Source organism: uncultured Aquimarina sp., assembly GCF_947492965.1.
Taxonomy (GTDB): domain Bacteria; phylum Bacteroidota; class Bacteroidia; order Flavobacteriales; family Flavobacteriaceae; genus Aquimarina.
Window position 1 is genome coordinate 1 of sequence record NZ_CANLOZ010000002.1, and the last position, 57,671, is coordinate 57,671.

Consider the following 57,671-nt stretch of genomic DNA (forward strand, 5'->3'; position numbering starts at 1 on the left):
CAAAAAACCCCTTGAAGCTAGCTTCAAGGGATTAAATAAAATCTTGTAAAATTGTCAACCTATTTTAGGACGACTCATAATTAAACCTTATACTATTTCATAGCACCTACCATATCTTCAGGTTTTACCCATTCATCAAATTCAGTTTCGGTAACATATCCTAAGGCAATAGCTTCTTGCTTTAGTGTAGTTCCGTTTTTATGAGCTGTATTGGCAATTTCTGCAGCTTTATAATATCCAATCTTGGTATTTAATGCTGTTACTAACATCAATGAATTATTTAATAACTCAGTAATTCTAGCCTGATTAGGTTCAATGCCTTTTGCGCAATGTTCTTCAAAAGAAACGCAAGCATCTCCTATTAATTGAGCACTTTGTAACAAATTGGCAGCCATTACGGGTTTAAACACATTAAGTTCAAAATGACCTTGCATTCCTCCAACATTAATAGCAACATCGTTACCCATTACTTGTGCACATACCATTGTTAATGCTTCACATTGTGTAGGGTTTACTTTTCCTGGCATAATAGAACTTCCTGGTTCATTAGCAGGAATAATTAGTTCTCCGATTCCACTTCTTGGTCCAGAAGCTAACATACGTATATCATTACCTATTTTATTAAGTGATACTGCAATTTGTTTTAGTGCACCATGAGTTTCTACAAAAGCGTCGTGAGCTGCAAGTGCTTCAAATTTATTTTCTGCAGTTACAAAAGGAAGACCAGTAAACTGAGCGATAAATTCAGATACTCTTTTTGCATATCCTTTAGGTGTATTTAAACCAGTACCAACAGCAGTTCCTCCTAAAGCAATTTCGGCCAAATGAGGTAACGTATTTTCTAAAGCCTTAAGCCCGTGATCTAATTGAGAAACATATCCAGATAGTTCCTGACCAATAGTAAGAGGAGTAGCATCCATAAAATGTGTTCTACCGATTTTTACTACATTTTTAAAAGCTTCTGATTTCTTTTTTAAAGTATCTCTAAGTTGGGTAATTCCAGGAATAGTAACTTCTAATATCTTTTTGTAAGCAGCAATATGCATTCCAGTAGGGAAGGTGTCATTAGATGATTGTGACTTGTTTACATCATCATTTGGTTGAATAGTTTTTTCTCCTTCTCCAATGGTTTTTCCAGCTATTTGATGCGCACGGTTAGCAATAACTTCATTTACATTCATGTTACTTTGTGTACCCGAACCAGTTTGCCAAATTACTAATGGAAACTGATCATCATGCTTTCCTTCTAAAATTTCATCACATACCTGCGCAATAAGATCTCTTTTTTCTATAGGTAATACTCCTAATTCACAGTTTGTAAATGCAGCCGCCTTTTTTAAATAGGCAAACCCATATACAATTTCTAATGGCATTGAACCTGGTGCTCCTATTCTAAAATTATTTCTGGAACGTTCTGTTTGTGCTCCCCATAGTTTATCAGCAGGCACCTTTACTTCGCCCATCGTATCTTTCTCTATTCTATATTCCATAGCTATGATGATTTGTTTTTCGAACGGCAAATTTAAGAATTTGAATAGCTTTTTGGGAATAAAGATTGCCGAAATTGATCTAAAATTTTGATTTAAAAATAAATCATATTTATGTTATGAGATAAATATAAGAGTTAGTATCTTTGGCAAAAATTGAAATTACATTACTATTATGTTCGAATTTGATCAGTACCTTGGTTTTTTAGCATTCCTAACAATCCTAACCATCGGATTTTGGTTAATGATATTTTTATTAACATTTGTAGTTCCTTATTGGATTTTTGGAGCTACTATTGAAAACTTCAAATTAAAGCAGGAAGCAAAACGCAAGGTTAGAGGAGAAGCATAGGTATAAGAAAGTATTAGTTATATATAGTAAAAAAGGAAGATCAATCGATCTTCCTTTTTTATTTAGTGTCCATATCTAGTTGTTAAATAGGATGTTATTTTTAACCTTCGAATTCTTCATCACCACCACCAAAATTATTTCTTGAACGTTGTCTTTTCTTTTTCTGATTAAACCTGTAGGTGAATGATAACGTAAAGCTACGTTCTCTCCATTGAAATTCACTATCCGTAACAAAGGTTTCTGTTGTTGAAACACTTCTTCGTTTTCTACTATTAAAAAGATCACTTACATTAAAGGTTAATGAAGCTTTTTCTTTAAACAAATCTTTACTAAAAGCTAAGTTTACACTTAATAAACCTTCACTTTTTGTTTGTGCATTTTCATTAGGACCTGCATAGAAAGCTGTAGTTTGCCAATCTATTTTGGCAGGTAACGTAATTTTATTGTTTAATCTTGCGAACCAACTAAAGTTATCTGCATCAAAATTTTGACCATCAAAATCTCCTCTTATACTGTTTTGAAACGCATTGAAATTACCGTTGATTCTCCATTTTCTATTTGGGCTATAGGTCAACGTAAATTCAAAACCATAACGATCAGAGCTCGATAAATTAATGGGTCTTCGTCTAATCACTGATACTTCGGTACCATCTCCTATAATTGCTGTATCTCCAGTATCTTCTGCAATAAATGTAAATATTTGGGTAGATCGATTATAATATATAGAAGAATTTAAAGTAAGTTTTCCAAGTCTATTGAGATATCCGAGATCAAAAACATTAGAGTAACTTGGGTTTAAATCTGAATTTCCTTGAAATATGTTTGTGGCGCTAGATCTAGATGGAAAAGGATTGATAAATCTAGAACGAGGTCTTCTTATCCTTCTATTATAGCCAAGTGTTAAACTTTGCTTATCCGTTAATTTATATCCTAGATTGATCGTAGGGAAAATATCTGTATATATCTTTTTATTGAGATCATTACTCGTTTTTTGATCTATCGTTATTCTAGTGCTTTCAACCCTTAATCCTAGAAGGTAAGATAATTTTCCTGTCTTACTTCCTAACTGAGTATAGGCTGCATTTACTTGTTCTTTAAATAAAAGATTGTTTGATAAATCGGTGTCTGTACTAATGTTTCCGTTGTCATCAAATTCTACTAAGAAATCGGTATCTAATTCATTAAAGTTTCCTCTATAACCGAGTTCAAATTGTGTTTTTTCTCCAATAGGAAGTACATAATCAGATTGTATCAAAATACGATCTTGCTTCTCTAAAGTATTTACAAGTTCGACAGTAGAAATATTTTCTTGAGTAATTCTTGAATCTTCTATTTCTTCGCTATTCTCTATCTGAAAATCGAAAGTAAGCTTATGACCACTATCATTAAAATCTTTATTGTAGTTAATGGAGTACTGTTTTGTTTCGTCATCTTCAACTTCCGGGTCAAAACGAAGATTACTACTTAAAATGTTACCATTTTCGTCTGGTTCTGTTATTAAATTGGTAGTATTACTTTCATTATCACTTGATCGGTAAAGAAAAGAGGTTGTAAGAGAAGATGAATCATTAATATACCATTCTACTCCTACATTTGTATTTATTCCTTTTCTAATTCTGTCAAAATCTCTTTCTTCATTAAGAAAAGTATCGGGTTCATCTATGTTCATGTCTCGATCAATATTGAAAAACCGTGTCTCCGATAGAGAATTACCAGGAACTTCACGATAATTATATCCTGAAGTAGTGAAAAAGTTTAGGTCTCCTGTACGATAATTGATATTTCCAGATACTCCAGCTTGTAATGGAAATCCAGTATTAACCGTAATAGCTCCGTTTAATCCTTGTAATTTACTTCTTCTTAAAATGATATTTAATATTCCGGCAGTTCCTTCGGCATCATATCGGGCGGATGGAGAGGTGATTACTTCAACTCTTTCAATCGATTCAGCTGGTAACTGACGTAATGCATCCGTACTATTAAGTCCAACTAATCCAGAAGGTTTTCCATTTATTAATATTCTTACATTGTCATTTCCACGTAGTGCAACATTTCCTTCAACATCAACAGAAACAGAAGGGACATTATCCAAAACATCACTTACGGTTCCACCACTAACAGTAAGATCTTTTCCTACGTTATAGATTTTTTTGTCAAGTTTTATTTCTACGGTTGTTTTCTCTGCAATAACAACAACGTCATCTAAAGATTCTGTATCCAATCCTAGGGATATAGTACCTAAGTTAGTATTTGTAAAAAGTTTTCGTTTTGTTAGTGTTACGGTTTTGAATGATATATATTCAATAGAAATATTATATATCGATGCGGGAACTTCGATATTAAAGTTTCCATTGGTTTCGGTAATTCCACCAGTAACGATTTTATTTTCTTTAGGATTTATAAAAGAAATAGTTGCATACTCTAAAGGATCATTTGTCTCTTTGTCAATTACTCTTCCTGTAACCTTTATTGTTTTTTGTTGTCCAAAAGATGCTAGTGTAATAAAAACTAGTACTAGCGAAATAATTTGTTTCATATTTTTATGTTGGGTGACCAAAAATATACTTAGAGTAGTAGGATATCGGTTAAAGCACTGTTAAATAATATAAGGTATTTAAAACCAATAGTTTAATTATTGCTAACTGTTAAATAGAATTAACAAAAATGTAATAATTGTAAATTTTATTAGGATTTGAAAGAATTTAGTTACAATAATAATAGTGTAAAATCCGTTAGCGTTTTTTAGTTTTGCACATAATTTTGCGGAAAAAAGCTTAAAAAAATCTCACAAATAGATAAAATAGGGTTTATGAAAAAACTTCTTACGAATAAGTCACTTCTCATATTAGTATTGATTATTAGCTCTTCAATTTCCATGTATGGGCAGAGTCATAAAACAGCACTATCAATAACCGGAGGTTATGTAGATGGTGGTTTTGGTGGTTTAGCAACCTTAGATTATAAAGTAAATGAATTCGATTATTTGCAGTTTGGTCTTCAAGGGAATTTTACAAAATTAGAGGTCAATGATATAAAAGTACCTGTAAATCTTTATTCTTTTAATGCAGGTTTCTTTTTTGATGTTCTGCGAAATAACAAAAGAACATTTGCACTTTCCTTAGGAGCTGGTGGTACAGTAGGGAGCGAGGTTATCAATAGCGGAGATGAAACGCTTGAAAATGGTCAAACATTAAATATTGAACCAAGTCAAATTGTTTTTGGAGCTTATGCAGGTTTAGATGCAGATATCTTTTTAATACCTACAATAGCCATTAATATAAAAGCACAAGAAATATATCATTTCAATAGTGAAATTGGAGAATTGACTCCTTATTTTGGTATTGGAGTAAAACTGATATTAAAATAACCCCTTTTATATTTTGATATCGAAATCTTAAAAACTTAAAAGAAATCAATGAAAAAAACTTTTCAATACACAATAACTACATTAGTATTTATTTTTGTGCTTTTTGCTTGTAACAAGGAGATTACAGAAGATTTACTAGTTTTTTTTAAAGTAGAGTTCAACGAAACAACTTTTGACGCTTTTGTTAATACGGAAGAAGAAACAACATTTACTATTGTTGGTATCGATAATATAGCGGCAGGAGATTATCAGATAAAGTACGACGTAACAGAAGGTTCAGGTTCTTATTTCTTAAATGATACTGAAATTTCTGAAAATGAATTTGTTGATTTACCTGCTGGACCTGAATTTACCATAGAATATGTCGGAACCTTAGTTGGTGTAAATAAAGTTACAGTAACATTAAGAGATGCACAGGAAAGAGAAGAAGAGTTTGTGTTGACTTATAATGTAAATGATACGGATTTTACGTTTGATGTAGCACCAAGTTCCGAAACAACTTATGTGAGTGGTGAAATTGATTTAGATTTATCCATAGCAGAAATTAGTAGTGCTACTTATGAAATTGCATATACTTTTATTTCACCTAGTGATATAACTACAGAGGGTGCAGGTACTATTAGTGTAGATGATACTGATCTAGAGCCTGACACATCAAGAGCGATTTCAGTTGGAGATTCTAGATGGCAATTTACAGGAGTAGCTTTAGGAACAGTGGATGTTGAATTTACGGTTACTAGTAGTTTAGGAGTTTCTAAATCTCAATTGTTGAATATCGTGGTTGGTGAAACTCCGGATTTTACGTTTACAGCAACTTTAGTAGATAGTACGAATCCTATCTTTACAACCAATTCCGGTGCAGCAATTAATTTTAATATTACAGAAACCGCAGGAACATCAAGCTATGTTATGAACTATAGTTCTTCTAATACTGGGAATCTGGTTTATAATGGAGAAACGTTCGAACCTGGTGATAATATTTCGATTCAGGTTGGAGAAAGTATAGGTACTTATGTAGGTACTTTAGAAGGGGAGCACATTTTGGATTTTCAGGTAGATAATTCAAATACCGTTACCGTATCAAGAGAAGCTTCTTTAACGTTAACCTATAGAGATCCTGATGGTACACCTCCTACAATAGAATTAGTTGGAGCTGCTGAAATTACTATTAATATCGGAGAAGCATTTGTAGATCCTGGTGCAACAGCATCTGATGATATTGATGGTGATCTTACAGCTAATATTACAGTTGCAGGTTCAGTGGATGTAAATGTTCCAGGAACATATACTTTAGTGTATAGTGTTCAAGATTCTTCTGGGAATACCTCTACTGTTGATCGTATTGTAAATGTTATAGATAATATCGATCCTGTTATTACACTATTAGGAGATAATCCGTTGACTGCTTTACAAGGAGAAACGTTTAATGATCCTGGGGCAACTGCTACGGATAATGTAGATGGTGATATTTCTTCACAAATTCAGGTAACAGGAATGGTTAATACGAACGTAACTGGAGCATATGAACTAACTTATACTGTTAGCGATACTGCAGGTAATCAAGTATCAGCAACTAGAACAGTAAATGTAATTAGTGATAATCCACCAGTGATTACTCTAGTAGGAAGTAATCCTTTAGAGGTTAGTTTTGGTGCTACTTTTCTCGATCCTGGAGCTACAGCTACAGATGATTTAGATGGAGATTTAACTGATCAGATACAAGTAAGTGGAGCAGTAGATGTAACTATACTTGGTTCTTATACACTTGTGTATAGCGTTACCGACTCGTCTGGAAATAATGTAGAAGTGACAAGAACAGTAAACGTTATTGATAATACAAGTCCTGTTATTACTTTAGAAGGAGCTAATCCTTTTATTGTGAATGTAGGGAATACTTTTACCGATCCTGGTGCTAATGCTAACGATAATGTTGATGGTAATATAACAGCGAACATAACGGTATCAGGAAGTGTAGATGTGAATACACCAGGAGATTATGTATTAACGTACAGCGTCACAGATTCATCGAATAATACAGCAACAATTACTAGAACAGTAAGAGTTATAGATAATGTAGCTCCAGTAATTACCCTAGTTGGAGCTTCAACGATAACTGTACAACAAGGAGGAAGTTTTACAGATCCTGGAGCAACTGCATCGGATAATGTAGATGGTAATATTACAGCATCTATTCAGACAACTGGTAATGTAAATGTTAATTTACCTGGATCATATACCATACGATATAACGTCCAAGATGCTGCGGGTAATAGTGCTACAGAAGTTACACGTACTGTAATTGTAGAATCTAATATCAATTTTAATATATCTACCGGAGTTCTTACGGCACCTTCTGGAGCTGCAGTAGAATTGACAATGGTATCCGGTGGTGATAGCAGTGGTACAGCAAATATTAGAGCTACTAGTTCTGGTGGTGCAAACCTTGGAATAGCAATTACTTGTTGGGGCTTAGGTCCTGGAGAACAATGTTTGGATGCAGATGGTGACGGTGAAGATGATACGAGTAATTTTACTTTTACAATGCCATCTGATGGAATAGCTAATTTTACGGGATCTCATGATCCAGATATAAGTTCTTCTGGTAGTGGTACTAGTTTTACAATAAGGGTGAATGGTAATTCGATATTTAGTGGTAATATGAGTTCCGGAAATGGTATTCCTCAATAAAGTAGAATTGAAAAGAGATAAAAAAAACCTCGGAATTTAGTTTCGAGGTTTTTTTTATTATAGAATATCTAATACTTTTTCAGGTGGTCTTCCAATAATCGCCTTATTGTTTTTAATGACAATAGGTCTTTCAATTAATTTAGGATGACTTACCATAATTCGTATTAGTTCGTCATCTTTGATCTCTTTTCCCTTAAATTCTTGCTTCCATATAGCTTCATTAGTTCTTACTAGTTCTATTGGTTTTATATCTAATAAGTTAATGATATCCTTAAGCTTATTTTCAGTTAGAGGAGTATCCAGGTATTTTATAATTTCTAAATCCTCTTTTTTATCTTCAAGAATTGCTATGCACTGTCTTGATTTACTGCATCTTGGATTGTGATATATTGTTGTCATAATTATTGTTTAGTCTTCATTTTTTTGTCCCATCATCATAAGGTATGCTTTCAGAAAAGCGTCAATATTTCCATCCATGACTGCATCTACATTACCAGTTTCTTCAGCTGTTCTTACGTCTTTTACTAATTTGTAAGGATGCATTACATAATTACGTATTTGGGATCCCCATTCAATTTTCATCTTAGAAGCTTCAATCTCGTCTCGTTGAGCTTGTCTTTTCTTAAGTTCCAGTTCAAAAAGTTGAGATTTTAGCATTTGTAATGCTTTTTCTCTATTATCATGTTGGGATCTGGAATCGGAACAAGATATTTGAATTCCCGTAGGGAAATGCGTAAGCTGAACTTTAGTTTCTACTTTATTTACATTTTGTCCACCAGCTCCACTGGACCTAGATGTAATGATTTCATAGTCTGAAGAATTAATATCTATTTCAATACTGTCGTCCGCCAAAGGGTAAACATATATTGAAGCAAATGAAGTATGTCTTTTTGCATTGCTGTCAAATGGAGAAATACGCACTAAACGATGAACACCATTTTCTCCTTTTAACCAACCAAAAGCATATTCCCCTTCGATTTCTAAAGTCACTGTTTTAATACCTGCAACATCACCTTCCTGGTAGTTCAGCTCTTTTACCTTAAAGCCTTGTTTCTCTGCCCACATTAGGTACATACGCATTAGCATACTTGCCCAGTCACAACTTTCGGTTCCACCAGCACCTGCTGTAATCTGAAGAACAGCGCTCATACTATCACCTTCATCACTAAGCATATTCTTAAATTCAAGATTTTCGATTAAATCAAGTGCTTTTTGATGATTTGTATTTACTTCTTCTTCAGTGGCATCTCCTTCTTTATAAAACTCAAATAGGATTTCGAGATCATCAATAAGGCTTACACCTTTTTCATACTCAGAAACCCATTTTTTTTCAGAGTTTAAAGCCCTCATTATTTTTTCCGCTTCTTGGGCATCGTCCCAAAAATCTGGAGCATACGTTTTTTCTTCTTCGTTAGCGATTTGGATTAGTTTGGCATCAATGTCAAAGATACCTCCTTAACGCAACCAGGCGCTCTCTAAGATCTTGTAAAGTCTCAGTATTGATCATATTTTGATTATTTTTTGACAAAAATAGGATTTAACAATTCAGTAGGAAATAATTTTGCTATTATTTTATAGTTTTAATTCTTTTGTAATTCACATTAATCATTTTTAAATGAGACTATATTTTTCTTGCTTCTTTTTAATAGTTGCTCAATCACTTTCAGCTCAATTTTTAGATTCACATAAAGAATTAAAATCATATACAGGTTTCTTCGATTTTCACTATAGTGAAGATAAAGATGCCATTTATTTAGAAGTAGATAAATTGGATGAAGAGTTTTTATATGTTCACTCGTTAGCTTCGGGTCTTGGTTCTAATGATATTGGATTGGATAGAGGGCAAATAGGTAATGGTGTTATTGTAAAATTTGTTAAAGCTGGAAATAAACTACTCTTGGTTCAACCGAATCAAAGATATAGAGCAATAACAAATAATAAATTAGAAAAGAAAAGTGTTGAACAGGCCTTTGCGAAATCAGTCTTGTTTGGTTTTAAAATAGAGGAAAATAAAAATGGTTCTTATGTAATTAATTTTACTCCTTTTTTGATGCAAGACACACATGGAGTTATTGATAGACTAAAAAATCAAAATGAAGGTAATTATAGTATAGACAAGACTAAAAGTGCATTAAGTTTAGAAAGAACTAAGGCATTTCCAAAAAATGTAGAATTTGAAGCACTTTTGACCTATAAAGGAACTCCCAAAAGAGGTAATATTTGGTCAGTTGCTCCCGATGCTAAATTTCTTACAGTTACTCAACACCACTCTTTTGTGCAGTTACCAGATGATAATTATAGAAAACGTGAATTTGATCCTAGAAGTGGAGCACTTTCTATATCCTATTTGGATTATGCCACTCCGATACAAGAACCTATCGTTAAGAGATATATTAAAAGACATCGATTAGAAAAGAAAAACCCAGAACTAAAGATGAGTGAAGCTAAAGAGCCTATTGTTTATTACTTGGATCCAGGAACTCCAGAACCTGTAAGGTCTGCATTACTAGATGGTGCAAGATGGTGGAATCAAGCGTATGAAGCGATTGGGTTTAAGAATGCTTTTCAGGTAAAAATGCTTCCCCCAGATGCTGATCCCATGGATTTGCGATATAATGTAATTCAATGGGTACATCGTTCTACACGTGGTTGGAGTTATGGAGCTAGTGTGGTAGACCCAAGAACAGGAGAAATTTTAAAAGGGCATGTAAGCTTGGGAAGTTTAAGAATTCGTCAGGATTTCTTAATAGCGCAAGCATTATCTAATAAGCCTTTTGCTAATAATGATGATAATTACAAACCTATGTTAGAAATGGCTTTAGCAAGAATAAGACAGCTATCTGCCCACGAAGTGGGTCATACCATAGGTTTTGCTCATAATTTTGCTGCAAGTACTAGTGATAGGGCATCGGTAATGGATTATCCGCATCCTACCATTAGATTAAAAGATAATCAAATTGATTTTTCTGACGCTTACGATACTAAGATAGGGGTTTGGGATAAAGTAACTGTAGCTTATAGCTATGCTGAGTTTAATAATAAAGCTGACGAAAAAAAGGAATTAAATAAGATTTTAGATGAAGCATATGCTTCGGGTTTACGTTTTATATCTGATAGTGATGCAAGACCGCAAGGAGGAGCTCATGGCTTGGCTCATTTATGGGATAATGGCAGCAATGCTTCTGAAGAATTAAAGAGTGTTTTAGAAGTAAGAAATCATGCGATTAATAACTTTTCTGTTGATAACATTAGAACAGGGGAGCCATATTCTGTTTTAGAAGATGTGTTTGTTCCATTATATTTTTTTCATAGATATCAGACGGAGGCTGCTGTAAAATTAATAGGAGGTCTTAACTATAATTATGCTACTAAGGGTGATATGCAAACGATTGTAGAAGTAATTCCTGCAAAAGAACAAAAGAAAGCACTAGATCAGATTTTGCGTACTATATCTCCTGAAGTTTTAGCAATTCCAGAAAGTAAACTAGGGTTATTTCCACCTCGGGCTTTTGGTTATAATCGTACTAGAGAGTCTTTTAAAAGTAAAACAGGAGTAGGGTTTGATGCTTTAAGTGCTGCATCTACTGCTAGTGATATGAGCTTATCTTTGTTGTTAAATAGTGAAAGGGTGTCTAGATTGGTACAGCAGAGAAGTTTAAATAAAAATGCGTTAGGGGCATCTGAGGTGATCGATAGATTGATACAACAAGTGTTTAATTCGGAATCAAAAAGTGATTATTATAATGAAATACAAAACGTTGTAAAAAATAATACGTTAAAGCATTTAATGAAGTTAAATAATGATAAAAACGCATATCCCCAAGTACAGGCTATCGCTTATAATTCGTTGCAAAAAATAAGTTCTCTCTTAAAATCTCAAAATACTAACGTATTAAATAAAGTTTATAATGCCTACTTTGTGAAACAGATAGAGAATTTTATAGCTAATCCTAAAGATTTTAAACCAATGTCATCACCTAAGATTCCTGATGGTTCTCCTATAGGAAGCTTTCAATGTAATTTTTAATTTCATTCGCATATTCTCTAAAAATACTAAGAACTAATTACTTATTCTAAAATATGATTATTGATCTAAGAAGTGATACTGTCACTAAACCAACTTCTCAAATGCTTGAAGCGATAATGAATGCAAAAGTAGGAGATGATGTATATAAAGAGGACCCAACAGTAAATGCACTAGAAGAAAAAATAGCAACCATGTTCGGTATGGATATGGCTTTGTTCTTTCCTTCTGGTAGTATGGCTAATCAAGCGGCAATTAAATTACATACACAATCTGGTGAACAACTTATTGCAGATAAGTATGCTCATGTATATAATTATGAGGGTGGAGGTGTTTCGTTTAATAGTGGAGTATCTTGTAAGTTGATTGATGGGCATAGAGGAATGATTACTGCAGATCAAGTAGAATCATCTATCAACCCACCAGATTTTTATCATAGTCCATTAACGAGTTTGGTGTGTATCGAAAATACTACTAATAAAGGAGGAGGAGCGTGTTACGATTTTGATGAAATTTTAAGGATAAAAAGTGTTTGTAAAGAACATAACTTGGGATATCATTTGGATGGAGCAAGATTATGGAATGCGATTATTGCTAAAAACCAGCGTTTTCAACAGTATGGAGAAGTGTTTGATACGATATCTGTATGTTTAAGCAAAGGTTTAGGAGCTCCTATGGGTTCTGTACTAGTGGGGAAAAAAGAATATATGCAAAACGCTATAAGAGTTAGAAAGGTATTAGGTGGAGGAATGAGGCAAGTAGGATACATGGCTGCAGCTGGGATTTATGCCTTAGATAATCATATGGATCGTTTAATAGAGGATCATAAAAAAGCTACAGAAATAGGTAAGGTGTTGCAAACATTATCCTTTGTAAAAAGCGTGGAACCTATAGATACCAATATTATTATATTCACTATAGATAGAAATGAAGAAGAGTTTATAGCACAGATGGCAGAAAAAAACATTCATTTTTATGGAATGGGACAAGGAAAGCTTAGGTTCGTTACTCATTTAGATTACACTCACCAAATGCATGAATATTTTATAAACGACGTGTTGACGAAAGTTTAAAATAAAAAAAGCTGTTTGATTACCTCAAACAGCCTTTTAATTCTAATTAAGAATTTTATATCTCTTTTGTGTCCGCTCCAGGAGCATTTTCTTTTACAGAATTTATTCCGTTTTCCATTCCTGATTCAGAAGTATACATTTGACTACTTCCAATTATTTGACCATTTCCTGCTTTTAGATTAAAATAAAACTTACCGTCTTTTGAAGTTTTTCTTTCATATCTGCCATCTTCAGATGAGTTTTTCTGTACAGAAGCAATCCCATTAACAGCAGCGGCTTTACTATTATACACTTCGCTACTCAGAATTACCTGTCCGTTTTTGGCTTTAAGCGTAAAATGAAAATTAGATCCCTCTTTATTTTTGAGTTCAAACATATTATAGTTGTTTTTTAAAATGTTAACTGATTTCTATAAAAGTATGTAAATAAAAGGAAAAACAAAAATGATTAAAACTTCAAAAAGTACCTTTTTGAGTATTTTATCGAGTAAAAAAACAATACGTCGAAAATGCCTTCTTTTTTTGGAATCTTAATTTTAACATTTCTTTTTGATGTGGATAAATTTGTACCTTTAAGTGTAACATAATAATAACCACAAAAATCATCAAACATGAAAAATCGTATTTTACTTATTTTCCTTGCATTCGTAGGTGTAGCTGCTCAGGCTCAAGACCTTCCTGCAAATCCAGAACCTGGAAAATGTTATGTACGTTGTACCACTCCTGATATTTACGAAAATCAAACAGTACAAGTGCAACTAACACCGGAGTACAGAAAATTAAAAACATTTCCTGCTACTTTCGAAACAGTAACTGAGAGAGTTTTGGTAAAAGAGGAAACTAAGAAGTTTACTTATGTACCAGCAAAGTATAAGAATGAAACGGTAACTTTTATTAAGAAGCAAAAAGCATCCAAGTTATCTGTAATTCCTGCAAAATTTGGAAAAGGTTCGGAAACTTTAGAAATTAAGCCAGCATATGCTCAATGGGAGCTTGGTTCTCCTGCTCCAGATTGTGCATCTAGTAACCCAGATGATTGTCGTTACTGGTGTTATAAAGGGTATCCAGCTGAATTTACTACGGTAGCTGTACAAACGTTAAGTTCAGATGCAACTACTACAAGTACTCCAATTGATGAATTAACAAGTACTTATACTAAAAGAGTAATTGCTGAGCCTGCAAAAGTAATCGAAGAAGTGATTCCTGCAGAGTATGCAACGATTACTAAAACAGTAATGGTAAAAGACGCATATAGTGAGGAAGTAGTAGTTCCAGCTACATTTAAATCAGTAAGCAAAGAAGTGCTTACTCAAAAAGGAGGTTTAACTACTTGGAAAGAAGTTGAGTGTTCATTAGTAGAATATTCTGCGTTACCAATCAACTGGAATTTAGGTAGTGCTACCCTTACTTCTCAGGCAAAAAGTATAATCGATACTAGATTAATGCCAGTATTAGCAAACAATCCAGGAGCTAAAATGGAGATTGCATCGCATACGGATGCCAGAGGATCAAAGTCTAGTAACAAAAGTCTTTCTGAAAGAAGAGCACAGGCAGTTGTAACTTATTTATTGTCTAAAGGTATAAACGGAAGTAGATTAGTAGCTAACGGATATGGAGAAACAAGACTAAAGAACAGATGTTCTGATGGTGTTTCTTGTACTGAGCGTCAGCATGCTTCTAACCGTAGAACTGAATTTAGATTGATTAACAACTAATTTACAGTTAGAGAATATAAAAAAAGGAAGCAATTTGCTTCCTTTTTTTATATGTATAGATTCATTTATTTAAAAAGATCTAACCCTGGTATATTAGGCATTCCTTCTTTAGCAACAGCGGCTAATTCTGCCTCGTTAACAGACGTAGCTTTGGCTATAGCCTTATTCATTGTTAGAATTAGATAATCCTCTAGTTGTTCTTTGTCATTTAACAGCTCATCTGCAATAGAAATGCTTTTAACTTCTCTATTAGCTGTAATGGTAACTTTTAGAAGATTATCAGAACTAGATTCATCCACCATAACAGTGTCTAATCTTTTTTTAGTTTCCTCAACTTTTTTCTGGGTTTCTTTTAGCTTACCCATCATTCCCATCATATCTCCAAACATCGATTTTGTTTTTTTAGAATTTATTAAGAACAAAATTAGTATTTTACCTGTTAATAAACTAAGAGATTTATGCTAAAAGTCTAAGGGCTATATAAATGGTAACCCTTACTTTTGCATCTTCGTATAGTTCAAATAAATACCAAGAAATTGCAGATAAAAATTAAGAATCCCGTTGCAGAAAAGAAAGCTACTCATTTAGAAAAACATGGTGATATTCGTATCGATAATTATTTTTGGCTAAATGATAAGGAAAATCCTGAAGTAATTAAGTATCTAGAGCAAGAGAATGAGTATAACGAAAAGATGATGGGGCATACTACTGACTTTCAAAACAATCTTTTCGAAGAAATGAAAAGTCGTATCAAAGAAGATGATTCCTCGGTGCCATACAAACTAAATGGATATTGGTATATAACCCGCTATGAAACTGGAAAAGATTATCCTATTTATACGAGAAAAAAGGGAAGTCTTGACGCAAAAGAAGAAATTTTATTTGATTGTAACGAAGAGGCTCAAGGACATTCCTATTTTAAAATGGTAGGTCTAAATGTAAGTCCAGATAATACTTTAATCGCATTTGGGGTAGATACTTTAAGTAGAAGGAAATATACCATTAGAATAAAAAATCTATTAACAGGAGAAATATATCCTGAAATAATTGAGACTACTACAGGTGGAAGTACTTGGGCTGCAGATAGCAAAACCTTATTCTATACAAAGAAAGACGAGGAGACCTTAAGATCACATAAAATATATAGACATATTCTTAATACAGATTCATCTAAGGATGTAGAAGTATATCATGAATCTGACGACACCTTTAATACTTTTGTTTATAAAACCAAATCTAAACAATATTTGGTAATTGGTTCCAGTAGCACTTTAACATCAGAATATCATATTCTCAAGGCAGATGACCCTACAGGTGATTTTAAGGTGTTTCAGGAGCGTATTAGAGGTTTAGAATATGGAATAGCACATTATGATGGTAACTTTTATGTGCTTACTAATGCAGATGAAGCTAAGAATTTTAAATTGATGCAAGTTTCCGAAGAAAATACTTCAAAAAAGTATTGGAAGGATCTTATTCCTCATCGCAATGATGTATTACTAGAGGATGTGGATATTTTCAAGGATTATTTGGTGATCAGTGAGCGACATAATGGTTTAAATAAGATAAATATTAAACGATGGGATGGTAAAGAAGATTATTATCTTCCTTTTGATAATGAAACCTACACCGCTTATGTTAGCACAAATGTTGATTTTGACACTAAAATCCTAAGATATGCTTACAATTCTTTGACTACGCCTAATTCAGTAATTGATTTTGATATGGAATCAAAGGAAAAACATGTCAAAAAAGAACAAGAAGTTTTAGGTGGGAAATTTGATAAAGCGAATTATGTTTCCGAACGTGTTTGGGCAAATGCAAAAGATGGAACTCAGGTTCCGATTTCATTAGTATATAAAAAAGGAATTAAAAAAGATGGAAGTAATCCTTTGTTACAATATGCTTATGGATCTTATGGCTCTACTATAGATCCATATTTTTCTACAGTGAGATTAAGTTTATTAGATAGAGGATTTATCTATGCAATCGCTCATATTAGAGGAGGAGAGTACCTTGGTCGTTCTTGGTATGAAGATGGTAAACTATTTAAAAAGAAGAATACATTCACTGATTTTATAGATTGTTCTAGGTTTTTAATAGATGAAGGGTATACTTCTACAAAACATCTCTATGCTATGGGAGGTTCTGCAGGAGGGCTGTTAATGGGAGCGATCGTGAATATGGCTCCTGAGTTATATAATGGAGTTGTGGCAGCAGTACCTTTTGTTGATGTAGTTACTACCATGCTAGATGATACAATTCCGTTGACCACTGGTGAGTATGATGAGTGGGGAAACCCTAACGAAAAGGAGTATTATGAATATATGAAATCGTATTCTCCATATGACAATGTTGTAGCTCAAAGTTATCCTAATATGTTGGTAACAACAGGTCTACACGATTCTCAAGTTCAGTATTGGGAACCTGCAAAATGGGTTGCTAAACTGCGTGAATTGAAAACAGATGAAAATTTATTATTATTACATACTAATATGGAAGCTGGTCATGGCGGAGCCTCAGGAAGATTTGAAGCTTTAAAGGAGGTAGCCGAGGAATATGCTTTTTTATTAGATTTAGAAGGTATAAATCATTAATTAAAAAAATTAACGTAACTTCGTAATGTTTTTCTAACAGTTTATAGACTCCCCTCACTAAGTTCTATAAACTTGTTAAAACACAACCCTTATGAAAGAAAATATACAAGCTTATAATAATGTTTTAGAGCTTATAGGTGACACACCACTTGTAAAATTAAACAGAGTTATGAAAGGCTATCCTGGGAATTTCTATGCGAAAATAGAATCATTTAATCCCGGACATTCTACTAAAGACAGGATAGCATTATACATTATAGAACAGGCAGAAAGAAAAGGTATACTTAAACCAGGTGACACCATTATAGAAACTACTAGTGGTAATACTGGTTTTAGTCTGGCAATGGTTAGCGTAATTAAAGGATATGATTGTATTCTTGCAGTTAGTTCCAAATCTTCAAAAGATAAAATCGCGATGCTTAAAAACATGGGAGCAAAGGTGTATGTTTGCCCTGCACATGTTAGCGCAGATGATCCTCGATCGTATTACCAAGTTGCCAAAAGACTGCATGAAGAAATAAAAGGTTCGGTTTATATCAATCAGTATTTTAATGAGCTAAATATTGATGCTCATTATAATTCAACCGGTCCTGAAGTATGGAAGCAAACTGGAGGAAATATAACTCATTTTGTAGCTTGCTGTGGAACAGGAGGTACCATTTCTGGAACCGCAAGATATTTAAAAGAACAGAACAGCGATATCAGAGTCTTGGGTATTGATGCCTATGGATCAGTATTAAAAAAATACCACGAAACTAAAGAGTTTGATGAGGAGGAGATTTATCCTTATCGGATAGAAGGTTTAGGTAAAAACTTAATACCCACGGCTACAGATTTTGATATTATTGATAAATTCGAAAAGGTAAGTGATGAAGATAGCGCACATTCTGCTAGAGAATTAGTAAGAAAAGAAGGTATGTTTTTGGGATATACTAGTGGTGCTGCAATTCAAGGTATAAAGCAATTAGCTAAACAAGGTGAGTTTGACGAAACTAGTAACGTTGTTGTCATATTGCCTGATCATGGATCTCGTTATATGAGTAAAGTATTTAGCGATGATTGGATGATGGAACAAGGATTTTTTGATAGTGTACATGAAGAAGATGCTACCAAAGTTCAGTTTGTGAAATAAAATTTAATGAAAAATAAACTAGAGCATCTGATAGTTTACAGATGCTTTTTTTGTGAAAAATAGATATTGTAGTGAATTGGTATATTATTATGGTATCACGTCAATTTTCTGTATTTTCGCACACTTAAAGAAATCAAATTTACGGTAGATGAGAGATTTATTTGATAAAATATACAAAGACAAAGGGCCTCTAGGGAAATGGGCGGATCAAGCAGAGGGATATTTTGTATTTCCTAAATTAGAAGGTCCAATATCAAATAGAATGAAGTTTCAGGGTAGAGAAGTGGTTACCTGGAGTATCAATGACTATTTAGGACTGGCAAATATGGAGGAAGTCCGTAAAGTTGATGCTGAGGCAGCAGCGGCTTATGGATCAGCATATCCGATGGGTGCAAGGATGATGAGTGGTCATACAGATCTCCATGAACAATTACAGAATGAACTTGCAGAATTTGTGCACAAAGAGGCTGCTTATTTGTTGAATTTTGGATATCAGGGAATGGTGTCTACCATAGATGCATTGGTTAGTAAAGACGATATTATTGTATATGATGTAGACGCTCACGCTTGTATTATTGATGGTGTTAGATTGCATCAAGGACAACGATATACGTACAGACATAACGATATAGAAAGTATCGAAAAGAACCTTATGAGAGCTACTAGAATGGCTCAGAAAACAGGAGGTGGAATATTATTAATCTCGGAAGGTGTTTTTGGAATGCGTGGAGAGCAAGGACGATTAAAAGAAATTGTTGCTCTAAAAGAGAAATATAACTTTAGATTATTCGTAGATGATGCTCATGGTTTTGGAACTTTAGGTGCTACAGGAGCAGGAACTGGTGAAGAACAAGGAGTGCAAGACGATATCGATGTGTATTTTGCAACTTTTGCGAAATCTATGGCTAGTACAGGAGCATTCATCGCTGCAGATCAGGAAATTATTGATTATTTAAAGTACAATCTACGATCTCAGATGTTCGCAAAATCATTACAGATGCAATTAGTTGTTGGTGCACTTAAGCGTTTAGATATGCTTAGAACAATGCCAGAACTAAAAGCGAAGTTATGGAGAAATGTAAATGCTTTACAAAATGGATTGCGAGACAGAGGTTTTGATTTAGGAACTACACAAAGTTGCGTAACACCAGTATATTTGAAAGGTAGTATACCTGAGGCAATGGCATTAGTTAAAGATCTAAGAGAGAACCATGGAATCTTTTGCTCTATAGTGGTATATCCAGTGATCCCTAAAGGTATGATTTTATTGAGATTGATACCTACTGCTTCGCATACCTTGGAGGATGTAGAAGATACATTGAATGCTTTTTCAGCTATTCGAGAATCTTTAGAAAATGGAACTTATAAAAAGATGTCTGCTGCTCTTGCAGAAGCAATGGGAGAGTAGATTATATAACCGATTATATAATAAAAAGCGCTATTTTATTAAATAGCGCTTTTTGTTTTATTATGGACAGCTTAAAATCGCATACGCAGGATCAATACAATCTCCTCCGCAACAAATGTGCGTTCTTGGACATAATATACCGTTACAGATGACTTCTCCATCTCCACCTTTAATTTTTTGTAATTCTTGTTTTTTAAGTTCTCTTACATTGTCGATTTTTAAAATGTTTTTGATCATGATTTATAGGTTTTAAAATAAGTAATATTGTTTTTTAATAATGATTAATGAGAAGGACAAGCCTATAAAAATTGTGTTTTTTGATAGCTATGTGAATTACCTTAACAGTTTGGTAATTCAAATGCGATCAAGGGATTAAAACAAACTCCAGTACAACAAATATGATTTGTAATACAATCAGAGTCATTATAACATAAAGAACGCCCAGTGTTTAGATGATCACCTCCTTTAATATTTTCTTGTACCGTTCTATTTAATTTTTGTACACCTTGAATTTTTAGAATGTTGAGTAACATAATTGAGAATTTTAAGTTTAAAAAATGATTTGTAATGAAATAATAGTGATCTACCTATTATTTATTAGTAATTAGAAGACTTGTATTCTTATCGGCAGTGATATTCTGGACCTTGTACACATCTTCCATTAATACAAGTACAACGACCATCTGTATTAATAGAACAGTCTAAGGTTAAAGGTCCGAAATCACAATATGGACTGCTTCCACCGTTAATAGATAATTGTTGTTGTTTTTGGAGTTCTTTAACTCCGTTTAAGTTTAAAATGTTTTTGATCATAACTATTTGGTTTAAAGAGATAATATTTCTTTCCAAAATAGCCTATAAATGGGGAAATTTTAAATTTTTTGTATTAAAAATCTATTAAAATAACTGAAGATTTGTTAAGAAAAATATTTTCTGTAAGTTCTTCTCATTTTATGCTGCTCATGTTCGTAGTCATTCCAAAGAGCCTGAATAGCCTTGTTTTCTTCTAATTCAGGATTGGTTTCTACCATTTCAATTCCGTTGCGAATAAAGGTTTCGTTCATTTCTTTAAATATCAAAGCGGTAACACCTTTGTTTTGATATTCTGGATCAACCCCTATTAAATAAAATGCTGCAGTATCGTTTCTGCGTTGTGCTTTAAGAATATGTAAAAACTTTAAGGGATAAATTTTACCATTCATTTTCTTTAAAGCTTTGGAAAAAGAAGGCATTACAATAGAGAAAGCGATGAGTTTTCCAGTGTTATCCGCGATACAGGTAATATATTCTGGATTTAAGTAGGGTAGATACTTTTTCTTGTACATTTCTACCTGATACTGTTGTATAGGTACAAAGGTCTGCAGACTGCTATATGTTTTGTTAAGTAAATCGAACATATCATCTGCATATTTCAATAGCTCTTTACTCTTCCTGAACTTTAGTAGTTGAAGTTGATAACGCTCCTTAATTATTTTCGCAAACTTAATAACCTTTTCTTTAGTCTCTTTCGGAACTTTAATTTTATATTCAACCCAAGTTGCAGCATCTTCAAAACCAAGTTGTTCCATGTGTTCTTTATAATATGGATAATTATACCAAGTGATCATGGTATTAAGCTCTTCGTACCCCTTAATAAGGATACCTGCTTTATCCATATTAGAAAAACCTACTGGGCCTTCCATATATTCTAAAGAATGTTGTTTTCCAAATTCAGTAACTTTTTCTAAAAGCGCTTTTGTAACTTCGATATCGTCAATTACATCAAACCAACCAAAACGTACTTTTGCCTTTTTTTGTTCCTTTACCTCAATCCAATTGATAATAGCTGCTATTCTACCTACAATTTTATTGTCGCGATATGCTAAAAAGTATTTTGCTATTGCATTTTTAAAAACAGGATTCTTTTTTGGGTTCATTACATCCAATTCTTCCTTAATAATCGAAGGAACGTAATAAGGAGAGTCTTTATATAATTCAAAGGGAAACTTAACAAATGTGGTCAAATCTGCTTTGGAGGTAATTTCTTTTATGGTAATCATACAACTTCGCTAGTTCATAGCAAATATATAACGCTTTTGTCAAACATCTTAACGTATTTGTATCATTTTAATAAATTACAGAATAAGTTTATTGTATTTAGAAACTTAGATGTTTTCAAAAAAAACTCCATTAATCAAATTAATGATTAATGGAGTATAGGATACTGAACAAACAATAATTTCACCTATTGTTTTTTAACACACACAACTTTAGTATCCAGGATTTTGAGTAATGATACCATTACTAGCAAGTATTTCGGAATCGGGAATTGGGAACACATAATAGTTAGGATTAACAGTTTCTCCCATTTCCACATCCACGGTACCTGTTCTAACAAGATCAAACCATCGTTGTCCTTCAAAGGCTAATTCTAATCTTCTTTCATCTGCGATAGCTTGTCTAACTTCTATTTGTGTATTTGCGGTACCGCTTAAACTGGCTAAACCAGCTCTAGTTCTAATATCATCTAGTAGACTTAAAATAGTTGCTGATTGAGATCCATCTCCATTATTATTTTCATTAAGTGCTTCTGCATACAATAAAATAACATCTGCTAATCTCAATTCGATCCAATCTTGATCTGGATTTTCGGATAAATACTTTATTCCTCTAACGGCATCTTCATCCACCGTGAGAGCTTTTCTATTAACATCTCCTGCCGCATCAAATGCAGCGACTAAATCTAAGTCCAATGGTTCAAAAGATTTTGAATCATTACCAATATACCAACCTGTAAACTCTGTAAAACCATATTCATCTGGAATTGAGCTTGATACTTGAGTAGCAAAAAGAATCTCAGAGTTTAAATCATTGGCATCCCCAAAAATATCAGCAAAGTTAGCCTGTAAACTTACGCCTGCATCTGCTGCACCATTTACCACAGCTGCGAGATGTGATTCTGCACTAGTAAAGTCGCCTATTTGCATGTAAACTTTACCTAATAAACCTTGAGCAGCTATTTGTGTAGCTCTACCGTTTGATAAGCCAGAATTATTTAGAACTGATATGGCATCTTGTAAGTCTGGGATAATAATATTATTGTAAATGTCCGCAGCTGGTTGTCTTGTTAAATCTAAGCTAAGATCTCCAGAACTTAGATTTACAGTAACATCTCCAAAAACACGCACTAGCTTAAAATATGATAAAGCTCTTAAAAACTTTGCTTCACCAACATCTGTCGTATTTGCTGAATTTTCAATAACATTGTTTGCACTTAAAATGGATCTATATAAAGCAATATAAAATGGTTCAAAGAACTGGTCTTCCATAACTATGAGATCACTATTGAATCTATCAAAAGACGGGTAAGGCTCTTCTATCATTAATGCATTATCAGCTCTAAAATCTCCCATTACTGCCATAGGAGTTACCGAACCTAATTGATAGAAGTATGCTGCATTAAGAACACCTTCAAAATCAGTTAATGAATCTGAATTTGCGATATTTGATGGCACCTGGTCTAAATCTTCACAGGCAGCGATGAATAACGCCATTGCCAATAATAAAATGATTTTTTTCATTTTTTCTTTTTTAAAAATTAACATTTAAACCAAACGTAAAACTTCGTACTATAGGGCTTGCACCAACTTGAACACCATATGTCGTCGGACCTGCGTAACCGCTATTTCCGGTTTCAATACCTTCTGGATTATATGAAGTGTAATCATCTCCCCAGATGTATAATAGGTTAGTAGAGGCTGCATAAATTCTAAGAGAATTCAAACCTATTTTGTTTATTAATTCTCTATTTAAAGTATAGCCTATAGTTAAATTTCTTAATGCTATATACGAAGCATCCTGAATACCGTGATCGGTTTGTCTTCTGTTACCTATATAGTGTTCTCCATTATGATCTGCAATACCATCGTCATTTGCATCAAAAGTATCTACCAATCGACCAGACCATTGTGATTCATAGTAAAGAGGATCAATATTATATACTTCTGCTCCGTGGGATCCTTGCCATTGCATGGAGAAATCAAAAGCCTTGTAGCTCATAGAGGAATTTAATCCCCAATAAAAATCGGGTGTGGCTTGACCTATTTTTACATAATCATCGCTATCGATAACACCATCTCCATTTTGATCAACTACATAGGATTCTCCCGAAGTATTATTAGGATGTCTTGTAGGATCTTCTAAAAACCTCATTTCTACTTCACCAATAGTTTCTAAGCCCCACATTTCACCAATTTCTCCACCTACATAATTTCTAAATATAGGACCTCTACCACTTTGACCATATTGAATTTGAGGAAGTTCATCTACATTGTCTAGATCAGTAATTTCTGTATTCACTGTAGCTAGGTTTGCATTAATATCCCATGTAAAATTTTCATTTTGAATAAGACTAGCGGAAAGTTCAAACTCAAGTCCAGAACTCGTCATATCACCATTGTTTACTATTATAGAAGGTTGACCAACAGTAGTATAGGATACGGTGCTTCCTATTAACATATCTTCGATGTCAGAATTATAATAGTCTACGCTTAGTCTAAAACGATTATTAACAAACCCTAAATCAATACCGTAATTTGTTTCTGTATTCGTTTGCCAGGTTAAATCAGGGTTATTTACATTACCAGAAATTCCAAATCCAGTACCGAAAACTGTAGGAATAGGATTTAAAAGGCTTTGTGCATCAAAATCATTTAAGAACGAACTGGTTCCTAAAGAACCTGTACTAAATCTTAGTTTTAGAAGACTTAAAGCATTTGATTTCCAAAAGTTCTCGTTATGAACATTCCAACCTAAGGACATAGCAGGGAAAACTCCATACTGTTTGTTCGCTCCAAAACGAGAATCTCCATCTCTTCTAAGTGAAGCTGATACTAAATAACGATTATCATATGCATATTGTATTCTACCAAAAACACTTTTTCTTGCTCTCGTGATTTCAGTTTCCGTTGTAGTAATATCTTCTGGATTTAAAAGATTGTAGTTAATAATATCACTATTAGGAACATTAGTACCTACAAGAGAAGTACCGTTAATGTAGTTATTTAAAAATTCATAACCGATCACTGCATCAATATCATGTTTGCCTATAAGTTTATTATAGTTTAATGTGGTGGTGCTTAAAATAGATGAAGCGTTTCTAGTACTCTCGTCTAAATCCGTTTGATCGGTACGAGCTCTTGAATCTGCTCCTAAACCTTGATAATAGTAGTTTTGAGTATTATTAAAGTCTCCACCTAAGGCGGTCTTTAAAAATAAACCATCCATGATTTCATACTGTATATAGGATGAAAGATTTGCGAAATAAACTTTTTGCCAAGCATCAGCATTATCTAATTTTTGAGCAGGCCCAGCATCTCCTGAACCTCCAATTCCGTTATTATCTCTACCGTAATGCCAATCATCAACTCTATCTCCTGGTTGTAATTCATAGATACTTGTTGGGCCAATACCACCTCTATAACCATTATCAAAAGGTGATAACCCTAACCCTTGTGCCTCTGCGTCTAATGCTTGCACGAATGCAATAGATTCTGCTGTATGATAAACAGGGTGAACACCATAAGCTCTCAATAGATCTCTCATATCGTGTGCTAAAATGTCTCTTCTAGACGCAAAACCGTTAAAGCTTAATCCAGCCTTAAATTTATCACCAGATTGAGTGTCAATATTTAATCGTGCATTAAATCTTTCAAACCCTTGTGTTATTGCTACCCCTTCTGCATTTTGGTATCCTACAGATCCGAAAAACTTCGAGTTTTCAGAACCACCTGACATACTAAAATCATGATTTGTGGTAACACCAGTTCTAAATAACCAGTCTTCTGGACTAATGGCACCAGGAGAATTTTCATATGCTCTTAATCGGTATTCTACAAAAGCTGGATCCACTTGTGATAAATCCCAATTACCAGCAGCAATTTCCTGTCTTGAAAATGCAGCCCATTCAGGTCCCGATTTTAAGATGTTTTTTCGGTATTTGTTGGAAATACTAATGAATGAATTATAACTAAATTGTGGTCTTCCTGATTTACCCTTTTTTGTTGTTACCAAAATCACTCCGTTCGCACCATTTGCTCCATATATAGCTGCTGAAGCCGCATCTTTTAATACTTCTAAGCTTTCTATGTCGCTAGGATTTACAGTAGCTAAATTTCCAGAAATTTGATAACCATCTACAATGATTAATGGTCCAGAATCACCAGAGAGAGAAGAAGCCGCACGTACCTGAATTTTTGGATTGGCACCTGGCTCAGGATTTTGATTTTGTATAAGTACACCGGATAATTTACCTGCTAAGGCTTCATCCACACGAGTTGCCTGTATTGCTGCAACATCGCTCCCTTTAACTTGAGCAATAGCACCTGTATTGTGTGATTTCTTTCTAGTTCCATATCCTACAACAACTATTTCTTCTAATGCTTCAGAATCTTCTTCCATTTTCACATTTAAAGTAGTTTGGTTAGATATTGTAATCGTTTGGGTGGTAAGTCCTATGTAGGTAAACTGAAGTACGTCTCCTGAGGACACCTGTATTGCATATTTTCCATCAAAATCTGTAACTGTACCGTTAGAGGTTCCTTTAACTAGAACACTGACGCCCGGTATAGGCGTGTTTGTTTCTACGGATGTTACGATACCAGTTAACTCATAACCCTGTTGAGCATAGGAGTTAAAATGATACAATAACAATAGCGTAAACATTAAAAAGCTTTTAAATTTTACAAGTAATCGTTTCATTGTTTAGTTTATTTTAGAAATAAGCACATAGCCATTACTGGCTATTTTTAATTTGTGTGTATTGCTATTACTTAACTAAACATTAACAAGAGTAAAGGTTTAACTCTATATTATTTGTTACCTTTGTCAATGCGTATTTGTTTAAGTAATAAAGCGTATTATTCATTTTAACAGACTTCTCTCTCGAAACTTGAAGTGATAAATAGAATAATTTAAGAGGATAGGTTTCACCTGTCCTTTTTTCATTTAATGTTTTAATTTACATAGGCAAGGAGTATTAGGTTCTACAGTATTGGTATAAATCATTAAAATGTATTTTCAAGCTTTCTGTAGCTTGATCTGGATCATTATTTTTTATTGCATTTACGATATCCTGGTGTTCTTTAATTAGGGTAGAAAAGTTGGTTTTATCGCAAATTTTATTTGTTACGAAATTTGTTATTATTTCAGGAGTTATAACGAGCATTAATGAATTAATAACACTATTACAACTAGCTTCTGCTAATTTTAGATGAAATAGTAGATCTTCATCGATAGCATTCTCTCCATTAATAGATTTATTTATGTAAGCTTCATGAGCAACCTCTATTTGATAAAGTTGTTGCTCTGTTCTGCGAACAGCGGCTAGTTTAACAGCCTTTGTTTCTAAGATCAATCTGGTTTCTACTAATGATTTAAAATCCGGTGTTTGTAAGTGTAGAATATTGGCCATCATAGAATTCAATGCACCTACACCTATTTTGGAAACAAAAGTTCCACTCTTAGGATATTTTTTTACAAGTCCGTAAAACTCTAATTTTTGAATTGCTAGTCTTAATTGACTTCTACTCACTCCAAATTTCTCCGATAAGGTTCTTTCGGAAGGTAATTTGTCTCCTGGTTCGAGTTGACGGTTTATAATTAATTCTCTTATTTTAGAAATAACCGTTTCAATTTCATCTCTAGGAGATAATGATTCTGGTTTCAAGTTAGTTTTCATAGTTTATAATTGGTCAACCAAATTGGTTAACCAAATATAAGGTAATTATTTTAACCTGCGTATTTTTTATGTTAAAAAATGATGGAAATACTAATTTAGCGCATCGTTTTATTAGGAATTATCATTTTATTGCGTTAATGTTTTTATCGTTACTTACGGAAATTATGGAACTAAAAAAGGCTGAGTACAATAGCACTCAGCCTTTTTCATATGGTATACAAACTCGGATGTTATTTCCGGAATGTATTAATGATTAATTATCATTATTATCATTTTCCTCTTTTTCTTTTTCTTCTTTTTTTCTCTTCTTTTCTTCCGCTTTTTTACGCTTTTCTTCTTCCTTTTTTCTTTTCTTTTCTTCTTTCTTTCTTCTTTTTTCTTCAGCTTTTTTACGCTTTTCTTCTTCCTTTTTAGCTTTTTCCTGCTCTTTCTGTAACTTCTCGTAAGCAGCATCTATATCTTCTTCGTCCTCTGCGTCTTTTTTGTCATCAGTTTTATCTTCTTTGGCATCAGGTTTCGTGTCAGAACCGAGCTCTTTTTCCATCTCTTCCAACTTCTTGAGTTCTTCATCTATCTGTTTCAGTTCATCATCCACACCTTCGTCTTGCTCCATTTTATCCAATTCAGCATCGATGTCTTCGATCATTTTTTGCTTTTCTTTTTCTGCCTTTAATTTTGCTTTTTCAGCTTGTTTTGCAGCTTTAGCTTCACGTTTTAGACGTCTTCTTTCTTCTTTCTTAAATTTCTTTTCGTCTTTTTTATCCTGTTTCTCTTTTTCAATTCGTTCGCGTTCTAGACGTTGTGCCGTTCTTCTTTCGTCAAGATCTTTCTCCATTGCATCTCGATGACTACCATCTTCAAAATCATTAATGAATGGAGTTTGCTCTTGTTTTAAACTATCGTTTTCAATTTCTTCGATTTCTTCATCTAACTCCAGGCCATCTTTATCTTTTTCTTTATCCTTTTCTTCTTCCTCGTTTTCATCCTTTTTGATCCCGCTTTCGAACCCTGGCTTTTCAATAATCTCATCTTTACGATGCCAATCAAACCTATAGGAAGCACCAAGACTTACTCTAAATATAGATGGAGTATCTTTAAAATTGGTGGCGATGTTGGCATCTATTTGCAGATCCTGATTCCATAAATAGGCTCCACCAAGTCTTATAATATTATCACTATAGAAATCACTCTTTTGTCCTTGGTATTCACCAAATATTGCCCATTTGTCATTTAGAGTATGAGTACTTGTGATAATCCAACCATAAGCGGGATTATCCGTAGTGATTTTATCTACAATAAGATTTGTAACTAATACCCAACTACCAGCATTGCTCGTCCACCAGTTGTTTTGAGTCATTATAACAATTTTTGGACTTATGGTGGCATCCGTTGGAAAAGTAAAAGCGTTATCTGTATTTACATAATTCATACCTACGTATGCAGAAACCGCTGGGATTAAACTTTTCCACTTAAATCGATAACGTTCTTTCCAACTTTTTAACTCATCATAATTGATAGAGTCATTTTCTTTAGGTTTTTTATAAGGATCATAAATAAGGTATTTAACTCCTATAGTATTGGATTCAAAGTCAGTTTTTCTGATTTTTTGTTCGTTGGCACCAATAGTTTGCCTGATCCCGTCACTTCTAAAACTACCATCTAAGCTAATTTCTAATTGCTCGATAAGTAACCCGTATCTTATGTTATAATCAAAGTTGAATGTACTTGATTTTGTATCAAATATTTTATGTCTTTCTCTTCCGAAACCTAATCCACCTTCGAGTTGTAATACATTATTACCAACAGAAAAGGCACCTTGAGAAACTCCAGGTCTGTTTGTATTAATCTTTTCAGTGTATTGAGCAGTTGAAGTTAGACCAAGTAGCAATAGGCTAACTACCAGCAGCATCGATTTAGGGCTCATATTCCATAGATTTGGTTCAAATATAGCAGATTTTATCATTTTTTTAGGATTGACTGCCTGTAATTGTATAGAGAGTTCCCTATTTTTGAAAAAAAATAATATGCAAGAGGCTTCTTTCTTAGGGGTATTAAAGGTAATTCTCATTCTGTTATTGATATATTACGGATTAAAGATACTAACGCGATTATTTGGTCCTCTATTGCTTAGATATGTAACAAAGAAAGCTGGAGAAAGATTTCAACAACAGTTTCAGCAATATAATCAGTCTCAATCTTCTGGAGATAATGATGTAACCATTGATAAAAAGCCAAAACAAAAATCTACTAATAAAGATGTGGGAGAGTACATCGATTTTGAGGAAATTGATTAATTTGGCGGCTCATACATAAATTGTCATTCGCATGATGCCTTATCTAAAAAGAATTTTACCTCATATCTTCGTGATTTTAGGTTTTATTATCGTTTCATTAGTTTTTTTCAATCCTGTTCTTAGCGGAAAAATGATATATCAAAATGATATAAAATTATATGAAGGTACGGCTAGGCAACAAAATGAATTTCGCAAAAATACTGGAGAGGAAACTTTTTGGAATAATGCAGCCTTTGGAGGGATGCCCACATATGCTTTAGGAGCGAAGTTTCCTCATGATTATATGGATAAGTTGGATCGATTGATTCGGTTTTTACCAAGACCTGCAGATTATCTCTTTCTGTATTTAGCCTGTTTCTATGTTTTGTTACTGGTGATGCGAATTCCCTGGAAAATGGCAATTGTTGGAGCTTTGGCCTTTGGGCTATCCTCATATTTGATTATTATAATAGGAGTGGGGCATAATGCAAAAGCACATGCTATAGCTTATTTTCCATTAGTTATTGCTGGTATACTTTTAGTATTTCAAAAACGGTATGTCTGGGGATTTCTGCTTACCGCAGTGGCGATGGGATTGGAGATACAGGCTAATCACTATCAAATGACTTATTATTTAGGTTTATTAGTAGTTGTCTTGGGAATAAGTTATTTAATAGATGCTTTCAAAAAGAAAGAATTACCACATTTCTTTAAGTCTTCAGCAATATTGATCGTTGCTGCTTTTTTAGGTTTGGCGACTAACGCTACTACGTTATTATCTACAGCGGAATACGCAAAAACAAGTATACGAGGTAAAAATTTGTTAGCTGATGCCACAACGAAGAGTTCTGAAAAGAATGGACTGGATTACGAATACATAACGGCGTATAGTTATGGAAAGTTAGAGTCTTTAAACCTTTTCGTTCCTAAATTAATGGGACTAGGTAGAGCTTCTGATTTGGGGAAAGAATCAGCTTTCTATCAAAAGCTATTGCAGTTAGGCGAGTCTCCTGAAACCGCAGATTATTATGCTAATATTACTGGCTTATATTGGGGAGCTCAACCTTTTGTAGAAGCACCTCCTTATCTTGGGATTACAGTTGTTTTTCTTGCATTATTGGGATTACTTTTAGTAAAAGGTAGATTGCGCTGGTGGTTACTTGGAGGAATGATTGTGTCATTAACTTTAAGTTGGGGTAAGAATCTAGATTTTCTTACACGCTTTTTTGTTGATTATGTTCCCTTATATAATAAATTTAGAGCAGTTTCCAGTATTCAGGTACTACTAGAATTTGTAGTGCCGATAGCAGCAGTATTTGGACTCTACCAGCTTTTTAATGAAAAAACAGAGTTTAAAGAAAGACAAAAGAAATTTTTAATTTCTTTAGGAGTGTTTGGAGGATTATGTTTGATATTCTGGTTGTTTGGTGGAAGCTTATTCAGTTTTAAATCTCCAAATGATGTACAGGTGGCTATAGAACAACCTGCTATATTCGATGCCATCAAAGAAGATCGTATTACGATTATGAAAAGTGATAGTCTTCGATCTTTATTATTTATTCTTCTTATAGCTGGATTACTTTGGTTTACCTTAAAGAAAAAGATTTCTGAAAATCTAATGCTGGTTGGAGTTGGTATTTTAGTGATTCTGGATTTAGGAGGTGTAGATCGACGCAGTGTAGATAGTGATTCCTTTATTTCTAAAAGAGAATATAAACAATATTTTCAGCCAACAGCTACTGATAAACAGATTCTTAAAGACAACTCTTATTATCGTGTATTAGATCAGGCAAGAGGATTTAGAAATTCTCATACCAATAACTTCTTCAATTCTATAAATGGATATTCTGCAGTAAGACCTAGGAAGATTGATGATATTTATAATCAACACATTTTACAAGGAAATCTAGAGGTTGTGAATATGTTGAATGTTAAGTATGTAATACAGCAAAATGAAGATAGAAAATTAACCGTACAAGAAAACCCATCCATAAATGGACCTGCATGGTTTGTTTCTGAATTAAAATTTGTAGATGGTTATAAGTCTGAATTTGATGCTTTAAACGATATAGATACCAAAAACACGGCTGTTATTAGAAATGAGTTTAAAGATGAGTTAGAAAGTTACAAACCAGTAAAAGATAGCGTTTCTACTATATCAATTTCGAAAACAGATCCAAATCATTTAGCGTATAATATGTATACGAATAAACCTGGATTTGTTGTTTTTTCGGAAACCTATTATAAAGACGGATGGAATGCTTATATCGATGGAGCTCCTGAGACTGTTTATCCTGTAAATTATATGCTTAGGGGTATAAAAGTTCCTGCAGGTAAGCATACTATTGAGTTTAAATTTGAACCACAAGTAGTAAAAACAGGAAGTTCTATTACTTTGGCAAGTTCTATTATCTTTGGGTTATTGTTTTTAGGAGCTTTGTTTTTTGAGTATAAAAAGAGGAAAACAGATGTTTCTGAATAGCACTCTTACAAGGTTTTGAAAGTATTATTAATAACATATTACTGGCCTCCTGCGGGAGGTCCTGGAGTACAAAGGTGGCTCAAGTTTGTTAAATACTTCAAGGAATTCGGAATTGAGCCAACTGTATATATTCCCGAAAATCCTACGTATCCTTTAATAGATGAATCCTTGATTTCAGAAATTCCTGCGGATGTTACTATTATTAAACAACCAATTTTTGAACCGTATCGTTTTGCAGAAATTTTTTCTAAAAAAGATTCTAAAACCATCAGTAAAGGAATCATTGCCGGAAAAGATAAACAATCTTTCATGCAGAAACTTATGTTGTTCATTAGAGGTAATTTTTTTATACCAGATGCGCGCAAATATTGGGTAAAACCTTCTGTAAAATTTTTATATGATCTTATTTCTAAAGAGAATATAGATATTGTAGTTACTACTGGACCACCGCATAGTATTCATCTGATAGGGCAGGAGCTTAAGAAAAAACTGGATATTAAATGGGTAGCTGATTTTAGAGATCCTTGGACAACTATTGGTTATCATAAAAAACTGAAGCTTATAAGAAGTGCAAGAAATAAGCATATACAACTAGAGAAAGAGGTGTTGTCATCTGCAGATCACATAACTGTTACCAGTTATACAACTAAAGAAGAGTTTTCTAATATTACTAAACGACCTATCTCGGTAATTACGAATGGATATGATACTGAAGAGGTTGCTGATATTCGATTAGATACTACTTTTACAATTTCACATATTGGATCTTTGTTATCAGGACGAAATCCAAAGAGATTGTGGCAAGCAATATATGACACTGCACAAGAGAATGAAAGTTTTGCAAAACAATTAAAACTACAATTAGTAGGTGCAGTGAGCGAAGATGTTTTATTCTCTATTAAGGAAGCAGGTTTATCAGATTTTCTGGAAATTAAAGGATATGTATCTCATAAAGAAGCTATAGAGATTCAGCGTAGTTCTCAGGTATTATTAGTAATAGAGATTGACTCAGAAGAAACAAAATGTATTATACCTGGGAAACTATTTGAATATATGATCTCGGAAAGACCTATTATCGCTGTTGGCCCCAGAGATGCAGATATTTCTAAATTAATAGAAGAAACAGATTCCGGGAAATATTTTGATTACGATGCTTATGATGAAATGAAACGTTTACTTCTTGAATATTTTAGTAAGTTTAAAGAAGGAAAACTTAATTCTCAGGCGATAGGAATTGAAAAGTATAGTAGACGATCTTTGACCAAAGAGATGTCTATGTTGCTAAAGAAATTAAAATAGTCTTGATTTTCTTTTTAATATAATATTAGAATCAATATGTCAGATAAATGTATATATCTTGAGTGTAATCAGGATCAAGTGGAATTTTATGGTTCTAAATTTTGTTCATTTCATGATAAAGGAGGATTCTGGGGCAATGGACAGTTCTATGAAAGATATAGTATTCTTGAAGAACAATTTATAAAATTTATAAAAGTTGTTCCTTTAAACGATCCATACCATTTGAAAATTCATTCACCTGTTTTACGAGGTTTAATTCTAAGTATTTGTGCTGAGATAGAAATCTTTTTCAAAGAATGTGGTAAATACTCATGTTCTCTGGATCCAAATAATAAATTATGGAATAAATATAAAGAACTTGATAATTCCGGCAAACAAAAGAAAGAGAGAGCTTGGAACTTTCAAGATTATAGAGTTTTTAAAAATGACTTTCCTAAAGATCTTTCAGTTTATGTTCTTCCAATGGATGAAGAGAGAAAACCTTTCTCTACATGGTCAGGGCGAACACCACCAGCTTGGTGGAATGCTTATAATTCAATTAAACATAATGGTCTAAAATCAATTGGGGAGGCAAGTCTAGAAAATACATTAGATTGTTTATCCGCACTTTTCTTGATGCACTGTGTAAATTCGTATTCAAAAAATTACTTATTGAAATTTAGGCAAGGTTCATATCAAAATCAGGGTATAACTAGTCCATTAGATTCAAAAAGATACCTTTTTCGTTATGGAAAAACTAATTCCGGTAATATTTATAAATCATTTAGGAATTCAAATAGTATAAGAGATAAATACTCTAAATAATGGGAATAGTTGCTAATCAATCGATCAAAAATGTCATCATTACTTGTTTAGGTTTTGGGATTGGTGCTATTAATACCTTGTTTCTTTTTACAAAATTTTTGGAAGAGGAGTACTACGGACTGGTTTCTTATTTGTTTTCTGCATCAAATATTATCTGGCCTCTAATGGCTTTTGGAGTGCATAATACTGTTGTAAAGTTTTATTCATCCTATTCCGATAAAAAGGAACAAAATAAGTTTATGACGATAATGCTTATTTTACCTATGTGCGTTGCTATTATCATTGGTGCCGTAGGTACTGTTTTTTATGAACATGTCCTAAGTTATTTTGAAGAAGATAACACTATTGTACAGCCTTATGTTTGGACCATTTATGTGCTCGCTATTGCTTTATCTTATTTCGAAATATTTTTTGCTTGGGCTAAAGTTAAACTTAAAAGTGTTTTTGGTAATATTTTAAAAGAATTGTTCGTAAGAACTTGTCTTATGGTATTACTATTTTTAGTTTATTTAGAAGTAATTACCGTAGTACAATTTATTTATGCGATTGTATTCGTATATATAGCTAGATTATGCATTATGGCTATTTATGTATATAGATTGCTAAATTTCTCATTTAGCTTTTCATTGCCTTCTAATTTCATAAACGTATTTAAGTATTCTTTATTGATTTTGTTGGCAGGATCTGTCGCTACTCTTTTAATTGATTTGGATAAGACAATGATAGAGCGTTATCTACCTATCGAATATGTGGCTAAATATGGTATTTGTGCTTATATCGCAAGTGTGATAATTATTCCTTCCAGAGCGATGCATCAAATTACATATCCGTTAACGGCAAAACTCATTAATGAAAAGAATTTTGAACAACTTAGAATATTATATCAAAAAAGTTCTTTAAATCTTTTCGCAATCAGTGGTTTATTATTCGTGTTGATTATTTGTAATGTAAATCAACTTTTTGAATTAATTCCGGATGAATACGAATTGTTTATCTGGGTGGTAATTCTTATCGGAATAGCTAAGTTATTTGATAATGTGCTAGGCAATAATAATTCGATCATATTTAATTCAGATTATTATCGTTTGATTCTATACATAGGAATTGCCATGGCGGTTATTGCTTTTGTTCTTAATTGGTTACTCATTCCGGTATATGGAGTGGTAGGGGCTGCTATAGCTACCAGTATGGCGGTATTTTGCTACAATACTGCAAAAGTTTTTTTAGTGAATATAAAGTTTAAAATGCAACCATTTTCTAAAAAGACTTTTCTCATTGTGATCATGATTTTAGCTTTTGTATACGGCTTTTATTTTTGGGATTTTACTTTCCATCCAGTTGTGAATATAGGTTTAAAAAGTACACTTATAGGAGGTGTTTATGTAGGTGTTTTATATTTCTTACGAGTATCGGATGATATTAATGATATAATAAAGAAAATCCCTCGAGGTGCCTAAGCATACTACTCTGAGGGATTTTCTAACTAACCAACCAAAAAAATAAATTCTTTATATTAACTTCTACTTCTTGCCGTACGAGATCTAGAATTATTAGATCTTGTAGCTCTGTTCGTAGAATTACTTCTTCTAGTTTTTACTTGAGATCTTGTAGAACCTCCTTTACTAGTATATTGACTGTTATTAGAGCGTTTTGTTACATTCCCAGATCTATTATTTCCGTTAGACCTCGAAGTTCTGGCTTTTGAAGAACCTCTTCTAGAGTTATTATTGGTTACAGCACTTCTAGTTCTCTGAGATCTGTTATTAGATTGTACTCTATTTCTACTTTCGGTATTTCTAGGTGTGACATTTGTTCTAGTTCTATCTGATCTTCTTACCTGACTTCTTGTATCAATACTTCTAGTACTTCTATTAGTCACGGTGTTTCCACTTCTATTCGTTCTTACATTATCTCTGCTATTAGAGTTTCTTGTAATAGCGTTACTTCTTGTTGTACTTCTAGAAGAATTTCTATTTTCAGTAGTTCTGTTTCTATTCACTGTTCTTGATCTAGAACGATTTACTGTATTATAGTTACGATCATTTCTTTTATACATTTCCGTTCTTCTATCTCGAGTTCTATAGTCAAGACTTCTAGCTCTATTTACTCTATATCCTCTGTTGTATGACGCAACTCTTTGATTAGGTCTATAATATGTACGACTTCTATATGGTCTTGCATAATATCCATCAAAGTAGTTTCTTCTGAATACATTATACGAACATCTATAAGGAGTATAAAATCTTCTATAAGGTCTATTGAAAACGATACATCTGCTAACTACTGGTACCGTAAAATAAGCGTGAAAAGGATTGTATACATAATACCTGTTAAAATCATTAATGAATCCAGTACAGTTTACAAAATTACCATAGCTGTTATAGTTTACATATAATCCACCAACTCTAGATACTCTACCAAAACGGTTGTAGTTGATGAATACATCTCCAGCTTGACTAATTCTACCATAATAATCATAAAAGATCGGTACATTTTCTACCTGTACTACAGCTCCATAATCATCATACTGTACGTAGGCATCATAATTATATCCAGAATTAAAACTAATGTTTACTCCAGGACGGTTAATATTTACACTAACTCCGCCTCTTGGTCTGTTTACATAGAAATCAAATTGTCCGTCTGCGTATACCGAAAACTCAACTCCATTCTCATGAAAGATGAATGATTTTCCGTAATTGTAATAACGAGATACGGTTTCTGTATTTGTTTCCAATGCATTAGCACTAAAAGTTGCTAATAGCAAGCCTGTAAAAAGTAAAACAATATTTTTCATAATCTGTGATTTTATAAAGAGTGTAAAAATTTGTTTTTTGCACTCACTTATATAGTATCAAGCAGCGTGCCAAAAATTACTTTTCTCTATATATTATACATACGTTTATTCCATGAAACAGACTATTTTTGTATGATAAGTATTTGATAAACAGTGTTTTGGTTTTAACCCAGGTCTTTTTGGATACGATATGTTTCTATATTTTAAACCCTATATATATTAAAAATTTAAAAGTGATAGTGGACTTGATTAAAACTATGAGTACATAAAAGAAAGCCTGCTACCAAATTGATAACAGGCTTTCAAAAACTAACCAACTAACTAATTTATTCTAATCATCATCGTCATCCTCTCCTTTATGATGCTTTTTATTTCTTTTTCTGTTTTTAAAATAGAAATCATCTTCCTGATTCCAATCGTGATGATTGGATCTTCCCTGTATGTTATAATAAGGATCATGTGGTGCACTACATCCGTCTATTCCGCAATATCCACATCCCGTATAATGAACATTTCCTTCTATATGTCTAATTCTACCTCTTTTTCCGTAATAGATATGTAATCCACCTATTTTGGCAACTTTTCCTCTTCTATTATAACGGATAAGAACAGAACCTATTCTTCTTACCTGATCAAATCGATTATAACTTATTGTAGTAAGGCCAACTCGTTTCAATCTTCCGTAATAATCATATTTCACAGTAAAACGATTGTTGTGTCTACGATAGTTTCTGTTGTTACCTGGAGTATTATAGTTAGACGAATTCCAATCCCAGTTGTTATAATTTCTTCTTCTTGGAGTTCTAAAGTCAACTTCTCCATTAGGATACACAAAAAATCTAACACCATTTTCGACAAATACAATAGGTTTTGCATTACGATAGCGTTTTGTAACCCTATCTACTTGATCCGACTTATTTTGATCGGCCGCTTGTGCAGCTGTTCCAACTAGTAACATTACTGCAATAAAAAGTATTACTTTTTTCATAACTAAAATGTTTTTGGGTTTATACCTACTCATTAGCTTTTCGGTTTCCGCTATTTGTGTAAAGTATATCCAAACGGCGTGCCAAAAATTATTTTATGGAAGTAAAAGAGCTTCTTTTAGTATAGAAGAAATAGGATAAAAAAACAGTTTTTAACAGGGAAAAAATTTTATATAAGGAGTGTTATCTGTTTAAAATCAGTGAAATATAATTTTATCGATTAAATTGGTTCTACAGCGAAAAAACGATTTAAAAAAACAATGAGAATATTTTTTTTGGGTGGCTTAGATCTAATTTTATGGAGTTAAAAGAAAAGACTTTTAATACTAATTGGAGAAATAATATAATAATTGGGGCTATGAAAAATATAATACTACTTACATATTGTTTTTTAACTTTTGGACTATATGGACAGGAAAAAGAATATATTCTAAATGCGGACTACACTAAAAAGATTATAGTAGAATCAAAGAACGTTTCAACCGTCTTTGGTATTGAAGAAAAGATTTTAAAGCATAAAAAGAATGCATTTATTATTAAAGATACTTTACAACCAAACTCTTTATCAGGAGTATTTATGAAAATGGGTCGTTATTTTATGATGAATGATACGCACAGCCAATATTCTAAACACGAATTGGTTTCCGAATGGCGTATTAAAGAATTAGGAGTATCTGAAAGACATATAATTTTCAATAATTATAATACACTCATTGTCAATTTAGATGATATGAAGTTTTACTTTGTTACTGATGATTTTTTGGATAAATTAGATTATACTTCGCAAAAGAAAAAGCTGGATAGACAAGCATATATAGAGAATAATAGAAAGTATAGAATGTCTAAAACCACCAATATTTCTTATCCAACAAAAGAATTTAAGTATTTATTAAGTGAATGTACTTTGTATACTGATAAATTAAAAGAGCATGCGATAAGAGCTAATAAAGGAAATATGACCAAAGCTCAAATAAGGGAGTGGAAAAAGGATATTGTAGCTGCAAAATTATTGGATTATAGGATTAGTGACTTTCTTGAAGCTTATAAAATGGCGTCTTTAAAAAAGGATTCCAATTTTGTTAATCCAATTAATGAATATAAATTGTTTTCTAAGACGTTAACTGTTGCTTCTGAAGATTCTGGATTATAATCAAACATCCAAAATGTTTTGGATGTTTGATAAATAGGATCTCAATCAAAATTTAGAATAATCTACTTAAGACTATTATAAATATCTTCGGGATCTGCTCTTTCTTTATAATCTTCTTTGATAAAATCATAAATGATCGTTCCATCTTGATCAATTACATAAGTTGCAGCTATTGGTAATTGTTGATCTTCATTACCATTGCTTTTTACCAAATCAATACCAAAACCTTTATACACTTCTGTAAGATCTTTAGGTAGTGTAAATACCAAGTTAAATTCATTAGCAACTTTATTATCGATATCGGAAAGTACTTCGAAGCTAAGATTGTTTTTTTCTGATGTGCTTAAGGAGTTATCAGGAGTTTCTGGGCTTATTGCTACGAGAGTAGCGCCAAGCTCTTCGAATTTATCTTGATATTGCTGTAGAGCTCTTAGTTCAAGATTACAATAAGGACACCAACCTCCGCGATAAAAAGACAATACTACTTTTTTGTTAAGTAATAACTCTTGTACAGAAATAGTTTTATTTGCTGCATTAGGTAATGAAATTTCTGGAATTTTATCTCCCGTTTTTAAAGCTCTTGTTATAAGCTGACTATCGCGAAGGTTATCAATTCCATTATTCATGATTTTCTGAATAGTTTCCGGGATTTTATTGGCGGATAGCGCTGCTTTTTCTTTTAATTGTTCTGTGAGTGACATTTTTTACATTTTAATATTCGGGAACTTAGCCGAAATAGAGCGCATGTCTTTACAGAATCAAATATTACAATTTTGTTAATTTTTTAAATTTTTTCAGCAAGATAATGCCCTGTATAAGATTTTTGGTTCGCACTTACTTCCTCAGGAGTCCCTTCTGCTATAATCATTCCGCCATTATTTCCACCTTCTAATCCTAAATCAATAACATGATCAGCGCATTTTACTAAATCCAGATTGTGTTCTATAACCAGTATAGAATGACCTTTGTCAATAAGTTCGTTAAAGGATTTTAGTAATTTTTTGATATCATGAAAATGTAATCCTGTAGTAGGCTCATCGAAAATAAAAAGAGCTTTATCTTTCGTATTTCCTTTTACTAGGAAGGAAGCTAATTTGATACGCTGTGCTTCACCACCAGAAAGGGTAGAGGAGCTTTGCCCCAATTGTACATATCCAAGACCAACATCCTGCAAAGGTTGAAGCTTTCTAGTAATTTTTGTTTGATTATGTTTTGCAAAGAAATCGAGTGCATTATCAATGGTCATTGTTAAAATGTCGTCGATATTTTTATCCTCATAAGTTACCTCCAGTACATCTTTTTTAAATCTTTTTCCGCCACAAGTTTCACATTCTAAATGAACATCAGCCATGAATTGCATTTCGATCGTTACTTCACCTTCACCTTTACAGGTTTCACATCTTCCACCATCCACATTAAAAGAAAAATGCTTGGATTGGTAGTTTCTTATTTTTGATAATTTCTGACTAGCAAAAAGACTTCTTATGTCATCATAAGCCTTGATATAAGTTACAGGATTAGACCTAGAAGAACGACCAATTGGATTTTGATCTACAAACTCTACATGTTTGATATTACTGTAATTTCCTTTAAGCTCTGTAAACTGACCTGCTTTTTCTCCATATCCTCCTAGTTTTTTTAATATAGAGGGATACACTATTTTTTTGATCAAAGTACTTTTTCCACTACCTGAAACTCCTGTAACTGCTGTAAATACTCCTAACGGAATAGTAACATCAATATTTTTTAAATTGTTTTCTCTTGCACCTAGGATTTCTAAATAGTATTTAGAGGTTCTTCTGTTCTTCGGGACTTCAATTTGTAAATCTCCATTTAGGTATTTAGCGGTTAAGGAATCAAATTTTAGAATTTCTTCAAAAGTTCCTTCGGCTACCAAATTACCTCCATACGTACCTGCTTCTGGACCAATATCAAGAATAACATCTGCAGCCTTCATAATATCTTCATCATGCTCAACTACAATAACGGTGTTCCCTAAATCACGAAGGGACTGTAATACTTTGATAAGTTTCTCAGTATCTTTAGGATGTAGACCAATACTCGGTTCGTCTAAGATATACATAGATCCAACCAAGCTACTACCAAGAGATGTAGCAAGATTAATACGTTGGGATTCTCCACCGGATAAGGTATTCGATTTACGATTAAGAGTTAGGTATTGAAGACCTACATTATGTAAAAACTCTAACCTGCTATTAATTTCTTTTAAGAGTCTTTTTCCAATTTGGAGTTCATATTTATTTAGTTCAAGATTTTTAAAAAAAGTTGCCAGTTCATCAAGTGGCATTTCTACAAGATCCGTAATAGCTAATCCACCAACTTTTACATAACTAGCTTCAGGTCTTAAACGTTTTCCTTTACAGCTGGTACATTTCGTTTTTCCGCGATAACGAGAAAGCATTACTCTATTCTGAATTTTATAAGCCTTTGCTTCTAGCTCTTTGAAAAATCCATCGATACCTTCAAAATACTCGTTACCACTCCATAATAACTCTTTTTGTTCTTCTGATAACTCAAAATAAGGCTTGTGTATAGGAAAATCGAATTTATAAGCACTATTGACAAGTTGATCTTTATACCAACTCATAGTATCGCCTTTCCAAGGAAAAACAGCTCCTTCGTACACGCTTAAGGATGTATTTGGAATCACTAAATCCTCATCAATACCAATAACATCTCCGTAACCTTCACATTCAGGACAAGCTCCATATGGATTATTAAAGCTAAACAAATGCACATTAGGCTCTAGAAAGGTTATTCCATCCAACTCAAATTTATTACTAAACTGACGTGATTTTTGATCTTTTAATGTTTCTATAAAACAAGTTCCTTTTCCTTCAAAAAAAGCTGAGCCTACGGCATCTGCCAGTCTATTATAAAAGTCTTCTTCATCTCGCTTAATAATACGATCAATTACCAAATGAACAGTATCTTTTTTAGTAATGGTAGCATCTTCAATTCTAGATACCGTTTCATTAACTTTTACACGTGCATATCCTTGTTGTTGTAATACTTTTAGCTTTTCTTCAACGGTTCTGCCACTTTCTACATGTATTGGAGCTAACAACAATAGTTTTTCACCTTCTTCAAAGGTTTTTACATATTCGATAACATCTGTAACGGTATCTTTTTTTACCTGATTACCTGAAATAGGAGAGTAGGTTCTACCTATTCTTGCAAAAAGTAATTTTAGATAATCATAGATCTCGGTAGTTGTTCCAACCGTGGATCTTGGATTTGTAGAATTTACTTTTTGTTCAATAGCAATGGCTGGAGCAATACCTTTTATATAATCAACTTTTGGTTTATTAAGTCGACCTAAAAATTGTCTGGCATATGAAGATAAACTCTCTACGTATCTTCTCTGTCCTTCTGCATATAAGGTATCGAATGCAAGACTTGATTTTCCTGATCCTGATAATCCGGTAATTACCACTAATTTATTTCTGGGAATGGCCGCATCTAAGTTTTTGAGATTATGCAGTTTGGCTCCTTTAATTAATATATTTTGTTTGGGATCTAAGGTAGTAATGTCTTGAATCATAGTCTATATGCGGTGTGAGCGCAAAGATAATGATAACTTAAGAAGTATAATAGTGTAGTTATACGGAAAGTTAAGTTAAAAAAATTAACACAAAATAGTTTGATTTTCAAGGATTGTTATTATATTAGCCCCTGTAAAAGTAACCAAATCTAAAAAAGAAGCGCCTATAGCACACCTTTACTTTAAAGTTTAACAAAGCCCGAGCCCCAAGCTTGTTGGTACTAAATAAAGTAATAGGTATGAAGGATTACACTATTTCAGACGCTGTGTTGGTTAATAATTACATCAAAGGTGACGAAAGCGCACTTTCTACACTAATCGAACGTCATAAACAACGTATTTACAGTTTTATTTACTCTAAAGTTTTTGATAGAGATGTATCAGAAGATATATTTCAGGATACTTTTATTAAAGTGATTCGTACGCTAAAACTTGGAAAGTATAACGAAGAAGGTAAATTTTTACCTTGGGTAATGAGAATTGCGCACAACTTAGTTATCGATCACTTTAGAAAAGGAAACAGAATGCCAAAATTCGAGGATAATGGAGAGTTTAGTATATTTTCTGTTATTAGTGATGGTGATTTAAATGCTGAAAAAAGAATTATTAAAGATCAGGTAGAGGAAGATTTAAGGAACTTGATACAAGAACTTCCAGAAGATCAAAAAGAAGTTTTGGTAATGCGTATGTACCGTGATATGAGTTTTAAAGAGATCTCGGATAAAACAGGTGTAAGTATCAATACTGCTTTAGGAAGAATGCGTTATGCATTAATTAACTTAAGAAAGGTTATAGAGAAAAATAATATTGTCCTAACAAATTAACATTTCTTTATGCAATAAAGTAGAATTTACCTCGTTATTTATAAAAAAATAACCCTTAATTTAAGATAAATTAATATGGCAAAATTTTACTTTAAGTCTTCTCAGAAAGAGGAGCAACAACAATTAGTACCAAAGAAAATTACAGTAGATTTTCTTTTAAATTACTCAAAGGCTTTAAGTGTTATAGATTATAAGAAAATGAAGTTTGAAGCGCTTCTAAATTAAAACTAAACTTTGTAAAAGACCTGTTTTCGAAACAGGTCTTTTATTTTTTATAGTACTCGTTAATTACAGATTTCCTTCCAATTGTCTTTGTAATAATATCGTTATCTAGATTCCATCCTCGCGCAGGAGAGTATTCTCGTCCATACCATATGATCTGAAGATGTAGATCATTCCACAATTCTCTTGGGAACAAACGTTTTGCATCTTTTTCGGTTTGAGTTACATTTTTACCATTACTAAATCCCCAGCGATACATTAAACGATGTATGTGTGTATCTACAGGAAATGCAGGCACTCCAAAAGCCTGAGACATTACCACACTGGCTGTTTTGTGTCCAACTGCTGGCAATGCTTCCAATGCTTCAAAACTTTGTGGAACTTCTCCATTGTGTTGGTCAATTAGTATTTGTGATAATCCATGAATACCTTTGGACTTCATTGGGCTTAACCCTACAGGTTTGATAATTTCTCTAATTTCTTCCACAGATAACTTTACCATAGTGTAAGGGTTATCAGCACGTTCAAATAAGAGTGGAGTAATTTGATTGACTCGCACATCAGTACTTTGAGCACTCATTAGAACTGCAATCAGTAATGTATATGGGTCTTTATGATCTAAAGGAATAGGGATGGTTGGATATAACTCTTTAAGTGTATTTATGGTGAAATCTACTTTTTCCTTTTTAGTCATAACTTATTTTTGTGCTAAAATATGAATATTTGTATGTTTTTAGGAATCTAATAAAAGCATAAATTTTTAATAAAATTGTTTCAGTAAAATAATTTTGTTCTAACTTTATCAAAAAAGTTTAAACAAAATATAATTTTTATCATTAACCATAATAATATGACATCATTAAAAGCAGGAGATAAAGCTCCAAATTTCTCGGCATTAGATCAGGATGGTAATACCATTAGTTTAGAAGATTATAAAGGAAAAAAACTTGTGGTTTTTTTCTACCCCAAAGCGAGCACACCAGGTTGTACTGCTGAAGCATGCAATCTGAAAGACAATTACCAAACATTTCAATCTCAAGGGTATGAGATTCTTGGAGTAAGTGCTGATAGCGCAAAGAGACAACAAAATTTCAAAAACAAATATGAACTACCTTATCCTCTATTAGCGGATGAAGATAAAAAGGTTATTGAAGCTTTTGGTGTTTGGGGACCTAAAAAATTTATGGGTAAAGAATATGATGGTATCCATCGTACTACTTTTGTTATTGATGAAAATGGAATATTATCTGAAGTAATTACAAAAGTAAAAACCAAAGAACACGCTGCACAGATTTTATAAACTAGATTTAAACTAGACAATACATAATTTTTAAAAGCCATATGTTTCAGACATATGGCTTTTTTCTATTTTTAGATCGAAAAAAGCTACCAAATCATTAAAAAAACACTTACTAGTTAACTCATAACGAATTCTATTTCTTTTCTAACATTTTATTGGAGTAGAAATATTTTTGGATCATGATTTTATCACCCAAAGTTAATTATTGAGAAAAAAATTAAAACCTATGAAAAGAACTTCACTCACTCTAATTATTATTTTTTATTGTATTAATATTTATGCACAAACATCTAATTCCTTAATAAATAAATCCACTGTATTATTTACACAAGAATCAGCAGCTACTCCTTTTAATTATGATCAATATAAAGCTGATGGCATTTTTTGGGGATTTATGCCAAATGCTAGTATTGAGTCTGATGCTGCTATGAATCAATGGGTTTCAAAAGTCGAAAATCGTACTTCAAACGGTAAGTATTATTTCGGTAGAGGAGAATTTGATTGGGGATGGAAATGGATGATTGATTTTATGGATGATCCAGAATCGTATTGGGCAAAAGATCTTAATGGTAATAATATTCATTGGGGAAATGCTGCCGATAATGGAGGTACATATAATGGCCAGATACATAGTTGGATGAGTCATCAGGGACCTGATTTTTTAGAATGGTTAAAGTATCAGGTAGATAGAATGACTTTAGCACCTGTAACACATATGATGTTTGATTCACAAACATCTGCTACCAGAACTTTACATTGGTTAGGAGGAGATTTTTCTGTGCATTCGATGAATGGTTTTAGAGCATATATGAAAGATAAGTACACCACTCAGCAGCTTATGGATCAAGGGATTAATAATATTGATAATTTCAATTATCGTCAGTTTTTAATTAACAGAGGATTCACGCTTCAAACTTATAGAAATCGAGCAAATAGTATCAATGGCAATATTCCGTTATACAAAGACTTCGTTTATTTCCAACGTCAATCCCTAAATGATACAATGGAAGAGCTATTTGATTATATAGATACAATTAGACCTGGTATCGATATTGGAGCAACTACAAACGTAGTGGAACCTAGAGGGTTTGTTTTCTCCGATCGATTAACATATCTAGCAGGAGAATATGGTCATCCTCATGATCCGGCGACAAGTCCCTCTACAGAGCCACTATTACATTATAAAGCTGCTGAAGCTCTTGATAAAACTTTGATATATTTTCCATATCCAGATGCATTTCAGGCGTTGTATAATAGAAATTCTCCTAGACAAGCCCGAGCATGGATTGCACAAGCATATGCAACAGGTTCTATTTTTACAATTCCAGGTAGAGTATGGATAGGAGGAAGCAATACTTGGGATACTGGTTGGGAAAATTTTGCAGATTTATACGCATTTGTTCATGATCATAGTGATTTATTTGATGATTATCAGGCAGTGTCGAACGTAGCTCTTGCGTATTCTGTATACGCTTCTTTATTAGAAGGCGGAATGTCCGGCAGTTCGAATGCTCGTCAAACACTTGATTATTTAGTAACAAGAAATATTTCATTTGATCTAAAAATATTCGGGGATCCTGATCAACCTATAAGTCCTTCTGCTTCAGAATTATCGCAATATGATGTGGTAGTACATGATAGTGATATTCAATATTTAACGACAGAGCAAAATTCAACTATTAATTCTAGTGGTACTAATATAGTTTCTATGAATAATTCAGGAGATATACTTGGACTTACTTCATGGAAAATTAATGTTTTAAGTAATAATCAGTGGGTCAATTATTTAATTTCTGCCTTGCCAAGAAAGTCTTCTAATGATCCTGATGCGCCTTATGTGTTGCATTTAGTCAACAGAAAATATGATGCTTCTAATGATGCTGCTCAAGCCCATAATGATATTTCTGTGCAAATTCCATCTGCTGTTTTCCCAAATGCTATTGTAGGAGCAAAACTTCATATTCCTGGTAAGCAATCTGTGGATCTTTCTGTACAAACAGATAATTCTGGAAATATCACTTTAGATATCGGTACTTTTGATTCATGTTGGGGTGTGGTAGAATTGGTTCATGATAATACTCTATCTAATGAGGATATTGAGTTTAATGAGGAAATAGTTTCCTTTTATCCAAATCCAGCAAATACTTCTATTTATATTAAAAATTTCAGTTCCTTAGATATTTCATCCGTAGATATTTATGATATGCAAGGAAAGAAAATAATCAGTAAAAAATTAGAATCAAGGGAAATAGACGTGTCTTCTTTAACAAAAGGTGTCTATTTGTTAAAAATAAAGAATAATTCAGGTGATAGGGTGGTTAAAAAATTAATTAAAAATTAACCTTTACAACTTCGAGCCATATGTACTAGACATATGGCTTTCTTTGTTCTAGAAGCGTCAATGTTCCAAGGATCTCCTCGCCAGTAAAACATAAACAGTTTGAAAACGAGAGAAGTTATTTGAATATTCTTTGAATGTTCTGTGAACTTTATTGATGAGATTTCTATAGATTCCATTATAAAGTGATGAATATTTAAAGTCTAAAAACATTTTCCTATCGAATTATCATCAACTTGCTCTGGCGGATCTACATGCCTAAAGTTGGTAAATGTTTTACAGAATGATATTGTAAGGCAGCCATTATACAGCTTTTGAGCTCTGGTTCAGGAATTTTAAAATCTAAAGGAAAAACAATGGCTCTATTTCCTTCAAACTGAAAAGTGTCTTTATAAACTACTCTAAAGGTGGTAACTAGTTTGCTAGTGCATTGAAAATACATTGCATATTGATCAGGTGCGCCTTTTTTCCAATCTATTCTGATGGTACTTCCTTTCTTGGTTAAGAAGCTTGGTTCTCCCCATTTTAGGGTTTCTTCTATATTAGATATTCCTTCTATTTCTTTTGCGGTCTTAATTATCAAGTTTCTAAGATCCATAATTTTTGGGTGAATATGATTGGGATATGAATCATACACCGATTGTACTTTTGGATTTACTTGGATATTAAATGCGGCCATTTGTTTATAAACCTGTCTTATGTTTTAGAGGCTCTAAGTTATGTAAATAATTATTTCATTCTTATAATACTTTCTAAGAATTTGAATGTGATAATCGCGCTAGTTTTACCTGTGTTATCATCTGTGATTTTCAAAATTCAAATAAATTTAGTATTATTGTGATATCAAAATAATATCATTATGAATAAAGAGACTAAAATTAAGGCAACGAATGGATATGTAATGCTTATAGTACTGCTAGTATTTATTGTAGGTACGATAGTAGGTTTGGTAACAATGGATAATCCATTATTTTTAATCTTTATAATACCGATTATATTGATAGCTAAAGGTTTTTTTATAGTGAATCCAAATAGTTCTAAAGTGTTGGTGTTGTTTGGAGCTTATAAAGGAACCGTTAGAGATAATGGTTTCTTTTGGGCAAATCCTTTTTTTAGTCGTCAGAAAATTTCATTAAGAGCTAGAAACTTTGATAGTGAACGTGTAAAGGTGAATGATAAAATCGGAAACCCCATCATGATCAATGTAATTTTGGTCTGGCAGGTTGCAGATACTTATAAATCAGCTTTTGATGTGGATAATTATGAAGAGTTTGTAAAGGTTCAAACCGATGCTGCTGTTCGTAAATTGGCAGGATCCTATCCATATGATAATTTCGATGATGAGCAAGCTGAATTTACACTTAGATCGGGTATGGATGAAGTAAATGAAGCTTTAGAAAACGAAGTTACCGAACGTTTAGCAATTGCAGGTATAAAAGTGATGGAAGCTAGAATTGGATATTTAGCATATGCACCAGAGATTGCAAGTTCTATGTTAAAAAGACAACAAGCTGTTGCTATTGTAGCAGCTAGAAAGAAAATAGTAGAAGGAGCGGTAGGTATGGTAGAAGATGCGTTGCAAAAATTGTCTACGGATAACATCATAGACTTTGATGATGATAAAAAAGCTTCTATGGTAAGTAATTTAATGGTAGTTTTATGCGGTGATAAAGAAGTTGTTCCGGTAGTAAATGCTGGAACTCTAAATTCTTAATTGTGAGTAAAAGAAAATCATTCGTACTAAGAATAGACCCAGAAATGTTTAAGCAGATCGAAAAATGGGCAGATGATGAATTTCGTAGTGTGAACGGACAGATAGAATGGATGATCAATAAAAGCTTAAAAGAGGCTAAAAGACTACCCAAAAAACGAAAAGATGAAAGTGATGATTCTTAATGAGTTGTCACTTTTCGTTTTTTCATTAGGCTAAACGAACTAAGTCTAAATTTATCTTGATTTGTAATTTTACAACGTTTTAAAAAATTGTCATAATCTTCATCTTCATTTTCTTCAAGATGAAACCCAAGCACAACGCCACTTTGTAATTCGATATTTACTGCAGATTCTACAATATGACATTTCTTTTTATGGAAGTCTATATGAGCTTTATTCAATTCAGAAATTACATTTGAAAGGTTTAATTTATCAAGATTTCCCATAAACCATTTCTTTAATTCTAAAGAATTTCCTCCATCTAGATCATCTATATAATCTGAGAAAATTAAGAACAACTCATCTTTGTTAAAGTGTAGTTCTATGTTTCCATACCTCCAAATTGGATCTCTATAAATATCAGGGTTTTCATCAAACCCATCTGGATCTGGAAAATTATGTATGATCCATTCTTTAGTCTTTCCTAATTTTAGAAAATCAAATTTTCCTGTTTTAAAAAAAATCTCGAAATCAATTATTATTTTGTCCTTTAGCTTCATAATTGAATGCTATTTTTTTTAAATATTCTTAATCTTTTGATCCAAAATATTTTAGAGTTGAAAAATTGAAGGCATGTTTTGATAACTCGGTCTGTTTTGTCTCTTGGTGATTTTGATATAAATCTTGCCTTAGAGTTATTAAAATCTAAAGAATATTTTTCGTTTATGTCCTTTTTTTTATCTGCAAAAAAATGAACTACATTTTTTTCTATTTTCCATGTGCCTTTTCCGTAGATATTTACCTCGTTAGGAATTCCTTGAGAATTATTGGAATAAGAATGAAAGAAAAAGGTTCCATCTTCTTTCAGAGACAGCTTATATTCTATATGATGCTTTTCTTGTTTACCCAGAGTAATTATGTAATCTCCAACCACTTGATTTGTTTGTGCTAGTGATATAATGCTCAACAACAATAAAGACAATGTAATAATGGTTTTCATCTTTTTTTAATTTTTTTCGATGCTTTGATTTTAATAGTTCTTTCAAATTAAAAACTAAATTCTAGAACAACAATTCGCTTATGAAAATAATTGTTGAAATTTGGATTAGAGTTCAAAATTCCATTAACAAATAATTCATTTTGCATCATACCAACTGCCTTTCGTTTTTCTCTATATACTTTTATCAAAGGGTCTGGTTTTTTAATACTAAATAGAGCCTGAATGTATTTTCCGGTAGTGTTAACTGTTAAGCCTGAATCGGAGGCTTTGCTATAAATATCATCCCACAATCCACTTTTATGAAATTCTAAATTTGTTTTATCAGATTTAAAATTAAACTTTTCTGGATGAGTAGGTGGTTTAGAAATTAAGTCCTTTAAATACTGTGTGTAACCTTTTTCAGTGGATAACTTTGGATAAATCTTTTTTAGATTCTTTTCGAAATCAGAAACTAATAAATCCAGAGCTTTGGTTTCTTTAGCTCCCAGGACTTTTTCAAATTCTACAATATTCTCTTTGTTTTGGGAACAACTTAAGGTTACAATAGAAATAAGAATAAAAATGTAGTTTTTCATGTAGAGTATATCGTTGCTAGTATGTTGCGTCTGCCTTGCTAAGGCCGCATATGCAATATATAATGTGTTATGGTATGTTTTTTATTTCGTTTAATTTTCCTTCTTTAAAAACAAATTGAATACAGTCACCTCCAATTAAGTCAGTACAGTATTCAATTGTATCCGTCATTTTGATCAATTCAGGACTTATTTTAATTGAATTTTCAGAAGACCATTTTTCTTTTGATATTCCAATTGTCTCTGGAAATTCAATACCACCTCCAACAAATGATAGTTTATTTTTATTATTCTTGTAAAGTATCATATCAAAGCCATATTTCAGTCCAATCTTTTGTAATTCTTTATTACTGAACATTTGGTAAGGTAAACCTTGTTTATCGTAATGCTCAGAATACTCGTCTGTTTTAGTAGCGGAAATGACTTTGTATTGATCTGAGATGTTAAAAGTCATATCATAAATTACTAGAGAATCAATAACTTTTGTTTTAGTATAAAATTTAGACATCCCTTTAAATTGATGAGCAACTTTATATTTGAAATCAAGTCCATTTATAATCTCTAATTTACTCCAACTAATAGGTTGATATGCGCCAGAATCTTTCAACCAATCTTTAGTGATAAAATACTTAATAGAAACTTTGGCCTTGTTTAGATTTTCTAAATCCAAACCTTCATTTTGTTCACTTAAGTCTGGTTTAGCGAGATCTTTCTTTTTACTTTGATTTTTACAGGAGATTATAAGTGTCAATATTAATAATATTTTAAATGTTTTCATTTAGTAATTTACTCTAACGTTATTATAACTATCATTGTGCACTTAATTGTTATACTTATTGTTCAATTTTATCCTTATACTTGATGCTTTAGAGGTTCAATAGTATTTAAGAATTTTTCATCTTTTTCTCTTCGGTTTTGGCTCAGGTAGTTCTTTAATGGTAATACTCACTAGTTCGCTTAACCAATCAGAATCCTCTATTTTTTCTTCGATCAAGAAACTTGGTTTGGCTCCAGGATAGGGAGGAGCCTCCACGATATTTCCAATAAAATCTCTTCCTGATGTAGTAGGTTTTATAAATAGTTTATTATCACAAATAAGACCAAACATTTTACCGTCAGCATATACTCCATATTCTCCAAACATCTTTTTTGCAATTATTTCTCCAGTATTTTTGATTTGTCCTACTACAAAATCTACAAAGTTTTGATCAGAAGCCATTTTTTATTTTTTAGGTTTGAATATTTTTTCGAAAGCGTTATAAACTGCTAAATGTAATGCATCTCCATGATTTTGCTTTTCGAAAAATTCGTAATATAATTCGGTATTATCGTTCTGTAGTAACTTCAGTTTGTCATATAATTCTTTAGCAACTCTTTTCATAATTTTCCCTTCTTCACCAACAGCAATATAAATTGATTTTTCAGAGTTATAAGGTGTAGGAACATATGTAAGTAACGATTCATCATCCCACCATAAACTAGGACTTGTAATGATATAGTTGTCGAAAAGATTAGGTTTTTTAAATAAAATTTCTGTTGCCAAAAGTCCGCCTAAGGATTGTCCTATGATAGTTTTAGTAGCAGTTGTCTTGTATTTTTTCTCTATGAAAGGTTGTAATTCTTTTTCAATAAAATTGATAAAATTTTCTGATCCACCTGTAGTAGGAAAATCCTCTTTGTCTTTTTTATTATTAGTAGGATAGGTAAAATCTCTTTTTCTATCTACATTGGCTATACCAACTACAATAGATTCTGGGATCATGCGAATCCAGGAGAATGAACCAAATTGTACGAGACCTGATATATGAATAAAATCTTCATCTATAGAACCATCTAATAGATAAATTACAGGATATGTTTTTATAGAATCTTTAGAGTATTTATGAGGTACATAAATATTCAGTACTCTTTTTTCTTTTAGAATTTTTGATTCAAATTCGATTTTTTCTCCAATTGAAAGTGGAGTAGTAGTATGCTTATTTTGAGCTAAAACTATATTGCTAAGGAGGCAGCATATGAATGTTATAAAAATATTTTGAATCTTCATTTGTGCTTTATTTCTGTAAATTGATGTAACTAGGTTTTAGGTGTTTTCTTATTTCATTTAGGTTTTTTATTTCATATTTATTTGAAATCTCAGTATTTCGATTAATTTTTAAGTAATTCCACTTCATGTTTTTAGCACCTATGATATCAGACTTAAGCGAATCACCAATCATGAGTATTTCAGAAGCTTTGTTCTTTGTGATTTTTTCAACCTCCTGAAAAATTTCTTTATTCGGTTTTAAAATACCATAATCACAGGAGAAAATTACCTTCTCAAAATATTGATTCAGATTGTTTGTGAAAAATGGTTCCTTGTATGGTGAGGCTAAATTGGAAATTAAAAATAACCTATAATCATTTTTTAGATCTTCGAGAACTCCAAAAGTCTCTTTGTACACATGTATTGAATTTAATTCTTGTTCAAGAATAGAAAAATTTTGACTATATAAAAAACTAAAATCCTCAGGTAACATATTTTTTAAGTTGCCAATATCGTTTTTCATTATACATTGGAGATATGCTGAAATCTTTAACCCAAAACCATTTTTTGACTTTTTAAAAAGCTGTAGAAAGAAATGATTTTGTTGTGTAATTTCGATCAAAGTATTGTATAAATCAAAGACGATGATTTTGGTGTTATTCATTTTTTTATTAGGTATAAAAACAAATAGCTACCTCAAAAGGTAGCTATTTGTTGTTTTCTATGAATAGAAATTCATTTGATCATCAATATAATTAAACGGTCTCTGTTTCTTTATATCCAAAGAAATTATTCTCCTTAATCATTTCTGGAATAAGTTCTGGTAGTTGTTCTTCCCAACCAGATTCTCCGTCTTGTATTTTTTGTAAAACTTCTCTGGAGAAAATATCCATAATCGTAGGATCATAGTCTACAATATCTTGCAGTTTACCATTATATTTAAAGAACTTGTATAATTCCTTCATTCTTGGATGTACTTTCAGATTTTCACTGGTTGTAAGCTCTCCTGTCTTTGGATTTTTAAGAGGGTAGAGGTATACTTTCAGATCCTTGAAGAACAATTTTCCAAAAGCTTCCAAAATACCACCACTTAAGTGTCGATAATATTTTTCGTCAAAAATATCTACTAGATTGTTTACCCCCATAGATAAAGCCATTCGTTCTTTGGTATAATTGGAGAAATACTCTACAACTTTATAATATTCCTGGAAGTTGGAGATCATTACCGTTTGTCCTAATGAGCATAACAACCTGGCTCTAGACATAAAATCTTCTTCATCGATTTCTCCTTCTGCTCTTAGGTTAGAAAGTGTAATTTCAAAAATTTCTATGGTTTTATTCTTATTTACCTTATTCTCATTAAGAAACATGTTTAATGATTTCTTGTAAATATCCATGTTTACTTTGGTCACTGGTCTAAAACTACCGCGAAGTGCTAGAATGTTCTTTTTGTATAATACAGCTGCTGGTAAAACGTTATTACCATCAGGACCAAACATTACAGCTTCGGTCATTCCATTTTTAACCAATTGTAAACTCATCAATCGGTTATCTACTTTCTTAAATCTCGGACCAGAGAAATTAATGGTATCAATTTCGATTTGATCTTTATCTAAATGATCGTATAAATATCGAAGTAATTTTTTTGGATTATCATACTTATAGTAGGCTCCGTAAATTAAATTTACTCCTAATATACCAAGTGTCATCTGTTGTAACTTGGCATCATTTTCATGAAAACGAATATGAAGAATAATCTCATTATAATCTTCATCTGGTTTCGTTTGATATCTGATACCTACCCATCCATGACCTTTATACTTTTTTGCAAAGTCAATAGTAGCAACAGTATTGGCGTAACTAAAAAATAATTTGTTTGGATGTTTTTCTCTACTGATACGTTGTTCGACTAATTTTACTTCATGCTTCAGCATTTTCTTTAACCGTGCTTCTGTCACATATCGTTTATCATCTTCGATTCCGTAGATAGCATCACTAAAGTCTTTGTCATAAGCACTCATGGCTTTCGCGATAGTACCTGAAGCACCACCAGCTCTAAAGAAATTACGTACAGTTTCTTGTCCGGCACCAATCTCAGCGAAGGTACCATATATATTGGCATTTAAATTAATTCGTAAGGCTTTACTTTTAATTGAAGGGACAGACTCAAATTCTTTGTCTCCCATAATCGTAATAGGCATAGCAAAATGGGCTTTTTTTGTTTAACGTAAAGTTACTAATAGATTAAGGATTATTAAAAAAAAGTGAACGTAATTTTTCGCATTTTATAATTGATATAAATAATAACTGTAGAAATGAATTACTTTTGGCGCAAAAAAATTATAAGTACATTTGCTTGTACGCATAGTTAAATATGGAAATTACATTTCTTGGAACCGGAACATCACAAGGAATTCCAATCATAGGAAGCACACATCCTGTATGTTTAAGTGAAGATCAAAAAGATAAAAGATTACGAGTATCTGTACTTGTATCTTGGGATAAATATCAGTATGTAATTGATTGTGGTCCTGATTTTAGACAACAGATGCTAGCCAATAAGGTAACACGAATTGATGGAATTCTTTTTACACACGAACATGCAGACCATACTATGGGAATGGATGATATACGCCCATTCTTTTTTAGACAAGGTGATATTCCAGTATATGCGCATAAACGAGTATTAGAAGCTTTAAGAGAAAGATTTAGTTATATATTTTCTTCAGAAAATAAATATCCAGGAGCACCCAGTGTTATAGAAAATGAACTAACTAACCAACCATTTTCACTGGGTAACCTGGATGTGATGCCCATTGATCTTATGCATAATAGATTGCAAGTTTTTGGATTTAGATTTAAAGATTTTGCTTATCTAACAGATATGAAAACGATCGAGAAAGAAGAAACCGAAAAATTAAAAGGAGTAAAGGTGTTAGTGGTTAATGCACTTCGAATAGAACCACATCATTCTCATTTTAATTTAGATGAAGCTTTGGCATTTATAGAAGAAGTAAAGCCCGAGAGAGCATATCTCACACATATTAGTCATATGTTAGGCTTTCATGAAGAAGTACAAAAACAACTCCCCAAAAATGTATTTTTGGCTTACGATAATTTAAAAATTACCATTTAATATGCGAAGTAGAATATTTCTATACCTATTTATTTTTTCTGTCTTGTTCGTTTTATTTCAGTTCATGAATGCGAAAAAAGCCAAAGAATCTTACGATGGTAAGATTGAGAATCTAATGGCTACAATAGCAGAAAAGGATAAAGAAATTGGAACTAAAAATCTAGAAAGAGATTCGTTGATAGATCGTGTTTTAGAACTTACTTATTTTTCTTTGGAAAGTGATGAAGAAGCAATCAATTATTTCGAAGAACAAGGTTATGATGCAGAAAAACTGGAATTAACGATTAGTGACCAAATTATAGCTCAAAACAAAGCTGGAGCGGATAATCCAATAGTTCCTTATGCAGGAATGGAAGGAAACATGGCAATTAATAAGGTGCGATTGCTAAATCATAAATGGATTATCGCAGATTTTACCGATGGAGTGTATTGGGGGCAATTATTTATTATTTACGATGTACGTAAGGATGGAGTAGTGGATTTTGAAGTAGCACAATCCTTTTTATATCCTAGAAGCCAATAAGAAACAAAAAGAAACAAAAAGAAAATTACAAATAGAAAAAGACCTGTTCATAATAAACAGGTCTTTTTTGGTTTTAGCAAGTTGGTTAATATATTAGATTTATTTTTTTACAAGTTTTTTCTTAATGAATTCACCATCCACTTCTATAATGGCAAAGTAAATTCCTGTAGCTATTGTAGCACCTCCGTCGGATAATGCATCCCAGGTATATTCAAAACCATTCTCATTAATATTAGGAGTATTATCTACTCTTTTTACAAGATTTCCTGCTACATCATAAATATCAATCGCTACAGATTTGATGTCATTTTTTGCATACTCAAAAGTTACCTTATTTGTAAATGTATTTGGGTATGCTTTAAAATCATCATTTTGAAGTCTTGAGGTGGTGTTTTCTTTCGTATACCACGGCATTCCTAATCGTTGATCTAACCATAATAGGATAAACTCATTATCATCTGGTAATCCTTCGCCCACATGTCTTCCTACACTAAATGGATAGTTGTTGTCATTTAATACTCCAATAAGGAAGGGGTTAAATACTACTACACTCTCTATAGTAACAAATGGGAAAGCAAAATCTCTTCCAATTCCTACATCACCGGGTAATCCTGGTTCGGAAATTCTTCTAGGGTCTCTTATTTTTAATAGATCAACGTTTAATCTCTTTTGTACTAAAGTAGAATCTTGATCTAATTCGATTTCATAAATGGCTTTAAAACCTTCTAAATCTCCTTGAGAACCATCTCTTTCAATGATTAACCCTCTTGTTCCACTAAACATTATGAAATCACCAATAGCAGTTGCTCTTTCGTTCAGCGGATATTCATATTTGTTATTTGTGTATGATTTACTTGCAAGATCAAATTCGTGAATCAATAAGTTATTAGATTCACTACCTTCTAATGGTTTTTCTAATAATGGTAGTAATTTTGTATTGTCA

52 protein-coding genes (1 of these 52 running past the window's edge) are annotated in these 57,671 nt (G+C 32.5%); 23 read left to right on the top strand and 29 right to left on the bottom strand.

The annotated features are described in order from the left end of the window. Positions 1-92: 92 nt before the first annotated feature. The gene (fumC, locus tag Q1B37_RS04315; RefSeq protein ID WP_299602259.1) at positions 93-1,490 is read right to left on the bottom strand and encodes a class II fumarate hydratase; all 1,398 of its coding nucleotides are present in this window, start codon (positions 1,488-1,490) and stop codon (positions 93-95) included. A gap of 172 nt (positions 1,491-1,662) precedes the next feature. Here fumC and Q1B37_RS04320 point away from each other — a divergent pair, with 172 nt between their 5' ends. After that, entirely contained in the window at positions 1,663-1,839 is a 177-nt protein-coding gene (locus Q1B37_RS04320; RefSeq protein ID WP_299895882.1) for a hypothetical protein, read from the top strand. 100 nt (positions 1,840-1,939) lie between these two features. On the opposite strand, the gene Q1B37_RS04325 is transcribed toward Q1B37_RS04320, so the two are convergent. After that, on the bottom strand, positions 1,940-4,375 hold the full coding sequence (locus Q1B37_RS04325; RefSeq protein ID WP_299895885.1) for a TonB-dependent receptor: 2,436 nt from the start codon (positions 4,373-4,375) through the stop codon (positions 1,940-1,942). A gap of 273 nt (positions 4,376-4,648) precedes the next feature. Between Q1B37_RS04325 and Q1B37_RS04330 the strand changes: the two genes are divergently transcribed. Continuing rightward, positions 4,649-5,206 carry a conjugal transfer protein TraO gene (locus Q1B37_RS04330; protein ID WP_299602254.1) on the top strand — a complete coding sequence of 186 codons (558 nt, stop codon included), beginning with the start codon at positions 4,649-4,651 and terminating at the stop codon, positions 5,204-5,206. A 48-nt stretch (positions 5,207-5,254) separates the two neighbouring features. Then, a complete protein-coding gene (locus Q1B37_RS04335; RefSeq protein ID WP_299895889.1) occupies positions 5,255-7,894 on the top strand; it encodes a DUF5011 domain-containing protein in 2,640 nt (879 codons plus the stop codon). 57 nt (positions 7,895-7,951) lie between these two features. On the opposite strand, the gene arsC is transcribed toward Q1B37_RS04335, so the two are convergent. Both arsC and prfB read right to left on the bottom strand, forming a co-directional pair. Beyond that, positions 7,952-8,293, bottom strand: a complete 342-nt coding sequence (gene arsC / locus Q1B37_RS04340) for an arsenate reductase (glutaredoxin) (RefSeq protein ID WP_299895891.1) — start codon at positions 8,291-8,293, stop codon at positions 7,952-7,954. 9 nt (positions 8,294-8,302) lie between these two features. Beyond that, a protein-coding gene (gene prfB / locus Q1B37_RS04345; protein WP_299895894.1) for a peptide chain release factor 2 occupies positions 8,303-9,401 on the bottom strand; the annotation gives its coding sequence in 2 pieces (ribosomal slippage) (positions 8,303-9,337 and positions 9,339-9,401; 1,098 coding nt in all). A 108-nt stretch (positions 9,402-9,509) separates the two neighbouring features. Here prfB and Q1B37_RS04350 point away from each other — a divergent pair. Both Q1B37_RS04350 and Q1B37_RS04355 read left to right on the top strand, forming a co-directional pair. Beyond that, positions 9,510-11,921, top strand: coding sequence for a zinc-dependent metalloprotease (locus Q1B37_RS04350; protein WP_299895897.1), 2,412 nt, complete (start codon positions 9,510-9,512; stop codon positions 11,919-11,921). A gap of 53 nt (positions 11,922-11,974) precedes the next feature. Next, positions 11,975-12,991, top strand: a complete 1,017-nt coding sequence (locus Q1B37_RS04355; RefSeq protein ID WP_299895900.1) for a GntG family PLP-dependent aldolase — start codon at positions 11,975-11,977, stop codon at positions 12,989-12,991. Positions 12,992-13,046: 55 nt separating this feature from the next. On the opposite strand, the gene Q1B37_RS04360 is transcribed toward Q1B37_RS04355, so the two are convergent. Further along, positions 13,047-13,367 (bottom strand): YegP family protein, encoded by a 321-nt coding sequence (locus Q1B37_RS04360; RefSeq protein WP_299602241.1) that lies wholly within the window; start codon positions 13,365-13,367, stop codon positions 13,047-13,049. A gap of 234 nt (positions 13,368-13,601) precedes the next feature. On the opposite strand from Q1B37_RS04360, the gene Q1B37_RS04365 reads away from it, so the two are divergent. After that, the gene (locus tag Q1B37_RS04365; RefSeq protein ID WP_299895902.1) at positions 13,602-14,705 is read left to right on the top strand and encodes an OmpA family protein; all 1,104 of its coding nucleotides are present in this window, start codon (positions 13,602-13,604) and stop codon (positions 14,703-14,705) included. Positions 14,706-14,770: 65 nt separating this feature from the next. On the opposite strand, the gene Q1B37_RS04370 is transcribed toward Q1B37_RS04365, so the two are convergent. Further along, positions 14,771-15,094, bottom strand: coding sequence for a YbaB/EbfC family nucleoid-associated protein (locus tag Q1B37_RS04370; RefSeq protein ID WP_299895905.1), 324 nt, complete (start codon positions 15,092-15,094; stop codon positions 14,771-14,773). Positions 15,095-15,241: 147 nt separating this feature from the next. Here Q1B37_RS04370 and Q1B37_RS04375 point away from each other — a divergent pair, with 147 nt between their 5' ends. From Q1B37_RS04375 to Q1B37_RS04385, 3 genes are all read left to right on the top strand, one after another. Beyond that, positions 15,242-17,302 carry a S9 family peptidase gene (locus Q1B37_RS04375; RefSeq protein WP_299895908.1) on the top strand — a complete coding sequence of 687 codons (2,061 nt, stop codon included), beginning with the start codon at positions 15,242-15,244 and terminating at the stop codon, positions 17,300-17,302. A gap of 91 nt (positions 17,303-17,393) precedes the next feature. Then, positions 17,394-18,434 (top strand): PLP-dependent cysteine synthase family protein, encoded by a 1,041-nt coding sequence (locus Q1B37_RS04380; protein WP_299895911.1) that lies wholly within the window; start codon positions 17,394-17,396, stop codon positions 18,432-18,434. 148 nt (positions 18,435-18,582) lie between these two features. Next, on the top strand, positions 18,583-19,842 hold the full coding sequence (locus tag Q1B37_RS04385) for an aminotransferase class I/II-fold pyridoxal phosphate-dependent enzyme (protein WP_299602230.1): 1,260 nt from the start codon (positions 18,583-18,585) through the stop codon (positions 19,840-19,842). A 60-nt stretch (positions 19,843-19,902) separates the two neighbouring features. On the opposite strand, the gene Q1B37_RS04390 is transcribed toward Q1B37_RS04385, so the two are convergent. The 8 genes from Q1B37_RS04390 to Q1B37_RS04425 all read right to left on the bottom strand — a co-directional run bounded on the left by Q1B37_RS04390 (position 19,903) and on the right by Q1B37_RS04425 (position 29,522). After that, positions 19,903-20,079, bottom strand: coding sequence for a hypothetical protein (locus Q1B37_RS04390; RefSeq protein ID WP_299602228.1), 177 nt, complete (start codon positions 20,077-20,079; stop codon positions 19,903-19,905). A 101-nt stretch (positions 20,080-20,180) separates the two neighbouring features. After that, a complete protein-coding gene (locus Q1B37_RS04395) occupies positions 20,181-20,375 on the bottom strand; it encodes a hypothetical protein (RefSeq protein WP_299602226.1) in 195 nt (64 codons plus the stop codon). An 88-nt stretch (positions 20,376-20,463) separates the two neighbouring features. Beyond that, on the bottom strand, positions 20,464-20,655 hold the full coding sequence (locus Q1B37_RS04400; protein WP_299895914.1) for a hypothetical protein: 192 nt from the start codon (positions 20,653-20,655) through the stop codon (positions 20,464-20,466). A 104-nt stretch (positions 20,656-20,759) separates the two neighbouring features. Next, positions 20,760-21,881 carry a GTP cyclohydrolase gene (locus tag Q1B37_RS04405; protein ID WP_299602221.1) on the bottom strand — a complete coding sequence of 374 codons (1,122 nt, stop codon included), beginning with the start codon at positions 21,879-21,881 and terminating at the stop codon, positions 20,760-20,762. A gap of 210 nt (positions 21,882-22,091) precedes the next feature. Beyond that, a complete protein-coding gene (locus Q1B37_RS04410; RefSeq protein ID WP_299895917.1) occupies positions 22,092-23,402 on the bottom strand; it encodes a RagB/SusD family nutrient uptake outer membrane protein in 1,311 nt (436 codons plus the stop codon). A 10-nt stretch (positions 23,403-23,412) separates the two neighbouring features. Then, positions 23,413-26,580 carry a TonB-dependent receptor gene (locus Q1B37_RS04415; protein ID WP_299895920.1) on the bottom strand — a complete coding sequence of 1,056 codons (3,168 nt, stop codon included), beginning with the start codon at positions 26,578-26,580 and terminating at the stop codon, positions 23,413-23,415. 277 nt (positions 26,581-26,857) lie between these two features. Continuing rightward, the gene (locus tag Q1B37_RS04420) at positions 26,858-27,559 is read right to left on the bottom strand and encodes a FadR/GntR family transcriptional regulator (protein WP_299602215.1); all 702 of its coding nucleotides are present in this window, start codon (positions 27,557-27,559) and stop codon (positions 26,858-26,860) included. Positions 27,560-27,812: 253 nt separating this feature from the next. Then, entirely contained in the window at positions 27,813-29,522 is a 1,710-nt protein-coding gene (locus tag Q1B37_RS04425; RefSeq protein WP_299895923.1) for a transporter, read from the bottom strand. 46 nt (positions 29,523-29,568) lie between these two features. On the opposite strand from Q1B37_RS04425, the gene Q1B37_RS04430 reads away from it, so the two are divergent. The 5 genes from Q1B37_RS04430 to Q1B37_RS04450 are packed head-to-tail and all read left to right on the top strand — an operon-like array spanning position 29,569 to position 35,874. Next, on the top strand, positions 29,569-29,853 hold the full coding sequence (locus tag Q1B37_RS04430) for a DUF4834 family protein (RefSeq protein WP_366944293.1): 285 nt from the start codon (positions 29,569-29,571) through the stop codon (positions 29,851-29,853). A 31-nt stretch (positions 29,854-29,884) separates the two neighbouring features. Next, complete coding sequence (locus tag Q1B37_RS04435) at positions 29,885-32,314, top strand: YfhO family protein (RefSeq protein ID WP_299895925.1); 2,430 nt, start codon at positions 29,885-29,887, stop codon at positions 32,312-32,314. Between the two features lie 15 nt (positions 32,315-32,329). Further along, on the top strand, positions 32,330-33,613 hold the full coding sequence (locus Q1B37_RS04440) for a glycosyltransferase family 4 protein (RefSeq protein ID WP_299895927.1): 1,284 nt from the start codon (positions 32,330-32,332) through the stop codon (positions 33,611-33,613). A gap of 36 nt (positions 33,614-33,649) precedes the next feature. Beyond that, complete coding sequence (locus Q1B37_RS04445; RefSeq protein WP_299895929.1) at positions 33,650-34,417, top strand: hypothetical protein; 768 nt, start codon at positions 33,650-33,652, stop codon at positions 34,415-34,417. Next, complete coding sequence (locus Q1B37_RS04450; protein WP_299895931.1) at positions 34,417-35,874, top strand: oligosaccharide flippase family protein; 1,458 nt, start codon at positions 34,417-34,419, stop codon at positions 35,872-35,874. The genes Q1B37_RS04445 and Q1B37_RS04450 overlap by 1 nt, the downstream gene beginning before the upstream one ends. 56 nt (positions 35,875-35,930) lie before the next feature. On the opposite strand, the gene Q1B37_RS04455 is transcribed toward Q1B37_RS04450, so the two are convergent. Continuing rightward, on the bottom strand, positions 35,931-37,214 hold the full coding sequence (locus Q1B37_RS04455) for a hypothetical protein (RefSeq protein ID WP_299895934.1): 1,284 nt from the start codon (positions 37,212-37,214) through the stop codon (positions 35,931-35,933). 331 nt (positions 37,215-37,545) lie between these two features. Beyond that, complete coding sequence (locus Q1B37_RS04460; protein ID WP_299895937.1) at positions 37,546-38,202, bottom strand: hypothetical protein; 657 nt, start codon at positions 38,200-38,202, stop codon at positions 37,546-37,548. 356 nt (positions 38,203-38,558) lie between these two features. Between Q1B37_RS04460 and Q1B37_RS04465 the strand changes: the two genes are divergently transcribed. Further along, positions 38,559-39,350 carry a hypothetical protein gene (locus tag Q1B37_RS04465; RefSeq protein ID WP_299895940.1) on the top strand — a complete coding sequence of 264 codons (792 nt, stop codon included), beginning with the start codon at positions 38,559-38,561 and terminating at the stop codon, positions 39,348-39,350. Between the two features lie 62 nt (positions 39,351-39,412). Here Q1B37_RS04465 and Q1B37_RS04470 read toward each other — a convergent pair whose 3' ends face one another. Beyond that, positions 39,413-40,051: a peroxiredoxin-like family protein gene (locus tag Q1B37_RS04470; RefSeq protein WP_299895943.1), complete on the bottom strand. Its 639-nt coding sequence runs from the start codon at positions 40,049-40,051 to the stop codon at positions 39,413-39,415. 83 nt (positions 40,052-40,134) lie between these two features. Further along, positions 40,135-42,915, bottom strand: coding sequence for an excinuclease ABC subunit UvrA (gene uvrA / locus Q1B37_RS04475; RefSeq protein ID WP_299895946.1), 2,781 nt, complete (start codon positions 42,913-42,915; stop codon positions 40,135-40,137). Between the two features lie 239 nt (positions 42,916-43,154). On the opposite strand from uvrA, the gene Q1B37_RS04480 reads away from it, so the two are divergent. Together Q1B37_RS04480 and Q1B37_RS04485 are read left to right on the top strand one after the other, a co-directional pair. Further along, positions 43,155-43,739 (top strand): sigma-70 family RNA polymerase sigma factor, encoded by a 585-nt coding sequence (locus tag Q1B37_RS04480; RefSeq protein ID WP_299602193.1) that lies wholly within the window; start codon positions 43,155-43,157, stop codon positions 43,737-43,739. Positions 43,740-43,814: 75 nt separating this feature from the next. Continuing rightward, positions 43,815-43,964 (top strand): hypothetical protein, encoded by a 150-nt coding sequence (locus Q1B37_RS04485; RefSeq protein WP_299602190.1) that lies wholly within the window; start codon positions 43,815-43,817, stop codon positions 43,962-43,964. 40 nt (positions 43,965-44,004) lie between these two features. On the opposite strand, the gene nth is transcribed toward Q1B37_RS04485, so the two are convergent. After that, positions 44,005-44,655: an endonuclease III gene (nth, locus tag Q1B37_RS04490; protein WP_299895948.1), complete on the bottom strand. Its 651-nt coding sequence runs from the start codon at positions 44,653-44,655 to the stop codon at positions 44,005-44,007. Between the two features lie 156 nt (positions 44,656-44,811). On the opposite strand from nth, the gene bcp reads away from it, so the two are divergent. Next, positions 44,812-45,261: a thioredoxin-dependent thiol peroxidase gene (gene bcp, locus Q1B37_RS04495; RefSeq protein ID WP_299602184.1), complete on the top strand. Its 450-nt coding sequence runs from the start codon at positions 44,812-44,814 to the stop codon at positions 45,259-45,261. A 226-nt stretch (positions 45,262-45,487) separates the two neighbouring features. Further along, positions 45,488-47,602 carry a T9SS type A sorting domain-containing protein gene (locus Q1B37_RS04500; protein ID WP_299895951.1) on the top strand — a complete coding sequence of 705 codons (2,115 nt, stop codon included), beginning with the start codon at positions 45,488-45,490 and terminating at the stop codon, positions 47,600-47,602. Between the two features lie 247 nt (positions 47,603-47,849). Here the strand turns inward: Q1B37_RS04500 and Q1B37_RS04505 are convergent, their stop codons facing one another. Further along, the gene (locus Q1B37_RS04505; protein ID WP_299895953.1) at positions 47,850-48,278 is read right to left on the bottom strand and encodes a DUF1801 domain-containing protein; all 429 of its coding nucleotides are present in this window, start codon (positions 48,276-48,278) and stop codon (positions 47,850-47,852) included. A gap of 180 nt (positions 48,279-48,458) precedes the next feature. Here Q1B37_RS04505 and Q1B37_RS04510 point away from each other — a divergent pair, with 180 nt between their 5' ends. Together Q1B37_RS04510 and Q1B37_RS04515 are read left to right on the top strand one after the other, a co-directional pair. Then, entirely contained in the window at positions 48,459-49,313 is an 855-nt protein-coding gene (locus Q1B37_RS04510) for an SPFH domain-containing protein (RefSeq protein ID WP_299895955.1), read from the top strand. A gap of 2 nt (positions 49,314-49,315) precedes the next feature. Continuing rightward, positions 49,316-49,495, top strand: coding sequence for an Arc family DNA-binding protein (locus tag Q1B37_RS04515; protein WP_219007515.1), 180 nt, complete (start codon positions 49,316-49,318; stop codon positions 49,493-49,495). Here Q1B37_RS04515 and Q1B37_RS04520 read toward each other — a convergent pair. From Q1B37_RS04520 to Q1B37_RS04555, 8 genes are all read right to left on the bottom strand, one after another. Beyond that, entirely contained in the window at positions 49,492-50,031 is a 540-nt protein-coding gene (locus Q1B37_RS04520; protein WP_299895957.1) for a hypothetical protein, read from the bottom strand. The two genes, Q1B37_RS04515 and Q1B37_RS04520, sit on opposite strands and share 4 nt — an antisense overlap. Continuing rightward, complete coding sequence (locus Q1B37_RS04525; protein WP_299895959.1) at positions 50,028-50,471, bottom strand: hypothetical protein; 444 nt, start codon at positions 50,469-50,471, stop codon at positions 50,028-50,030. Before Q1B37_RS04525 ends, Q1B37_RS04520 begins: the two co-directional genes overlap by 4 nt. A 47-nt stretch (positions 50,472-50,518) precedes the next feature. Further along, positions 50,519-51,046, bottom strand: coding sequence for a hypothetical protein (locus Q1B37_RS04530; RefSeq protein WP_299895962.1), 528 nt, complete (start codon positions 51,044-51,046; stop codon positions 50,519-50,521). A 67-nt stretch (positions 51,047-51,113) separates the two neighbouring features. Continuing rightward, positions 51,114-51,821: a hypothetical protein gene (locus Q1B37_RS04535; RefSeq protein WP_299895964.1), complete on the bottom strand. Its 708-nt coding sequence runs from the start codon at positions 51,819-51,821 to the stop codon at positions 51,114-51,116. 117 nt (positions 51,822-51,938) lie between these two features. Further along, complete coding sequence (locus tag Q1B37_RS04540; protein ID WP_299895967.1) at positions 51,939-52,262, bottom strand: TfoX/Sxy family protein; 324 nt, start codon at positions 52,260-52,262, stop codon at positions 51,939-51,941. 3 nt (positions 52,263-52,265) lie between these two features. Then, positions 52,266-53,090, bottom strand: coding sequence for an alpha/beta hydrolase-fold protein (locus tag Q1B37_RS04545; protein ID WP_299895969.1), 825 nt, complete (start codon positions 53,088-53,090; stop codon positions 52,266-52,268). A gap of 7 nt (positions 53,091-53,097) precedes the next feature. Then, complete coding sequence (locus tag Q1B37_RS04550; RefSeq protein ID WP_299895972.1) at positions 53,098-53,733, bottom strand: HAD family hydrolase; 636 nt, start codon at positions 53,731-53,733, stop codon at positions 53,098-53,100. A 91-nt stretch (positions 53,734-53,824) separates the two neighbouring features. After that, positions 53,825-55,270, bottom strand: coding sequence for a TonB-dependent receptor (locus Q1B37_RS04555; RefSeq protein ID WP_299602159.1), 1,446 nt, complete (start codon positions 55,268-55,270; stop codon positions 53,825-53,827). Between the two features lie 173 nt (positions 55,271-55,443). Here Q1B37_RS04555 and Q1B37_RS04560 point away from each other — a divergent pair, with 173 nt between their 5' ends. After that, positions 55,444-56,205: an MBL fold metallo-hydrolase gene (locus Q1B37_RS04560; RefSeq protein ID WP_299602157.1), complete on the top strand. Its 762-nt coding sequence runs from the start codon at positions 55,444-55,446 to the stop codon at positions 56,203-56,205. A 64-nt stretch (positions 56,206-56,269) separates the two neighbouring features. After that, positions 56,270-56,728, top strand: a complete 459-nt coding sequence (locus tag Q1B37_RS04565; protein ID WP_299895975.1) for a hypothetical protein — start codon at positions 56,270-56,272, stop codon at positions 56,726-56,728. 99 nt (positions 56,729-56,827) lie between these two features. Here Q1B37_RS04565 and Q1B37_RS04570 read toward each other — a convergent pair whose 3' ends face one another. Continuing rightward, positions 56,828-57,671 carry the final stretch of an esterase-like activity of phytase family protein gene (locus Q1B37_RS04570; RefSeq protein ID WP_299895977.1) on the bottom strand. Its footprint extends 2,024 nt past the window's final position, so only the last 844 of its 2,868 coding nucleotides appear in the window; its start codon lies beyond the right edge, outside the window; it ends in the stop codon at positions 56,828-56,830.

What these genes read in the sequence shown, in the direction of transcription:
- fumC (WP_299602259.1), bottom strand. Translation starts at nt 1,490, where the DNA reads ATGGAATATAGAATAGAGAAAGATACGATGGGCGAAGTAAAGGTGCCT.
- Q1B37_RS04320 (WP_299895882.1), top strand. Translation starts at nt 1,663, where the DNA reads ATGTTCGAATTTGATCAGTACCTTGGTTTTTTAGCATTCCTAACAATC.
- Q1B37_RS04325 (WP_299895885.1), bottom strand. Translation starts at nt 4,375, where the DNA reads ATGAAACAAATTATTTCGCTAGTACTAGTTTTTATTACACTAGCATCT.
- Q1B37_RS04330 (WP_299602254.1), top strand. Translation starts at nt 4,649, where the DNA reads ATGAAAAAACTTCTTACGAATAAGTCACTTCTCATATTAGTATTGATT.
- Q1B37_RS04335 (WP_299895889.1), top strand. Translation starts at nt 5,255, where the DNA reads ATGAAAAAAACTTTTCAATACACAATAACTACATTAGTATTTATTTTT.
- arsC (WP_299895891.1), bottom strand. Translation starts at nt 8,293, where the DNA reads ATGACAACAATATATCACAATCCAAGATGCAGTAAATCAAGACAGTGC.
- Q1B37_RS04350 (WP_299895897.1), top strand. Translation starts at nt 9,510, where the DNA reads ATGAGACTATATTTTTCTTGCTTCTTTTTAATAGTTGCTCAATCACTT.
- Q1B37_RS04355 (WP_299895900.1), top strand. Translation starts at nt 11,975, where the DNA reads ATGATTATTGATCTAAGAAGTGATACTGTCACTAAACCAACTTCTCAA.
- Q1B37_RS04360 (WP_299602241.1), bottom strand. Translation starts at nt 13,367, where the DNA reads ATGTTTGAACTCAAAAATAAAGAGGGATCTAATTTTCATTTTACGCTT.
- Q1B37_RS04365 (WP_299895902.1), top strand. Translation starts at nt 13,602, where the DNA reads ATGAAAAATCGTATTTTACTTATTTTCCTTGCATTCGTAGGTGTAGCT.
- Q1B37_RS04370 (WP_299895905.1), bottom strand. Translation starts at nt 15,094, where the DNA reads ATGTTTGGAGATATGATGGGAATGATGGGTAAGCTAAAAGAAACCCAG.
- Q1B37_RS04380 (WP_299895911.1), top strand. Translation starts at nt 17,394, where the DNA reads ATGAAAGAAAATATACAAGCTTATAATAATGTTTTAGAGCTTATAGGT.
- Q1B37_RS04385 (WP_299602230.1), top strand. Translation starts at nt 18,583, where the DNA reads ATGAGAGATTTATTTGATAAAATATACAAAGACAAAGGGCCTCTAGGG.
- Q1B37_RS04390 (WP_299602228.1), bottom strand. Translation starts at nt 20,079, where the DNA reads ATGATCAAAAACATTTTAAAAATCGACAATGTAAGAGAACTTAAAAAA.
- Q1B37_RS04395 (WP_299602226.1), bottom strand. Translation starts at nt 20,375, where the DNA reads ATGTTACTCAACATTCTAAAAATTCAAGGTGTACAAAAATTAAATAGA.
- Q1B37_RS04400 (WP_299895914.1), bottom strand. Translation starts at nt 20,655, where the DNA reads ATGATCAAAAACATTTTAAACTTAAACGGAGTTAAAGAACTCCAAAAA.
- Q1B37_RS04405 (WP_299602221.1), bottom strand. Translation starts at nt 21,881, where the DNA reads ATGATTACCATAAAAGAAATTACCTCCAAAGCAGATTTGACCACATTT.
- Q1B37_RS04410 (WP_299895917.1), bottom strand. Translation starts at nt 23,402, where the DNA reads ATGAAAAAAATCATTTTATTATTGGCAATGGCGTTATTCATCGCTGCC.
- Q1B37_RS04415 (WP_299895920.1), bottom strand. Translation starts at nt 26,580, where the DNA reads ATGAAACGATTACTTGTAAAATTTAAAAGCTTTTTAATGTTTACGCTA.
- Q1B37_RS04420 (WP_299602215.1), bottom strand. Translation starts at nt 27,559, where the DNA reads ATGAAAACTAACTTGAAACCAGAATCATTATCTCCTAGAGATGAAATT.
- Q1B37_RS04425 (WP_299895923.1), bottom strand. Translation starts at nt 29,522, where the DNA reads ATGATAAAATCTGCTATATTTGAACCAAATCTATGGAATATGAGCCCT.
- Q1B37_RS04435 (WP_299895925.1), top strand. Translation starts at nt 29,885, where the DNA reads ATGATGCCTTATCTAAAAAGAATTTTACCTCATATCTTCGTGATTTTA.
- Q1B37_RS04445 (WP_299895929.1), top strand. Translation starts at nt 33,650, where the DNA reads ATGTCAGATAAATGTATATATCTTGAGTGTAATCAGGATCAAGTGGAA.
- Q1B37_RS04450 (WP_299895931.1), top strand. Translation starts at nt 34,417, where the DNA reads ATGGGAATAGTTGCTAATCAATCGATCAAAAATGTCATCATTACTTGT.
- Q1B37_RS04455 (WP_299895934.1), bottom strand. Translation starts at nt 37,214, where the DNA reads ATGAAAAATATTGTTTTACTTTTTACAGGCTTGCTATTAGCAACTTTT.
- Q1B37_RS04460 (WP_299895937.1), bottom strand. Translation starts at nt 38,202, where the DNA reads ATGAAAAAAGTAATACTTTTTATTGCAGTAATGTTACTAGTTGGAACA.
- Q1B37_RS04465 (WP_299895940.1), top strand. Translation starts at nt 38,559, where the DNA reads ATGAAAAATATAATACTACTTACATATTGTTTTTTAACTTTTGGACTA.
- Q1B37_RS04470 (WP_299895943.1), bottom strand. Translation starts at nt 40,051, where the DNA reads ATGTCACTCACAGAACAATTAAAAGAAAAAGCAGCGCTATCCGCCAAT.
- uvrA (WP_299895946.1), bottom strand. Translation starts at nt 42,915, where the DNA reads ATGATTCAAGACATTACTACCTTAGATCCCAAACAAAATATATTAATT.
- Q1B37_RS04480 (WP_299602193.1), top strand. Translation starts at nt 43,155, where the DNA reads ATGAAGGATTACACTATTTCAGACGCTGTGTTGGTTAATAATTACATC.
- Q1B37_RS04485 (WP_299602190.1), top strand. Translation starts at nt 43,815, where the DNA reads ATGGCAAAATTTTACTTTAAGTCTTCTCAGAAAGAGGAGCAACAACAA.
- nth (WP_299895948.1), bottom strand. Translation starts at nt 44,655, where the DNA reads ATGACTAAAAAGGAAAAAGTAGATTTCACCATAAATACACTTAAAGAG.
- bcp (WP_299602184.1), top strand. Translation starts at nt 44,812, where the DNA reads ATGACATCATTAAAAGCAGGAGATAAAGCTCCAAATTTCTCGGCATTA.
- Q1B37_RS04500 (WP_299895951.1), top strand. Translation starts at nt 45,488, where the DNA reads ATGAAAAGAACTTCACTCACTCTAATTATTATTTTTTATTGTATTAAT.
- Q1B37_RS04505 (WP_299895953.1), bottom strand. Translation starts at nt 48,278, where the DNA reads ATGGCCGCATTTAATATCCAAGTAAATCCAAAAGTACAATCGGTGTAT.
- Q1B37_RS04510 (WP_299895955.1), top strand. Translation starts at nt 48,459, where the DNA reads ATGAATAAAGAGACTAAAATTAAGGCAACGAATGGATATGTAATGCTT.
- Q1B37_RS04520 (WP_299895957.1), bottom strand. Translation starts at nt 50,031, where the DNA reads ATGAAGCTAAAGGACAAAATAATAATTGATTTCGAGATTTTTTTTAAA.
- Q1B37_RS04525 (WP_299895959.1), bottom strand. Translation starts at nt 50,471, where the DNA reads ATGAAAACCATTATTACATTGTCTTTATTGTTGTTGAGCATTATATCA.
- Q1B37_RS04530 (WP_299895962.1), bottom strand. Translation starts at nt 51,046, where the DNA reads ATGAAAAACTACATTTTTATTCTTATTTCTATTGTAACCTTAAGTTGT.
- Q1B37_RS04535 (WP_299895964.1), bottom strand. Translation starts at nt 51,821, where the DNA reads ATGAAAACATTTAAAATATTATTAATATTGACACTTATAATCTCCTGT.
- Q1B37_RS04540 (WP_299895967.1), bottom strand. Translation starts at nt 52,262, where the DNA reads ATGGCTTCTGATCAAAACTTTGTAGATTTTGTAGTAGGACAAATCAAA.
- Q1B37_RS04545 (WP_299895969.1), bottom strand. Translation starts at nt 53,090, where the DNA reads ATGAAGATTCAAAATATTTTTATAACATTCATATGCTGCCTCCTTAGC.
- Q1B37_RS04550 (WP_299895972.1), bottom strand. Translation starts at nt 53,733, where the DNA reads ATGAATAACACCAAAATCATCGTCTTTGATTTATACAATACTTTGATC.
- Q1B37_RS04555 (WP_299602159.1), bottom strand. Translation starts at nt 55,270, where the DNA reads ATGCCTATTACGATTATGGGAGACAAAGAATTTGAGTCTGTCCCTTCA.
- Q1B37_RS04560 (WP_299602157.1), top strand. Translation starts at nt 55,444, where the DNA reads ATGGAAATTACATTTCTTGGAACCGGAACATCACAAGGAATTCCAATC.
- Q1B37_RS04565 (WP_299895975.1), top strand. Translation starts at nt 56,270, where the DNA reads ATGAATGCGAAAAAAGCCAAAGAATCTTACGATGGTAAGATTGAGAAT.